The organism is Alistipes sp. UBA1686 (assembly GCF_002320215.1).
In the GTDB taxonomy this organism is placed as follows: Bacteria; Bacteroidota; Bacteroidia; order Bacteroidales; family Rikenellaceae; genus Alistipes; species Alistipes onderdonkii.
Map to the genome: position 1 here is coordinate 1 of NZ_DCKA01000014.1, position 57671 is coordinate 57671.

General features: G+C 57.6%; 46 protein-coding genes and 1 tRNA gene (1 of these 47 running past the window's edge). 25 read left to right on the forward strand and 22 right to left on the reverse strand.

Annotated elements, in window-relative coordinates; translation table 11 throughout:
* From B3C38_RS05570 to B3C38_RS05605, 8 genes are all read right to left on the reverse strand, one after another.
* On the reverse strand, positions 1-216 hold a 216-nt coding region (locus B3C38_RS05570), incomplete at its 3' end, for a DUF3575 domain-containing protein (protein WP_286726141.1).
* Between the two features lie 364 nt (positions 217-580).
* Positions 581-1339, reverse strand: a complete 759-nt coding sequence (locus B3C38_RS05575) for a M23 family metallopeptidase (protein WP_022043622.1) — start codon at positions 1337-1339, stop codon at positions 581-583.
* Complete coding sequence (locus tag B3C38_RS05580; RefSeq protein ID WP_130065654.1) at positions 1336-1608, reverse strand: hypothetical protein; 273 nt, start codon at positions 1606-1608, stop codon at positions 1336-1338. The genes B3C38_RS05575 and B3C38_RS05580 overlap by 4 nt, the downstream gene beginning before the upstream one ends.
* A 2-nt stretch (positions 1609-1610) precedes the next feature.
* Positions 1611-1841 carry a hypothetical protein gene (locus tag B3C38_RS05585; RefSeq protein ID WP_014774736.1) on the reverse strand — a complete coding sequence of 77 codons (231 nt, stop codon included), beginning with the start codon at positions 1839-1841 and terminating at the stop codon, positions 1611-1613.
* 8 nt (positions 1842-1849) lie between these two features.
* Positions 1850-2605, reverse strand: a complete 756-nt coding sequence (locus B3C38_RS05590) for a ParA family protein (protein WP_193759117.1) — start codon at positions 2603-2605, stop codon at positions 1850-1852.
* 22 nt (positions 2606-2627) lie between these two features.
* On the reverse strand, positions 2628-3755 hold the full coding sequence (locus tag B3C38_RS05595; RefSeq protein WP_014774734.1) for a RepB family plasmid replication initiator protein: 1128 nt from the start codon (positions 3753-3755) through the stop codon (positions 2628-2630).
* 228 nt (positions 3756-3983) lie between these two features.
* Positions 3984-4361 carry a hypothetical protein gene (locus B3C38_RS05600; protein ID WP_286726144.1) on the reverse strand — a complete coding sequence of 126 codons (378 nt, stop codon included), beginning with the start codon at positions 4359-4361 and terminating at the stop codon, positions 3984-3986.
* A 147-nt stretch (positions 4362-4508) separates the two neighbouring features.
* On the reverse strand, positions 4509-4877 hold the full coding sequence (locus tag B3C38_RS05605) for a DNA-binding protein (RefSeq protein ID WP_022331882.1): 369 nt from the start codon (positions 4875-4877) through the stop codon (positions 4509-4511).
* Between the two features lie 333 nt (positions 4878-5210).
* Here B3C38_RS05605 and B3C38_RS05610 point away from each other — a divergent pair, with 333 nt between their 5' ends.
* The 8 genes from B3C38_RS05610 (at position 5211) to lepB (ending at position 18140) form a co-directional block, all read left to right on the forward strand.
* On the forward strand, positions 5211-5615 hold the full coding sequence (locus B3C38_RS05610; protein WP_217728892.1) for a helix-turn-helix domain-containing protein: 405 nt from the start codon (positions 5211-5213) through the stop codon (positions 5613-5615).
* Between the two features lie 213 nt (positions 5616-5828).
* Positions 5829-5906, forward strand: a tRNA-Val gene (locus B3C38_RS05615).
* A gap of 622 nt (positions 5907-6528) precedes the next feature.
* On the forward strand, positions 6529-8085 hold the full coding sequence (locus tag B3C38_RS05620) for a TolC family protein (protein ID WP_256166281.1): 1557 nt from the start codon (positions 6529-6531) through the stop codon (positions 8083-8085).
* An 8-nt stretch (positions 8086-8093) separates the two neighbouring features.
* A complete protein-coding gene (locus B3C38_RS05625; RefSeq protein ID WP_022331886.1) occupies positions 8094-9170 on the forward strand; it encodes an efflux RND transporter periplasmic adaptor subunit in 1077 nt (358 codons plus the stop codon).
* Positions 9171-9180: 10 nt separating this feature from the next.
* Positions 9181-12237, forward strand: a complete 3057-nt coding sequence (locus B3C38_RS05630) for an efflux RND transporter permease subunit (RefSeq protein WP_286726146.1) — start codon at positions 9181-9183, stop codon at positions 12235-12237.
* A complete protein-coding gene (locus B3C38_RS05635; protein WP_286726147.1) occupies positions 12234-15410 on the forward strand; it encodes an efflux RND transporter permease subunit in 3177 nt (1058 codons plus the stop codon). The genes B3C38_RS05630 and B3C38_RS05635 overlap by 4 nt, the downstream gene beginning before the upstream one ends.
* Entirely contained in the window at positions 15407-17272 is a 1866-nt protein-coding gene (locus tag B3C38_RS05640; RefSeq protein ID WP_256166283.1) for an O-antigen ligase family protein, read from the forward strand. The genes B3C38_RS05635 and B3C38_RS05640 overlap by 4 nt, the downstream gene beginning before the upstream one ends.
* A 1-nt stretch (position 17273) precedes the next feature.
* On the forward strand, positions 17274-18140 hold the full coding sequence (lepB, locus tag B3C38_RS05645; protein WP_022331891.1) for a signal peptidase I: 867 nt from the start codon (positions 17274-17276) through the stop codon (positions 18138-18140).
* Positions 18141-18153: 13 nt separating this feature from the next.
* Here lepB and B3C38_RS05650 read toward each other — a convergent pair whose 3' ends face one another.
* The 6 genes from B3C38_RS05650 to B3C38_RS05675 form a co-directional block, all read right to left on the reverse strand.
* Positions 18154-18798: a nitroreductase family protein gene (locus tag B3C38_RS05650; RefSeq protein WP_055202876.1), complete on the reverse strand. Its 645-nt coding sequence runs from the start codon at positions 18796-18798 to the stop codon at positions 18154-18156.
* 257 nt (positions 18799-19055) lie between these two features.
* Positions 19056-20657 carry a calcineurin-like phosphoesterase C-terminal domain-containing protein gene (locus B3C38_RS05655; RefSeq protein WP_022331893.1) on the reverse strand — a complete coding sequence of 534 codons (1602 nt, stop codon included), beginning with the start codon at positions 20655-20657 and terminating at the stop codon, positions 19056-19058.
* Between the two features lie 58 nt (positions 20658-20715).
* Positions 20716-22686 (reverse strand): RagB/SusD family nutrient uptake outer membrane protein, encoded by a 1971-nt coding sequence (locus B3C38_RS05660; protein ID WP_022331894.1) that lies wholly within the window; start codon positions 22684-22686, stop codon positions 20716-20718.
* A 20-nt stretch (positions 22687-22706) separates the two neighbouring features.
* On the reverse strand, positions 22707-25970 hold the full coding sequence (locus tag B3C38_RS05665) for a SusC/RagA family TonB-linked outer membrane protein (protein ID WP_286726148.1): 3264 nt from the start codon (positions 25968-25970) through the stop codon (positions 22707-22709).
* A gap of 25 nt (positions 25971-25995) precedes the next feature.
* Complete coding sequence (locus B3C38_RS05670; RefSeq protein ID WP_286726150.1) at positions 25996-28431, reverse strand: hypothetical protein; 2436 nt, start codon at positions 28429-28431, stop codon at positions 25996-25998.
* A 371-nt stretch (positions 28432-28802) separates the two neighbouring features.
* Positions 28803-29654: a DUF6377 domain-containing protein gene (locus B3C38_RS05675; RefSeq protein ID WP_349677386.1), complete on the reverse strand. Its 852-nt coding sequence runs from the start codon at positions 29652-29654 to the stop codon at positions 28803-28805.
* 623 nt (positions 29655-30277) lie between these two features.
* Between B3C38_RS05675 and B3C38_RS05680 the strand changes: the two genes are divergently transcribed.
* Positions 30278-33475: an alpha-mannosidase gene (locus B3C38_RS05680; protein ID WP_286726151.1), complete on the forward strand. Its 3198-nt coding sequence runs from the start codon at positions 30278-30280 to the stop codon at positions 33473-33475.
* A 162-nt stretch (positions 33476-33637) separates the two neighbouring features.
* Here the strand turns inward: B3C38_RS05680 and B3C38_RS05685 are convergent, their stop codons facing one another.
* Positions 33638-33913, reverse strand: coding sequence for a hypothetical protein (locus tag B3C38_RS05685; protein ID WP_022331900.1), 276 nt, complete (start codon positions 33911-33913; stop codon positions 33638-33640).
* Between the two features lie 535 nt (positions 33914-34448).
* Here B3C38_RS05685 and B3C38_RS05690 point away from each other — a divergent pair.
* On the forward strand, positions 34449-36839 hold the full coding sequence (locus B3C38_RS05690; RefSeq protein WP_286726153.1) for a TonB-dependent receptor: 2391 nt from the start codon (positions 34449-34451) through the stop codon (positions 36837-36839).
* A gap of 176 nt (positions 36840-37015) precedes the next feature.
* On the opposite strand, the gene B3C38_RS05695 is transcribed toward B3C38_RS05690, so the two are convergent.
* The 3 genes from B3C38_RS05695 to purB all read right to left on the reverse strand — a co-directional run bounded on the left by B3C38_RS05695 (position 37016) and on the right by purB (position 42660).
* Positions 37016-38479 carry an amino acid permease gene (locus B3C38_RS05695; RefSeq protein WP_256166287.1) on the reverse strand — a complete coding sequence of 488 codons (1464 nt, stop codon included), beginning with the start codon at positions 38477-38479 and terminating at the stop codon, positions 37016-37018.
* Between the two features lie 458 nt (positions 38480-38937).
* Positions 38938-40851: a hypothetical protein gene (locus B3C38_RS05700; protein ID WP_286726155.1), complete on the reverse strand. Its 1914-nt coding sequence runs from the start codon at positions 40849-40851 to the stop codon at positions 38938-38940.
* Between the two features lie 450 nt (positions 40852-41301).
* On the reverse strand, positions 41302-42660 hold the full coding sequence (gene purB / locus B3C38_RS05705) for an adenylosuccinate lyase (RefSeq protein ID WP_286726157.1): 1359 nt from the start codon (positions 42658-42660) through the stop codon (positions 41302-41304).
* Between the two features lie 179 nt (positions 42661-42839).
* Between purB and B3C38_RS05710 the strand changes: the two genes are divergently transcribed.
* The 4 genes from B3C38_RS05710 (at position 42840) to gap (ending at position 45876) form a co-directional block, all read left to right on the forward strand.
* Positions 42840-43244, forward strand: a complete 405-nt coding sequence (locus B3C38_RS05710) for a DUF4834 family protein (protein ID WP_286726158.1) — start codon at positions 42840-42842, stop codon at positions 43242-43244.
* Between the two features lie 4 nt (positions 43245-43248).
* The gene (locus B3C38_RS05715) at positions 43249-43992 is read left to right on the forward strand and encodes an MlaE family ABC transporter permease (RefSeq protein ID WP_018694719.1); all 744 of its coding nucleotides are present in this window, start codon (positions 43249-43251) and stop codon (positions 43990-43992) included.
* Complete coding sequence (locus B3C38_RS05720) at positions 43989-44744, forward strand: ABC transporter ATP-binding protein (protein ID WP_286726159.1); 756 nt, start codon at positions 43989-43991, stop codon at positions 44742-44744. The genes B3C38_RS05715 and B3C38_RS05720 overlap by 4 nt, the downstream gene beginning before the upstream one ends.
* A 115-nt stretch (positions 44745-44859) precedes the next feature.
* Positions 44860-45876, forward strand: coding sequence for a type I glyceraldehyde-3-phosphate dehydrogenase (gap, locus tag B3C38_RS05725; protein ID WP_018694721.1), 1017 nt, complete (start codon positions 44860-44862; stop codon positions 45874-45876).
* A 132-nt stretch (positions 45877-46008) separates the two neighbouring features.
* Here gap and B3C38_RS05730 read toward each other — a convergent pair whose 3' ends face one another.
* Positions 46009-46419, reverse strand: a complete 411-nt coding sequence (locus tag B3C38_RS05730) for a hypothetical protein (RefSeq protein ID WP_237957329.1) — start codon at positions 46417-46419, stop codon at positions 46009-46011.
* Between the two features lie 181 nt (positions 46420-46600).
* On the opposite strand from B3C38_RS05730, the gene B3C38_RS05735 reads away from it, so the two are divergent.
* From B3C38_RS05735 to B3C38_RS05780, 10 genes are all read left to right on the forward strand, one after another.
* Positions 46601-47176: a YceD family protein gene (locus tag B3C38_RS05735; protein ID WP_022331908.1), complete on the forward strand. Its 576-nt coding sequence runs from the start codon at positions 46601-46603 to the stop codon at positions 47174-47176.
* A gap of 88 nt (positions 47177-47264) precedes the next feature.
* Positions 47265-47450 (forward strand): 50S ribosomal protein L32, encoded by a 186-nt coding sequence (gene rpmF, locus B3C38_RS05740; protein ID WP_033395117.1) that lies wholly within the window; start codon positions 47265-47267, stop codon positions 47448-47450.
* Positions 47451-47595: 145 nt separating this feature from the next.
* A complete protein-coding gene (plsX, locus tag B3C38_RS05745; protein WP_117507100.1) occupies positions 47596-48543 on the forward strand; it encodes a phosphate acyltransferase PlsX in 948 nt (315 codons plus the stop codon).
* 24 nt (positions 48544-48567) lie between these two features.
* A complete protein-coding gene (locus B3C38_RS05750; protein ID WP_026318165.1) occupies positions 48568-49596 on the forward strand; it encodes a beta-ketoacyl-ACP synthase III in 1029 nt (342 codons plus the stop codon).
* Positions 49597-49799: 203 nt separating this feature from the next.
* Positions 49800-50477 (forward strand): response regulator transcription factor, encoded by a 678-nt coding sequence (locus tag B3C38_RS05755; RefSeq protein ID WP_018694727.1) that lies wholly within the window; start codon positions 49800-49802, stop codon positions 50475-50477.
* The gene (locus B3C38_RS05760; RefSeq protein ID WP_022331911.1) at positions 50474-51754 is read left to right on the forward strand and encodes a sensor histidine kinase; all 1281 of its coding nucleotides are present in this window, start codon (positions 50474-50476) and stop codon (positions 51752-51754) included. The genes B3C38_RS05755 and B3C38_RS05760 overlap by 4 nt, the downstream gene beginning before the upstream one ends.
* A gap of 103 nt (positions 51755-51857) precedes the next feature.
* Positions 51858-52301 (forward strand): PepSY-like domain-containing protein, encoded by a 444-nt coding sequence (locus B3C38_RS05765; protein WP_055202849.1) that lies wholly within the window; start codon positions 51858-51860, stop codon positions 52299-52301.
* A gap of 35 nt (positions 52302-52336) precedes the next feature.
* A complete protein-coding gene (locus B3C38_RS05770) occupies positions 52337-52492 on the forward strand; it encodes a hypothetical protein (RefSeq protein WP_286726167.1) in 156 nt (51 codons plus the stop codon).
* Positions 52493-52501: 9 nt separating this feature from the next.
* Positions 52502-53179: a PepSY-like domain-containing protein gene (locus B3C38_RS05775; RefSeq protein ID WP_286726168.1), complete on the forward strand. Its 678-nt coding sequence runs from the start codon at positions 52502-52504 to the stop codon at positions 53177-53179.
* Positions 53180-53360: 181 nt separating this feature from the next.
* Complete coding sequence (locus B3C38_RS05780) at positions 53361-53885, forward strand: ferritin (protein WP_022331914.1); 525 nt, start codon at positions 53361-53363, stop codon at positions 53883-53885.
* Positions 53886-54268: 383 nt separating this feature from the next.
* Here B3C38_RS05780 and B3C38_RS05785 read toward each other — a convergent pair whose 3' ends face one another.
* From B3C38_RS05785 to B3C38_RS05795, 3 genes are read right to left on the reverse strand one after another with little or no spacing between them, the layout of a single operon-like run.
* Positions 54269-54994 (reverse strand): DUF5131 family protein, encoded by a 726-nt coding sequence (locus tag B3C38_RS05785; RefSeq protein WP_276636008.1) that lies wholly within the window; start codon positions 54992-54994, stop codon positions 54269-54271.
* A 6-nt stretch (positions 54995-55000) separates the two neighbouring features.
* Positions 55001-55453, reverse strand: coding sequence for a GNAT family N-acetyltransferase (locus B3C38_RS05790; RefSeq protein WP_286726170.1), 453 nt, complete (start codon positions 55451-55453; stop codon positions 55001-55003).
* Between the two features lies 1 nt (position 55454).
* Positions 55455-55913 carry a YqaA family protein gene (locus tag B3C38_RS05795; RefSeq protein WP_026318168.1) on the reverse strand — a complete coding sequence of 153 codons (459 nt, stop codon included), beginning with the start codon at positions 55911-55913 and terminating at the stop codon, positions 55455-55457.
* 127 nt (positions 55914-56040) lie between these two features.
* On the opposite strand from B3C38_RS05795, the gene B3C38_RS05800 reads away from it, so the two are divergent.
* A protein-coding gene (locus B3C38_RS05800; protein ID WP_286726173.1) for a GH92 family glycosyl hydrolase crosses the window boundary here: on the forward strand, positions 56041-57671 show its 5' portion. The gene runs 505 nt beyond the window's last position; the window shows 1631 of its 2136 coding nt (coding positions 1-1631); it begins with the start codon at positions 56041-56043; its stop codon lies beyond the right edge, outside the window.

Here is a 57671-nt window from a genome sequence, read left to right on the forward strand (position 1 = left end):
TTGCAGGACGACATGGCTCCACTGGGTGTCTCCGAACTTGAACGGATTGGCTGACACCGGAATGTTGATCGTATTGTGCAAGTTCACGTTCAGATCGACGGCCGCGTTTATGTTCCCGGCAGCCCATCCGACGATATTGGTCGATACGGACGAGAACTGGGCATATGTCGTTGAGTATGCTGATATTAGGATGAAAAAGAGTAGAAAACGTTTCATTATAATCAACTGTTTTATGCGACAAATATATAGAAAATCAATTTATTAACGTGTATTTATGTATAATATGTTAAATAAATAAAATACATTATAACCATAAATTATGTATAAAATACAAGTATATAATGTGATATATTCTAATTTTGGCATTTATTTATTTTGATGTGTAATCAACTTATTATCTTGAATGATAATAATGTGAGCAGAACCGGTACTTTTCTGTTATTTTTTTCTACTTTTGCACAAAACGCTGGAAATATGATACAAATGACTTTCCCGGTTTCGGAAGAAGAGCACAGAAAATTTTTTACGTTGAAATATACTTTTATTCGTCAGGGTAACATAACCGTTTCGAATAGTGAGATTATGAGTAAGCTGCTTGAGGAATATATTGCAGCTCACAAAGACGAAATCGTGGAGATTCCTGATGCCGTGTATAAGAACTACGTGGAGAAAGGTCGGCGCACTGTGAAGAAACGGATGGCAACGATCGAGCGGAAGAGGCGTGATCTAAAGTAGCGGAATTCTTCCCTTCACAATTCAACATTTTCAGCCAGTGTAGGTACAGATAGCAATACGGCAGGGGATTCTGTTCCTTGCCGTTTTTCTTTACTCCATAGTGAAGGTGCGGGCCGGTGCTGCGGCCGGTGTTGCCGACCAACCCGATTACCTGACCGATATGGACAGTTCCATTGTCAGTGACCTTAATTTGGCTTAAATGTCCGTAAACCGTCGTGAATCCGTAGGCATGTGTTAGCTTGACGAATTTTCCGATTACTTTATTTTCTCCGACTTCCGCCACTGTGCCGTCGGCCGTAGCATATACCCGTTCGCCCAATATTCCCGGAAGGTCTACGCCTGAATGATGTTTGTATTCGTTCAGGATCGGGTGAAGCCGCTGGCCGTATGCTGAACTTACCGGGATATGGCGAAGATCCTCGGCCTGCAACGGCGAGATACAGGGTATCCGGGTGATTACCTTATTCGGCTGCATGAGGAGCATGATGGTTTTTTCGACCTGTTGATAGTTCGAAGCCATACTCAGCAACTTGTCGATTTTTGCTTGCCCGGAGGGAGTAAGCCCTGCGAACAAGGTGATTATGCAGAGATACACGATATTCATAGCTTCGTAAGTTTGCAACCCACAAATGTCGATCTGACAGCTTTCCCCGGAGTACCATCCTTTTTCAGCGGGTGATAGTAGTAGTGTATACTTCCGTCAGCCTTTTCGAGGTAGCAGCCGCAAATCATCCCGCATACACTTTTCCAGCCTATGTCGATATGGACATGATCGCCGTCCATATATTCGCGGTCATTGAGGTGCGCGGCATCGAGCTGCGCAATACGATTCTCCAGTTCTTTTCTCTGGCTCAGATATTCGCTATCAGTCATGGTTAATCGTTATTTTGTAAGTTGTATTTATCTGCAAGGAGTTCCAGGGCTTCCCAGATTACGCCCCGCATACATCCATGGTAGCCGGCCATCTTTAGGCGTTTGTCCAGGATGATTAGGTGTTGCTCGTCGAGGTCGATCGTGACCTTTTTCGCAAAGAGCGTTCTTTTTTTGCGGGAAATACCTTCCGTGGCAATAGCGTCTAATGACTTGAAAATGCTGTCTGATTTCATATCGCTCTTTATTTTTCAATACGCGGGCGTATTTCTTGGAAAAATGTCTCCATGTCGCAGGCCCCGTTGGATTTGGGGTCGTAATCGAATATTGAGATATGCTTGAGTTCGGCCTGCTTGAAGGCCTCGCATTGACGGATACGAGCTTCGCAGGTCTTGATGTCCAGACCATGCTCCTTAAGCATATCCTTCGCCGTTTTTACCGCTCTGGTGCGTTCGGACACCATCGTCAGCAGAATTCCCAGAATTTCAATATGTGGGTTGGCGCTCTCCTTGATCTCGTCGATGCGGTCTATGATGTTCCGGAGGCCATCGTACGCAAACTGCCCGGATGTAAGCGGAATCAAAACGTAATCTGCCGCCGTCAGTGCATTCGTTACTATCATATCGAGGGCCGGCGGGCAGTCGATTATACAGTAGTCATATAGTGCTGTAAAGCCACTGGACACGAGTTTGTTTCTCAGAACTGAATGCCAAGCCATTTGGCCGATCAACCTGAAGTTGATTGTGGCGGTTTCCATATCTGAAGAAATTATATGCAGGTTGTCGGAGATTGCATAAGGCTGGGGAATGGTCTTGCCGATGAACAGTTGGTAGATGTTTCTTTCGGACTGGGCGTTGAAGAAACGGGACAGGTTGGCCTGGTGATCCGTGTCGAGCAGGAGAACTCGCTTGTCCTCGGATGCGAGGCGGTGCGCCAGGTTGATCGCGGTTGTGGTCTTGCCAACCCCGCCTTTCAGATTTGTGATCGTGATCGTTTTCATAGTAAGCGGTTTTTGAAGGTTATTAAAAAAGATCTTGTTGTACTGCGAGTTTGCTGTATTTCTCCGTTTCGATGATGCGCTCCATGGTGCTGACATAGTATGCCTTTTTGTCGAGGACTTCGTCATTGCCGGCGATGTTGGCTATTAGCAGGTTATGCTTGCGCCAGACGTAATTGTAATTGCGGATATTGACTTTCCGCGTAAGCGCCAGCGCCGTAGCTCTCGTAATATGCATGGAATCAACCATTGTCGAGAGCATCTTATCCCGGAGTCGGTTATATTCGTCGTAACTGTTTTGTCGGTTGTTTGCCGAATAGATATTGAAGATCAAAAGGTAAGGATCTTGCTCGCCTTTCTTGAAACATTCAGCCAGACCGAACCAATGATTAGAGTTCCCTCGGAGTGCGTTTTCGGCCTCTTTGAGAATGCGGTTCCGAAAGTCGTAGTAGCGCCGGAATTTATTGCCGACACATAAGATCTTCCGGAGGGTAGAATAACTTACGACCCATTTGCCGGCATCTGCCGATCTGCAAATCTGCAAATAGATTTTGGTTGTATAGATATTCTTGAATTTTTCGAGGGAGCGCTGAAGCAATCTTGTAAAGCCGAACTGGGGAGTGACCATGCATGCAGCTACCTCGATCGGGAAGAAAAAATGTACCAATTCCCGGCGTTTGTTCTTCTCGTCCCGACTTATGGCTACATACGTGCAGAGCGGCCCCTTGCCATGTAGTGTTTTACGGAACTGATGTGACCATTTGGGGTAATCGACTTGGATAGTAGGCATGGCAATCAAAGCGGCCCGTAATTCTTCGTAATAATGTCGCAATACGCCGAAAGAGGCGAGGGGAAGTACGATCTCCACCTCGTTTCGTTCTTGGTATACGCTTACGCAGTCCATATTGGCGATTCCCGATGTTTTGTTCTTAATATTACCTTGGATTACCGGTTGGAGTAGTTCCGTGATTTTCAACAATGCCTGCAACTGGATGAATTTATAGTCGTAACGCATGTCGATAAAGAAATTCGGTTGTGTGAGCTTCGGTTGCTTTTTGATGTCGGCAGCCAATGTTTTCAGTTCTTCTTCGTCGAGCGCACAATCGTCGCTGACCACACAATACCCGATGTCTGTCTTTATCTTGTGATTCACGGCTTCGTCAATAGCGGTTATTTATGAGACGCTGCTTTCAGGTTAGAGCACTCCTTCGAGAGCGCATCGTATGTCTCGACCATCTGCATGATTGCCTTTTTGTATGATCGGGAGAAAGTTATTCCCTTGATAAGATTGAGAGTCGCTATCTCCTCTGGGGTGCTGAAGGTTATTGTGACCTTGTTCTGTGTGACGCAAGTTTTAGCAGCCATAACGCAATATTTTTTATTAATCTTTTGGAACCCATCTTCCATCAATATCTTGCTTGTACCTACACTCGTGGCGTTTCCACTCATAGTAAAGCGTGCCATCTGGGTTGTAGGCTTTGACCCATTCGATATTTCCATACTTGCTTTGAAGGGCGGATAATATTCCGCCGTTTTTGACCTGATTCTTACTGCAATTGTTCCAATATCTGACCTTGCAATTCGGGCAGTTATAGATGATTTTCTTGCCGTGGGTTGCGTTGTATTCGCAAGCCGGGCACAGACTTTTATACATGACCTTCACTGTCCTCTCGGCAGTGTCATAGGCTTTGTGTTTTCGATCCCGCTCCTTCATGTAGGCTCGGAACTCTTCGCGTGTCAGTGGTTTATTTCCGGGCATAGTTTCCTAAATTTTAAAAAGCAAGGGCGCTGAGAGGGCTTTCTGCAATGCGCCCTTGCTGCTCGAAGTAGATGTTTTGCTTGTTGGCCTTGTCATACATCGCTCGTGAGAACCTGTACTTACGACCAATGCGCGAATTGTGACCATCTACTTCGCTGCCCTCTGTAAGACCGTCACGGCGTTACCTTGAGGGCCAAGAGCTTTTCTCTTTTTTGCGGTCAGAGATTGATTTTGCTCCTGAATATGTATAAATTGAACTGTCTGTATCAAAGATTTGGGTCGCAATTTTTCATCCAGCTCATTTCGACGGTAGAGTATTTTCTCCCCGTTTGACATGGTTGTGCGGGTGTACTTCTGTATGTCGATTTGCTTGAGGTAGTAGTAGAATGTTCTGGGCGATATTCCACAGTATCGCGCAGCCTGTACGCCATTTAGGAATTCGAGCTGCTGGAGTTCCTTCATGGACATTTCGCTTCCGCGTTTGCGTTTACGTCGTTTGATAGTTTCCTGTGCCATGCTATTTTATCCTTACTATCGTGAAAGAATGATCTTCTTTACACGTTTTAGTTGAAAATTTTCTTCCGGGCCATTTTTTGAGAAATCTCTTGATCGCTTGGCGGGCGTTGGCTGCAGTATTGTCCACATTTTTGAAACTCACAGACGCATCAATGTCCAGATTCTTTAGGTAGTTCTCCCAGCTGGCTTTATGCGGAGTTCTGCAGAATGATGTTTTTTTACCCATTTTGCTTGGCTTTCAGTAGTTTTTATTATATCTTTACCCAGTTTATTGTGGTGCTTGAATGTAGTACGCATGTATCACAATGCAAAGTTGTAAAATATTTCGCCAAAATGCAAGAAAAAGAGCAAAAGATTTCGCCAATCAAGCAAAGAATTTTGCAATTTGCTGATAATCTTAATATTAGCAAACGCGAATTTTATGCGAAAATAGGCGTGTCTCGTGGTACACTGGAGTCAAAGACGGGTATTACTGAAGATGTGTTGGCGAAATTTATTGCAACATTCCCTGACGTGTCGATTGAATGGTTGATGCAGGGCAAGGGACGAATGAAAGTTGATAAAGAGGTCGTAGATAATGTTGCAACTGATACTACTGTGGGGATGATTCTTCATCGTGATGAACAGCTGATTCGAGAAAATGAACGGTTAAAAATTCATGTAGAAGAATTGGAGCGAAAATTAGGTCTGAATAATGCCCCCCCCCATGTAATAGACGCTCAATTAGCTGATATATAGAGGTTTGAATTGTTTAGATTATTGATATTATAAATACTTTTTTACTGTTGGTTTTGCAAAATAATTTCATATTATAGCTAACTTATAGGCTGATAGTTGGTTGTGCGGGGTGTGATAGATCGCCTTACAAGCAGAGGGTCGGGGGTTCGAATCCCTCAGCTCCCACAACTGAAAATCAGCCACTTACAGTAATGCAAGTGGCTTTTTTGTTCCGGGAGCATAGCTCAGTTGGTTTAGAGCGCCTGCTCGACAAGCAGGAGGTCAGCGGTTCAAATCCGCTTGTTCCCACCAATGAAAATCAGACAGTTGCAGAAATGCAGCTGTCTGATTTTTATGTGTGCTATTCTCGTGTATTTCAGCGTTTTTCAGCTGCCGGGTTAAGCCGGAAGTCAAACCGGGAAACTACTTGGCGACAACTGTGCGCATTCTGTGCTGCAAGTCAAAAATGCTTGCAAACGGAGCAGATCTGTTGATGACTCGGTGGTCAATGCGTTGGTTGTGGATGGCGAAGCCGTCTTGGAAAATGGAAATCGGTGAGGCGGGAAGGGGCGATCTGTTTTCCTCGGGTTGTCCCGGGAAAATAGCTATTCCGGGGTTTATGAGGCAGAAAAGATGGCAAAGGCGTTGTACCGAGCGGGAGCCGGTGCCTTATGCCATTCGAGACGCCTAAAACAACCCGATCTATCTCCTTCCCGAACTTTTATTCCGGCATAGTTGCAAATCTCATTTTTTTGATTTAAATTTATATGCGGAATAATACATAGTACTTAATAAATCCGGGTTCGTTTGCCGTCGATCGGTTGTCGTGCGATTGCAGCGGCCCGGAATGTTTTTATGGCGAGTGGATGGTTCCTGATTTATAATAGTATTGTGTAATATACCCGATTGCGTCACGATCTCACTGTAATAGCCTATGAAATTCATATCGGTACGAAGTACGTTGATATTTATCGTTTGTGCAGGTATCGCGATCTCTTCCCCGGCGCAATCCGGGGCAGCCCTGCCCTTGCCGCCGGATTCGGTTCGGGAGAGGGTTGCGAGCCGGACTCAGATTCAGCTCCGCCTGACGCTCGACAAGGCGATCTATTCGGCGCAAAACCATTCGATCGCCGCGATGGTCGCCAAATATACGTTTCTCTCCTCGTACTGGTCGTTCCGCTCCTACCAGGCGAGCCGGCTTCCGTCGCTCAACCTGAGCGGCGAGGTGCTGAGTTTCGACCGTTCGCTGCGCCTGTTGCAGGATTACGACACCGGAGAGATGCGTTATCTGGAGAACTACAACCTGCAAAACACACTGGGACTCGCCATCCAGCAGAATATCACCCTGACGGGCGGCACCCTCAGGCTCTATTCGTCGCTCAACCGCCTCGACCAGTTCGCCCCCAAGGAATCGAAATCCTATTATTCGCAGCCTATCACGCTTTCCTATACCCAGCCGCTCTTTGCCTACAACAGCTTCAGGTGGAACAAGAAGATCGCCCCGAAAGAGTACGAACTGGCCAAACGCACCTACATCGAAGCCATGGAGGACATCACGGTGCAGGCCGTGAGTTACTATTTCAGCTTGCTGCTGAGCAAAACCAGGCATACCATCGCCGTCAAGAACTACGGCAATACCAAATCCCTCTATTCCATCGCCGAAGAGCGGTTGAAACTGGGGAGCATCACCAACGACGAGCTGCTCCAGTTGCAATTGCGCATGCTCAACGACAGCCTGGCGATCAACGACACGGCACTGGCCGTCCGCGAACAGCGTATGCGGTTCAACTCTTACCTGCGTTACAGCGAGAACGTCGATATAGACCCGGTGTTAGACGACCGTATCCCCGCCATCGAGGTCGACTATGCGACCGTACTGGACAAGGCCCTGGAAAATTCGTCGTTCAATGCCAGCAACCAACTGCGGACGCTCAATGCCGAGGCGGGCATCGCCAAGGCCAAGGCCGAACGGGGCGCTACGGCTACGATAAATGCCCGGTTCGGATTGTCCCAGACCGGCGAGGAGTTCCGGACGGCCTATTCGAACCTGCTCGACCAGGAGGTCATCGGACTCCAGTTTTCCATCCCGCTTTTCGACTGGGGCATGGGCAAGGGGCGCGTCCGTATGGCCAAGGCGCGGGCCGACATGGTACGCAACCAGATCGAGCAGGACGAAACCGATTACCGGCACACAATCTATACGCTCATCGAACAATTCCATAACCAGCGGAACCAGTGCGTCGTGGCCGCCCGGGCACGGGAGGTCGCTGAAAGCCGCTATGCCATCGCGATGGAGAATTTCAGGCGGGGGACGGTGTCCGTTACGGACATGAATACGGCGCAGACCGAAAAAGACCAGGCCAGCCAGACCTACGTGTCGGCACTGGCCGATTTCTGGAGCTACTATTACTCGCTGCGCCGCAAGACCCTTTACGACTTCATTTCCCACACTGATATCGGCGCCGAGTTCGACCGCCTCATTGAAGAATAACCCTTGCCATGAAACAATACTACCCCTATTTGCTTTGTGCGGTGCTCCTTGCGGGCTGCGGCAAAACGAAGAACGAAAAGACGGATGCGGCACAGGATCGCATGCAGCACCGCATCGAACGCAACGAAGTCACGGTGGATACGCTGCAAAGGCGCGACTTCATGCGGGAGCTGATCAGCAACGGACGGCTGGGAGCCTCGAAGCGCAGCACGCTCTCCTTCGAGGTTTCGGGAACCATCGCGGCGATAGCTGCGAAGAACGGTTCCCGCGTAGGCGCCGGGGAGCCGATCGCCCGCATCGACACGAGCGACTATGCCCTTCAGCTGCATAAGGCGCGGCTGGCGTTGGACAAGGCGCGGCTGGGGTTTTACGATGTGTTGGTCGGGCTGGGCTATCAGGCCGGCGACACGGTCACCCCTCCGGCCGAAGTCGTGCAGCTGGCACGCATCCGCTCGGGGTATGCCGATGCCACGGCATCGTTGCTCAGCGCCCGCCGCAGCCTGGCTCACTGTACCCTGCGGGCTCCCTTTGCGGGAAAGGTCGCCGATGTGGAACAGCAGGTCTATGAGAAATCGAAAGGCGAATTCTGCACCCTGCTGGACGACAGCCGGCTGGACGTCCGCTTCTCTGTCCTCGAATCCGAATACGGGTTGCTCCGTCCGGGGCAGGAGATCGGCGTCAGCCCGTTCGCCGACCTGCGCAAGGAGGTGAAAGGACGCATTACGGCGATCAACCCTTCGATCGATGTGCACGGACAGGTGCAGGTCGATGCCGAAGTGGTCAACGACGGCACGCTGGCCGACGGGATGAACGTCCGGGTGGCGGTGCGGCAAAAGGTGCCCGGGCAACTGGTCGTGCCGAAGAGCGCGGTGGTCATCCGCGACAATCTCGAAGTGCTGTTCCGCTACAAGGACGGCCGGGCGCAATGGACTTACGTACATACCTCGCTGGCCAACAGTCGGGAGTATGTGGTCGAAGCGAATCTGGACCGCGGAGCGGAACTCAACCCCGGCGACCTGGTGATCGTTTCGGGGAACCTGAATCTGGCCGACGGCTCGGAGGTCTCGCTCGGCGGGAAACAATAACACCGCACCCATGTTACGCAAACTCCTCGACCGGCCTATCGCCGTGACGATGATCGCCGTCGTCCTGCTCATCCTGGGCATCGTCAGCAGCCGCCTGCTGCCGGTGTCGCTCGTGCCGGATGTCGACGCGCCGTATATCACGGTGCAGATCCCCGCGCAGGGGCTTTCGGCCCGGCAGCTGGATGAAACCGTCATCACCCCGCTGCGGCAGCAACTCATCCAGTTGTCGCAGTTGACCGACCTGCGCAGCGAGGCCCGCGAAGGAAGCGGCATTATCCACCTGACCTTCGAGCAGGGCTCGGACATCGACTACCTGTTCATCGAGGTGAACGAGAAGATCGACCGTTCGACGACTTCCCTGCCCCGCGATGTGGAGCGCCCGAAGGTAATCAAGGCGAGCGTCACCGACATCCCGGCCTTCTACATCAACCTCACCGTACGGGGGGATCAACCGGCCGGGCACCGGGACGAACTGCATCCCGTATCCGACCGGTTCGCGGCGCTGAGCCGTTTTGCCTCGCAGGTCATCACCAAGCGCATCGAGCAGTTGCCCGAGGTGGCCATGGTCGACCTGAGCGGCACCGTTGCCCCGGAACTGCTGGTTATCCCCGACGAGGCGAAACTCCGCCAGGCGGGCATCACCATCGCCGCCGTCGAGGGGGCGTTGCGCCGGGCGAACGTAACCCTGGGGAGCCTTGCCATCCGGGACGGGGAATACCAGTACAACGTGAAATTCCGGTCGGCGATAAACGGAAGGAAGGATATAGAGGATATTTTTCTGAAAATCAACGGCCGGTTGTTCCGCCTCAAGGAACTGGCTGCGGTCGTCGAGCATCCCCGCAAACGGCAGGGCATGGTGTTTTCGGACGGCCGCAACGCCGTGTCGCTGGCGGTCGTCAAGCAGGCGGACGCCCGGATGTCGAAGCTCAAGGACGAGCTCGACAAGCAACTCCGGCAGTTCCGTTACGACTATCCGGACGTGGAATTCACCGTCACGCGCGACCAGACCGAACTGCTCGATTATTCGATCTCGAATCTGGTGAACAACATCATCACGGGGGCATTGCTGGCCTGCGTCATCATCTTCTTTTTCATGCGCGACATGAAGTCGCCGATGCTGGTGATCCTGACCATTCCCGTGACGCTGATTGTCTCGATCCTGGTTTTCTACCTGCTGCATATCTCGATCAACATCATCTCCCTGTCGGGACTGGTGCTGGGCATCGGTATGATGGTCGACAATTCGATCATCGTCATCGACAACATCACGGCCCGCTGGATACGCGGGGAGCAGCTGGCCGGTGCCGTCACGCAGGGCACCAAGGAAGTCATGGTTCCCATGCTGTCGTCCGTGCTGACGACCTGCGCGGTATTCGTCCCGCTGATCTTCCTCAACGGCATGGCGGGGGCGCTCTTCTACGACCAGGCGATGGCCGTAGCCATCACGCTGTTCGTCGCCTACGGGGTCTCCGTCACACTGTTGCCGGTTTATTACCGCTGGTGGTACAGCCGGCAGCAGGCCTTCCGGCCTACGCCGTGGCTCGCGTTCTTCTCCTTCGACCGGATCATCGACAGGTACGACGTCATCCTGAAATGGTTTTTCCGCCGTCGCGGGCTGATGTGGGGCATTTATGTCGTCGCGGTACTGGGGCTGGCGGGACTCTTTTGGGTGATCGACAAGGAACGGCTGCCGGCGATGACTTACAGCGACATGTTAGTCCGCATCGATTGGAACGACCGCATCTCGGCCGAGGAGAACGCCCGCAGGACGGAAAACCTCGTCGCCTCGCTGGGGGATCGCATCCTTCAATCCACGGTCATGGCGGGCGTCCAGCAGTTCGTCCTTTCGCATACCGAGGAGAACGGGGTAGCCGAGGCCACGGTTTACCTCAAGTGCCATGAACCGGACGACGTGGCACCCGTTCAGGATGCCATCCGCGGCTATCTGGCGGCGAACGCCCCTGCGGCCCGCTGTTCGTTCGGCGTTTCGGGCAACGTATTCGACATGATCTTCGCCGAGCGTGAAGCCGTGCTTACCGCACGCCTGCGTTCGACGACCGGGAGCAGTGCCGACCCGGAACAGTTGCAACGGCTGCTCGGCCGCATACGGGATGCGCTGCCGGGGCAGGAAATCCCGCCGGTCGCCATGCAGGAGGACATTCTCTACATCGCACAGCCCGACCGGATGGCGTTGTACGGCGTGACCTACAACGACCTCATAGCCGCGCTGCGCAATGCGCTCAACGAGAATACGCTTTTCACGGTTACCACGGGCGACGAATCGTTGCCGGTGGTGATCGGCAACGACCTGCGCAGCCTGGACGATCTGCTCGGCAATACGTTCATCCATACCCCCGAGGCTGAAATCCCGGTCGGCATCCTGATGCGCCAGACAATGACCCGCGACCTGAAACATGTCGTGGCCGGGGCCGAGGGTAACTATTACCCGCTCGACCTCGCGCCCCGGGCCAAGGATGTCCCGGCCGTCATCGGCACGATCCGGGGCTGTGTGGCGGAGGACGAACATTTCGAGGTGAGCTTTAGCGGCAGCTATTTCTCGAACCGCGGCATGGTGGGGCAGCTTGCCGGGGTGCTTGCCGTCGCCCTGCTGCTGCTGTTCTTCATCCTGGCCGCACAATTCGAATCGCTCGTCCAGCCATGGATCATCCTCTCGGAGATCGTCATCGACCTCTTCGGGGCACTCGTCGTCCTCTGGGCATTCGGGCAGACGCTGAACCTGATGTCGATGATCGGACTGATCGTGGTTTGCGGCATCGTGATCAACGACTCGATCCTCAAGATCGACACGATCAATACGCTGCGGCGTCAGGGCATGGGGCTCAAGCATGCCATCATGGAGGCCGGGCGGAGGCGCCTGAAAGCCATCGTCATGACCTCGCTCACGACGATCCTGGCCGTAGCGCCGTTCCTGTCGCACGGCGACATGGGCTCCGACCTGCAACTCCCGATGTCGCTGACCATCATCAGCGGAATGATTGTGGGTACGCTGGTGAGCGTATTCTTCATCCCGCTGGCTTATTACGAGATTTACCGACCCCGCCGATGAACGTCCCGCGACCCATACCCCCGTCGCGGAGGGGCATCCCCGCATTTTCGGTGCTGCTGATCATGGCGGCGCTGGCGGTCATCGGGGCGGCCATGCTGCCCATGCTCAATATCCAGTATACGCCGTCGGAAGCCGGGCGAAGGATCGACATCTATTTCTCCTGGCCGGACGCCTCGGCGCGCCTGATCGAGCAGAGCGCCACCTCGCGTATCGAAGGCGCCATGTCGACCGTCGCGGGGTGCGAGAACGTCTCCTCCCGCTCGGCCAAGGGCTACGGCAATATCTCGGTCGCATTCCGTAAGGGAACGGACATGGAAGCCGCCCGTTTCGAAGTCGCGTCGGCGATCCGGAATCTCTATGGCAAGTTGCCGCAGGAAATTTCCTATCCCTATATTTCGCTCGCCACCTCCGGCAGCCGCGAATCCGAGACGCTGGTCTATACGATCAAGGCCGACCTGCCCTCCGAACGCATCGAAGAGTATGTGAAGGCCCACGTCTCGACCCCGCTGTCGCAGGTCGAGGGGGTCGGGCGGGTCGTGCTGTCGGGTGTCACCCCCTTCGAATGGGTCGTCACGTTCCTCCCCAAGGCAATGGAGGCCGCCGGGATCACGGCCTCGGATCTTGCCCTGGCATTCCAGAATTATTTCCGCAGCGACGTGATCGGTATGACGGCGCTCCCGCAAGCCGACGGCAGCGAGCGGAGCATCGTGCTGAAGCTCCGAAACCGTGCCGGGCTCGATTTCGGGGAGATTCCCGTCGCGCGCCGCAACGGCCGCATCTACTACCTGCGCGATTTCGCCACGGCGCGCTGGCGCGAAGCGCTCCCGACGAGCTATTTCCGCATCAACGGCCTCAATACGATCAACCTCTCGGTGGTCGGCGATCCGCACACGAATATCCTGAAGGTCGCCTCTTCGGTCAAGGCGGAGATGCAGCGCCTTCAAGCCTCCTTCCCGGACGAATTGTCCGCGACGCTGACCTACGACGCTTCGCAGTACGTCTCGGGGGAACTGCATAAAATCTACGTCCGCGCGCTGCTCTGCGTCGCCATCCTGCTGTTGTTCGTCTATCTGGTCAGCCGGGATTTCCGCTATCTGCTGATCATCATGGCGACGCTCGTGGTCAATATCCTGGTCGCCGTGGTCTTTTACAACCTGCTCCGGCTGGATATCCATATTTATACGCTCGCCGGGATCACGGTCTCGCTGGGGATCATCATCGACACGTCGATCATCATGGTCGATCATTACAGCTACTACCGCGACCGGCGGATATTCGTTTCCATCCTCGGGGCGCTGCTGACGACGATCGGCGCGTTGGGAATCGTCTGGCTGCTGCCTGAGGAGCAGCAGGCCAACCTGACCGACTTTTCACTGGTGATCGTCGTCAACCTGGTCGTATCCCTGCTCGTCGCGCTGCTGTTCATCCCGTCGTTGCTCGATAAGTTTCCGCTGGGGCGCAGCATGACGGGTGCGTCCGTGCGCCGCCGGAGGCTCGTCGTGCGGTTTTCACGCGGGTACGGGTGGTTTATCGCCTGGGGACGCAGGCACCGCTGGATCTTCGTTGTGGCGCTGGTATGGGGGTTCGGCATCCCGACGTTCCTGCTGCCCGACAAGATCGCCGAAAGCAAGGACAGGGAGCTCTCCGTATGGGCCGAAGCCTACAACGGCATCATGGGGAGCCAGGCCGTTTCCGAACACCGTCCCGTGATCGACAAAGTCTTCGGGTCGTCGCTGCACCTGTTCCGCACCGCGACCAACCGGTACGATAATTTCCGCACGCCGGAGCAGAAACGCCTCTATGTCAGCGCGGGAATGGCCGAAGGGTGTACCGTCCAGCAGCTCAACGAGGTCGTGCGGCATATGGAAAACTACATCAGCCGTTTCGATCAGGTCGACATGTTCCGCACGCGCATCACCTCCTACGATAACGCACAGATCGAGATCACGTTCAAACCCGAATTCGAATACGGCCCGTTCCCGGCGATGCTCAAACAGGAGCTTACCTCCGCGGCGATCAACTTCGGCGGCGCGACCTGGTACATCCGGGGCATCGACGACAACACGTTCAACAACAACGTCGTCAACAACTACCGTTCGAACCAGTTCCGGCTCAAAGGCTACAATTACGACCAGCTCTCGGCCTATGCCGACGCGCTGATCGATACCCTGTCCCGGAACCGCCGCGTCTCCAATCCCGAGATCATGGACGGCAACGCATGGTCGCTGCCCCACAACGAATTCAACATCCGCTACGACGACGAACGAATCGCCGCCGCGGGGCTCGACGTGGCCGATTATTACGGGATGCTCAGTACGATGCTTTTCAGATCGCGGCTGTCGCCGGTTTACAATGGCGAGGAACTCCAGCAGGTCGTGCTCGAATCGGGTGACCGCGACCGTTTCGACCGCTGGCATGTGGCCAATGCCCAGGTACGCATCGACTCGCGGCAGACGAAACTCGCGGCGGTCGGATCCATCGAAAAACAGCGCACGGGCGTCTCCATCAGCCGCGACAGGCAGTCGTATCAGATATTGGTCGGGTACGATTTCATCGGGTCGTACGAACTTGGGAGGCGGCTGATCGAACGTACCGTCAAGCAATTCAACGAGGAGATTCTGCCCATCGGTTTTCGGGTCGATTCGCCGTCGTCCGGGTTCTGGCAGGAGGAGAAACAACTGCAGGTGTGGCTCATACTGCTGGTCGTCGCGATAATATATACCATGTGCGCCGTCATCTTCGAATCCCTGCGCAAACCCGTCGTCATCATCCTGATGATCCCCGTCTCGTTCATCGGGGTGTTCCTCACGTTCGGCTGGTCGGATTTCGTCTTCGACCAGGGCGGGTTCGCCGCTTTCGTCCTGCTGTGCGGTATTGTGGTCAACGCCGGCATCTACCTGATCAACGAGCAGAACAACTGGGCCGATGTTTCGCACCAGCATGGGATCCGGCTCTACCTGAAGGCGTATAACCACAAGATCATTCCCATCATGCTCACCATCCTGTCGACCGTGCTGGGCCTGGTGCCGTTCCTGTACGACGGCCCGGAGGAGGTTTTCTGGTTCGCATTCGCCATGGCCGCCATCAGCGGGACGTTGTTCTCGATCGTGGCCCTGGTCGTCTATCTGCCGGTTTTCCTGCCGATGCGGCGTAAAACCTGCAACCTGCCATGACGCGGTGCCCACATCCGCTCCTGCGTTATCCGCTGGCGTTTCTGTTCGTGGTCGCCGCCTGGTTCCTGCTGGTTCCTGCGCTCGACATGCCCGTGCAGGAGTTGCAGGGGAATGTCCTCCTGTCGCTACGGGCGACCGCGGCCCTGACAGCCCTGGCGGCCTGTTACTATCTGTGCTACCTGCCCCGCCTGTATGTGAACCGTACGGATATGTATGCGATCTTGTTCCTGGGCTGGGTTACGGCAGGCAGGTTCCTGTGGCCCGGGTTGGCTTCGGCGGTCAGGTATGACGAGTTGCTGCAGGCCGCGATGCTCTACGCCGCCTTGCGGATCATCTTTACGGCCGAGCGGCGGACAATGACACTCCTGCTCATGCTTTTATGCGTACTGGGCATTTATGAAGCATGGGTCGGCATCCGTCAGATCTACGGGTTCGCGCAGTCCAACCACGGGCTGTTCAGAATAACCGGCACGCTTTTCAACCCGGGCCCGTATGCGGGGTTCATCGCCCCCGTATTCGTGTGTGCCGCGGCCTGTGTCGCCAGATACCGGTTTGCCGAACGGGCGTTGCGAACGTGGGGCTCGCTGCGGCGCCTGCGTGCCGGAGTCCTGCTGTGGGGCGTGGCGCCTTACCTGCTCGGCTGGGTTGCGGCGCTGATGACGGTCGTCGTCCTTCCGGCGTCGATGAGCAGGGCCGCGCTGGTCGCCGCCGCCGTGGGCTGCGGGGCCTTGGCATTCCGCGTGTGGAATGTCCGGGGACGCTTCCGGTACGTTTACCGTGCGCATCCGTTGCGCGTGGGGGTACTTTCGGGGCTGGCTGTGCTGCTCCTCGCGGGCATCGGGGCCGGGGCATACCATATCAAGCGCCCTTCGGCCGAGGGACGCCTGCTGATGTGGAAGATCGACACGCGGATCATGCTCCGCCATCCGCTCTGCGGGGGCGGGATCGGAAATTTCGCAGGCGCGTTCGGCGAAGAACAGGCACGTTACTTCGCCTCGGAAGAGCGTCCGAAAGCCGAAACTCAGGTCGCCGGATGCCCCGAGGCGGGATTCAACGAATTCCTGCAGACCGGGGCGGAAACTGGGGCAGTAGGCCTTGTGTTGCTGTTGCTGATAACGGGAAGCGCAATCGTGAGCCAGCTCAGGCGCGGGGCGCCCTTCGGTTACGGGCTGCTGGCAGCGGCAGTTTTCGCCTGCTTCTCCTATCCGTGGGGCGTGTTGCCATTGCGGCTGCTGTTCGTCGTATTGCTTGCCGGGACGTGCTCGAAACGGGTTGTCCCGATCCCCGGGCGGGGGCATGTCGTCGTGTTGCTGGCACTTGCGGGATGTCTCGTATGCTGGACGGGATTGTACAGCCGCTATGCCCGTCGTGTGGAAGCCCGGCGGCAATGGAGCGAGATCCGCATCTGGCCGAATTCCGGACGGTACGACTACCTGGTCGAAGACGGGCCCCGTTACCACGACGCTCTGCAGGGCGACTTTCGGTTTTTATACGACTACGGCTATGCGCTGCACAAAACGGGCAGCTACCGGCAAAGCAATGAAATCCTGCGTGAGGGGATGCGGATCAGCAGCGACCCGATGTTCTGGAATATCGCGGGGCGAAATTACGAAATGTTGGGGGATGTCGCGGCTGCCGAGCTGGCCTATCTCCATGCGCACCGTATGATCCCGGATCGGGTTTACCCGCTTTACCTGCTTGCGAAACTCTACCTTGCGGATGGGCAGACGGAAAAGGCGTTCGCCACGGCATGCCGGGTCATTGCGCATAAGCCCAAGGTCGAATCGGTACAGACGCGGGAGATGCAGGCAGAACTGCGCAAATTGTTGGAAATGCCCCCTTCGGGCGAAATACGGGAGTAATATGCGACGGGTTTTCAACTATATCTTTTGGGTATCCGCAAGTGCCTGCATGCTTTTCGCGGGATGGCTGCTCGTGCGGATTTTCTGCTGCGACCAGTTCGTCGTCCCGTCGGAGTCGATGATGCCGGCCTTGTTGCCCGGGGATCGGATCCTGGTCAATAAACTGCTTGCCGGGAGCCGCATTTACAGCAAACTCGAGTTCCGGCAGGATGTTCCGCTCCGTTCGTTCCGCATGCCCGGCCTCAGAGGGGTGCGTGTCAATGACGTGGTGGTCTTTAATGCCCCGCACGGGTACGACCGGGATCGCATAGAGTTCCGGATCAACTATGTCTATGCCAAACGTTGTGTCGGGATGCCCGGCGACAGCATTGCCATCCGGAACGGATATTTCTGTAATAATCGTTACAAGGGGGTTATCGGCGATGCCGTGCAGCAGGGACGGCTGGCTGCGATTCCGGATTCGTTGTTGCCGCCCAACGTACTGCGCGCCTTGCCTTTCGATGACCGGCGCTACGGGTGGACGATCAAAAATATGGGACCTCTATATATTCCCCGTGCCGGCGACAGGGTCGAACTCGACTCACTGAATTATGAGCTGTACCGACTTGTCGTGGAATATGAGACAGGCGGGGCGCTGACCTGCGACGGGAACCTCCTGCGGCTCGACGGCGAGGCGATCTCGACCTATGAATTCCGGGAAAACTATTATTTCTTCTGCGGCGACAATGTAATCAATTCTAAGGATTGCCGCTATTTAGGCTTTGTTCCCGAGGAGTTCATCATCGGTGTGGCCTGCCGCATTACCTATTCCGAAGATCCCCTCACCGGGGTGGAACGTCCCGGGCGATGGTGGAAGGCGGTCGAATGAACCGACGGGCGGATCATTCCTTGATTGTCAACTCTTCGGCGCGGAGTTTTGGGACGTAATGCGTGCCGTTTTCGCGGTAATAGGTGTGGCTGTCGCTGGGGCCTATGGGCACCAATTCGATCTTTTCGATGCCTTTGCCGACGGCGAGGATCAGCAGCGGTTCGTAGGCCAGGTGGAATTCCTGTTTGATCCGCTCCTTGTCGAATGCGCCGATGCAGATGCCGTTCAGGCCGATCTCCGCTGCCTGGAGCAGCATGCTCTGGGCCGAGATGCCCAAATCCATGTCGACGTAGCGGTTCTCTTCGACCGTCGAGCAGATGATGATAAAGGCATTCGGCTCGGTACCCGGAAAGGGCAGGCGGAGTGCGGGCAGGGCTCCGCCAAGGCGGATGTGCGGCAGGACTTTGTGGGCTTCGTCCGCCAGCACGGGGCGGAACCGGAGCACTTGCTGGTTGCGCGCCGAGGGGATCCTGGTATTTACCTCGATCATGCGCCGGAGCTGATCCTCGCGTACGACGAACCCGGTGTCGTAACCGCGGTGGCTGCGGTTTTTCAGCAGTAACCGTCCCAATGTCGCCAGCGGCCTGCGGTTGCTCTGCCCCGATGCCTTGCGGGCCATGTACTCTTCCATTTTTCTGCCTAAATAATCGTCTGCCATTTTTGCCCCTCCGTTTGTGACGTGAGGCAAAGATACGAAAAATAGCCTGGAAACGGTTGCTGTGCCGGCAATCTTTTTCCGGGAATTCGGCCGCTTCCCCTCCTTCATGTGTGCGGTTCCCTGTTCTCTTTGCGTGCTTCGCCTTCCTCCTTTTTCATACGGTCCCTCCGTTTCTTATCCGGTGCCCCCTCCCTCCCTGTGTAAATAAAAAGCGGGCAGCCACAGGGCTGCCCGCTCGATAGATGCGGCCGGGAGGGTCAATAACCCTCGGCTTCGGTGAAATCGTTGCTCTCGTTGAAGCGCGTCTGCGTGTAGGCATGGTTGAAACTGTCGGTCGCACGAACCACGATGCCGGTCGCTTCGGGATTTTTCAGCTTGCACTGGTATTGGTGGTAGCAGGGGCTGGTGCCGCTTTCCACCGGATGTTTCTTGACCCCGATGTGGTAGCCGCGGATCCAGCGGTCGCCGTAGTTCTGCGCCATCGCCGTCATGGCGCTCCACGTCTTGCCGCCGTCTTCGGACAGTTCGACTTTCCAGGTCGTGCCGTCCATCCCGGAAGTGAAGACGTTGGCTACGACCACGTCCGCCCCGACATCGTATTTGTAGGTCGCATAGGGGCCTGCGAACTCGGCGTTGCCGCGATAGAGCCGTATCTGGTAGTCGTCGGCGCGCTGCGAGGCCTTGAAATAGGTGTCGATGATTTTCGTGCCGTCGATCTCGTAGACCATGAACCCGTTGGGCGTGCCGTCGCCTCCGCATGTCGAACGCCAGAAATAACCGCACGTGCCGCCGTGAATGCGTTCGAAAATATTGTGCGAACGCATGTGGTAAGGCTGGAAATAGTGCGTATGGGCGCACATCAGGGTGGGGTTCTTATACCTGGAGATCATGTCGAGCACCTTTTTGCGGTTGAGGTAGCCCGTGTTGTCGCGCAGCGGGATGTGGTAGTAGAGGATTACCATTTTATCCGTCGGGACGAAGCTCAGGTCTTTCTCCAGCCATGCCACCTGCTCGTCGGTGAAACCGCCCGTGTATTCCGTGCCGGTGAAGATGATGTTGTCCATCGCTATGAAATGCACGTCGCCGCGGTTGAACGAGTACCAGCGCGGCCCGAGCACGTCGCGGTAGGTGTCGCCCGTATAGTCCACCGAACTCTTGTCGTGGTTGCCGATCGTGGTGAAGAACGGGACGCCCGTTTCACCGAAGGCGCGTTTCATCGAGGTGAAGGTCTGGGCGTCGCCTTTACCCAGGATGTCGCCCAGAGCGATGCCGACCTGCGGGATCGAGTATTTCGCGCTGATCTTTTTCACATCGGGTACGGCTTCCGTGCGGAACCGCTGGATATGGTCGCTGTTGTCGGGCTGCGGGTCTCCCAGCCCGAAGAGCAGGAACCGTTTGTCGCTTTGGGTGAGTTTGGTGAGCGTGAAGTCCGCCCGGTAGGGTTTCGAACTGCTTCCGGTGACGGAGTTGGCTGCCTGGTAGGCACCCTGGTAGGAGCCGAAGTTCGCCTGTGCCGGGATTTCGTAGCCCGAAGGTACCGAAATGAATACGTGCTTGGCGCTGGGGTCGCGCACGATCTGGTAGACGCCCTTCTTGTCGCTCGCCACGACGCTGTACCCGTCGCTCACGACGACCCCTTCGAGGGGGTTGCCCTCCTTGTCGCTTACCAGTCCGTAGAGGGTGATGCCCTTGTCGGGCGTGATCTCCGTCGTGCCGTTTCCGTTGCCGTCGTCGGGCTTGGGGAGCTCGGTGAGCATTTTGTCGTCTCCCTCGCACGCCATCATCGTTGCGGCTATCAGGGCCGTGAGCGCGAGGCTGAGCGTCCTGCGGAGCCGTGTGAAGATTGAATCGTTTTTCATAGTCTGTTTTACTGTCAGCCCGACCGCCGGTTCGGGCGGTCGGGCCGGTGATTGTCAATTACCAGTTGGGGTTTTGCGGAATGTTGGCCCGCTGCAACTCTTCGGTCGGGATCGGGAAGAGGTAGTGCTTCTCGAGGAATACGCGATCCTCCTTCCAGAAGCGCTCCATGCGGTAGGTTTTGCCGCCTACCGATATCTTGCCGTTGGGGTCTTCCACGGGGCGCATGCCGCAGATGCGGTGCTGCGTCTTGGGGTAGGCGCCGTATTTGTCGAAATACAACTGTGCCTTCTGGTCGTTCGACCCCTGGATCGAACTCCACTGGGCATCCTTGGCCAGTTCTTCGGGGCTGGTCGGTTCGAGGTAGAACCGCGTCGAGAAGAAGCGGCTCTTTTCGTGGTAGAGCTCCACGCGGCGTTCGCGCAGGATGTAGTCTAACAGCAACTCCTTGTTGGTCTGCGCGGCCGGCGGGATGGGGGCCATGAACGAACGGGCACGCAGCTCGTTCATCAGGTTGTAGACCTCGGGGGTGGCGCCCTTCGAGCGGGTGACCGCTTCGGCATAGACCAGGTAGATCGTCGCCAGGCGGATCAGCGGCGCATCGAAGTTCCAGTTGCCTGACATGCCCTTGGTGTAATAGCCGTCGAAATATTTGCGGGTGAAGTAGCCCGTCGACGTGGAGTTGGCGGCGTTGATGGCGTCGGCACCGGTGGCCGTGTTGATCCACTTGCCCTTGAACATGGAGCCGTGGTAGGTGATGTCGCGGTAGAAACGTGGGTCGCGGTTGACGTAGGGGTTGCCGTCGTCATAGGCCTTGGCCATGTCCTGCTCGGAGATCAGGCTGCCGTAGAGCGCCTTGTGGTTCTGCTTGAGCGCATAGATCGGATAGCCGTAGCCGTCGGGGCCGATCACCTCGTATTCGTCCACCTGATCCTGTACGGGTACCTCGCGTGCCTGTCCCTGCGCCGAAGGCGGGTACATGTCGTTGTGGTAACCCACGGTCTTGCAGTGGAGGTGGAAGAAGATCCATTCGGCCTTCTTGGCGTCGTTCATCGTGCGGTGGAACAGCTCCCAAAGACGGCTGTAAACCGCGCCGTTGCTCTGATCCGTGCCGCCCGAGTCGGTCGTCTGGCTTTTGGGCGAACCCTGGTAGAGCGAGTAGCGTTTCTGCCCCTCGGCCTCGAAATCCATCACGGCCTTGGCGGCTGCGGCTGCGGCGTCCCAGCGCGCGGGGTCGTACGACTGGTAGACCGACGCATAGTTGCGGGTGTCGCCTTTGAGCGTCGACCCGTTGTAGAGCGGCGTGGCTGCGATCCAGAGCGCCATGGCCTTCAGCGCAAGGCAGGCGCCTTTCTCCACGCGGCCGAACTGATCCATCAGGTTCTGCGCCGGGACGCGGGCATAGGCCTCGTCGCAGTCGCGGCAGATCTTCTCGACGATCGTATGGATGTTCTCGCGTTCGAACGGCGGCAGTGCGTTGGGGTTCACCGTATAGTCGACGTAGGGGCATTCGCCGTAGCTTTTCAGCACGCAGTAGTGCAGGTAGGCGCGGATGAAGAGCACCTCGCCGATACGCTGCGAAAGCGTGCCGGGTCGTGCCTCGGAATCAGGGGTGTTGTACTTCTCGATACCTTCGAGGATGACGTTGGCGCAGCGGATGTCTTCGTAGAGTTTGGGCCAGAAGGTGTGGCAGGCGCCGGAGTTGGTCGTGGCGTTGCACGAGGTGTAGAGCTGGGAACCCGGTTCCCAGTCGCCGTCGTTGAACTTGTTGGACCACCCGTTCTCGGCCGAAGAGCCTTCGCATTCGTCCGTGAGCGCCGAGTCGCTGAAGAAACGGATGTGCACGAGCGGCTGGTCGGCGGCGCGGGCGTAGAAGTAGAGCCGGTTGATCAGGCTTTCAGTCTCGTTGAAACGCGAGAATATGTCCTGATCCGTTTTGTCGCCCTGCGGGGTCTTGTCGAGGAAATCCTCGCAGGAAGCCATCAGCGTGACTGCAAAGCAGCTACAGAGCAGATATAAGATTTTTTTCATTGTCATTGGTTTTTGTTGGGTTAGAATGTCATGTTAAGGCCGATGTTGATGGCACGCTGTACGGGGAACCAGCTGCCGTCGCCGTTCTTGATCTCGGGATCCATGTCGACGTCGCCCAGGTTGTCGAACGTGAGCAGGTTCTGTCCCTGCACGTAGATGCGGACGTTCTGGATGCCGGCTTTCGAAGTCCAGGCTTTGGGCAGCGTGTAACCGATCTCGACGTTCTTCAGGCGGATGTACGAAGCGTCGTAGAGGAAGAGGCTCGAATACTGCTGTTTATTGTTGTTGTGGATGCCGTAGTGCAGGGCGGGGTATTTCGCCGTAGCTGCCGTTTCGGGCGTCCAGCGGTCGAGGTGCATCCGGCGCACCTTGCCGATACGCGACTGGTCGTAGAGCGGGAAATCCCATACGGCCGGGCCGCTCAGCTGTACGGAGCAGAGCGCCGAGCCCTGCCACAGCATGCTGAAGTCGAAGCCCTTGTAGGAGAGTCCCAGCGGAATGCCGAACTGGATCTCGGGCGTACGGGGGTTGCCGATGGCTGCGCGGTCGTAGTTGTTGACCACGCCGTCGCCGTTGAGGTCTTTGTAGACCACGTCGCCCGGCTGTACGGGGCCCCAGATGGCGAATCCGCTGCCGCCGTTCATTGCGTTCAGGCGGTCGGCCTCGCCCTGGTCGGCCACGAAGTGGTCGAAGATGTAGCAGAAATTCTCATCGAGGCGTTTGCCGGTCTGGTAACGCCACGGGCAGTCGCGGCCGTTGTTGTCGATGTAGGAGATTTCGTTGCAGTATTTTATCTTGTTGCGTGCGAACGTGAAGTTCGGGCGGATGTAGTAGCGGAAATGCTGCCCGATATGACCGTTCCAGCCGATTTCGAATTCGACACCGTGGTTGTCGACGATACCCGAGTTGACGATCGGGGCGACCTGCCCGACGATGTAGGGGAACCCGACCTTGTCATCTGCCGAGAGCGAGGTGAGGATGTCGTAGCGGTGCTCTTTGAAAACATCGAGCGTGAAGGTCAGCCGCTGGTTGAAGAACTGGGCGTCGATACCGAAGTTGAACTTGCGGGCCTTCTCCCACGTCAGGTTCGGGTTGGCGAACACGCCCTCGACCAGGTAGCTGGTATAGCCGGCCTCGGTCTCGCCGAAATAGGTGGTCATGCCGTCCGACGACTTGTAGTACTGCAGGTAGGAGAAACGGTTGCCCGAAAGCTGGTCGTTACCCACCAGACCGTACGATGCGCGCAGCTTGAGGTGGTCGAGCCACTTTACGCCCCTCATGAATCGCTCCTGCGTGATGACCCAGCCGACGGCACCTGCTGGGAATACGCCGTAGCGCTTTCCGCGGGCGAAGTTCTCCGAGCCGTTGTAGCCGATGTTGAACTCGAAGAGGTACTTGTTCCGGTAGTCGTAGGTCGCGCGGCCCGAAAATCCCATGTAGCGGAAGGGAACCTGGTTGCTGATGACCTTGTTCTGCAGGTAGAAGAGCAGCATGCCCGACACGTTGTGGTCGCCGAATTTGCGGGCGTAGTCCAGGCGCGCCTGGAAGCGTGACGTTCCTTCGGGCGAGCCGTGGCTGATGCTGTTGCTCTGCGCATCGTCCGTGGTACGCTGGTTGGCGGTTATATAGGTGCCGTTCTTGATCCAGTAGTCGGCGTTGTTCTTCCACTCGTCGATGCTGTATTCGGTGGGGAGCATCCAGGTCGAATAGCCCGGGTAGGTCAGGTTGCCCGTGCTGTGGGTCGGCACGCTGTTGTTGATGGTGTGCTGGTTGAACGTGTCGTACGAGAACTGCGCGGCGACGCTCAGGCCCTTGGTGATGAAGTCCAGGTCGTGGCTCAGTTTGAACGATCCCTGCAGGTAGCGGCGCGTACGTTTGCTGAAACCGGTGCGGTTGAGCTGCCCGAGCATGTTGTAGCGGTAGTCGTTGTCGGCATAGAGCAGGTAGCCGCCGTTCTCCTCGAAATCGGCCTGGTTGACGTCGTTGTGGTTGTTGGGCAGGATGATCGGCAGGTAGGGGGGCTGCGTGTTGGCCAGCGAGATGATGTTGGCCGCCGTGGCGCCCGGATAGTTGTATTCCGTTACGCGGGCGCCCAGGTCGACCGAGATCTTCAGCCGCTTGGTGGCGTCGACATCGACGTTGGCGCGGAAGTTATAGCGCAGGAACTTGTTGACGTTGTCGGAGTTCGAATGCTTGTAGTTGCCGCCCTGGTTGTAGTAGCTGCCGAGGATGAAATAACGGGCGCGGTCGGTGCCGCCTCGTACCGAAAGGCTGTAATCCTGGAGGATCGACGGTTTGAATGCGTAGTCGAAGTAATCCCAGTTGTAGCCCAGGCCGTCGGAGTTGTCGCCCTTGGCGCGGCGGAAGTTGCTGATCGTCTCCTGGGAGAAGAGCGATGCCGAGCCGGGATCCAGCGAGGGGTTGTCGTTGAGCATCGCCTCGTTGTAGAGGGTCGCATAGCCTGCCGAACCCAGGTAGTCGGGGTAGCGGATCGGTTCGCTGACACCGACCGACGCCTTGAAATCGACGGTCGGCTTTTCGCCCTTTCGGCCGCGCTTGGTCGTGACGATGATCACGCCGTTGGCGCCGCGGATACCGTAGGGTGCCGTTGCCGAAGCATCCTTGAGGATCGTGAACGTCTCGATCTCGTCCGGGGAGAGGTAGCTCATGTCGCGCTCGATGCCGTCGACGATCATGATGACGTCCGACTTGCCGTAGGTCGATTTACCGCGAATGTTGAGCTGCGCGGCGTCGTTACCCGGTTCGCCGCCGTTGAACTGGTTGACCAGCAGGCCCGGCATGCGCCCGGCTAGCGCATTGTTGATGTTGGCCGTGGGGGACTGCTTGAGGTCTTTGGTGGTGATCGTCGAGATCGAACCGGTGATGGTCTCCTTCTTCTGTACGTTGTAACCTACCACCACGACCTCTGCGAGCGCCTTGCTGTCCTCGACCATCGTGATGTCGATCCTCGTGCGGTTGTTTACGTTTATCTCCTGCGGGGCATAGCCGATGTAGGAGACCATCAGCGTCGCTTCGGCGTAGGGAACCGTGATCGTATAGCTGCCGTCGGAGTTCGATACGCTGCCCGAGGAGGTGCCTTTGACGACGATGGTCACGCCGATCAGCGGGCTTCCCGCGTCATCCTTGATGATACCCGAGACCTTCAGCTGCGAGGAACGCGCCTGGGTGTCCGGGGCGGCTGCCGTCCTGTCCGGAGAGGCCGTGGCGGCCCCTCCCAGACAAAACAGACACAATATCAGTGTTATAATATGATATTTATGCATAACCGTATTGTATTCTTATTGGGTTTTACTCTCTTGTCGTGATTCTGATTGTCGTTTCCGCCGAATTGGTTTTGGAAGCCTCGTCGCATACGGTCTTCGTATCTTCGACACCCTTTTCCCAGGTTTTCTGGAAGACATAGACCGCTCCGACGCTGGTCGCCTGGTAGAGCGTCGCATCGATGGTGCACTTGCAGGTGCAGTTGGTGATTGTGGTGACCTTGTCATTTTCTATGGCGACGATACCTGCCACGATCGGGCGCCACTTGTCGGTTTTGTGGTTGGCCACTACCGTAATGTTGCCGTAGTTCTCGCAACCGTCGAACACGGCATTGTTGTCACCGGCTACGGCGATACCCGCGATGTCGCGCTCGACGGCCGCCGTGAGGTTACCGCGGTTGATGCAGTTCTTCAGCGTGAAGGCTCCGGCGACCTTGCCGGCGATGCCGCCCATGTAGAAGAGGTCGTAGTCGGCCATCGTGGGGCTGGTCATGTTACCCGTGTTTACACAGTTTTCGATCAGGGCCGGCGACGCCACCTTTTCGGCAATGCCGATCAGACCGCCGACCGATGCCGTCGACGCCGCGATGTCGGCCTCGTTGCGGCAGTTGGTCATCCTGAGCGTATAACCCAGGCCTGCGTCCGATCCGACGCAGCCTACGATACCGCCCGTGCGGCGATATTTCGTGCCGTTGGAGTTGTTGAACATGATCTTGCCCTTGTTGACGCAATTGTCGAATACGCCGTAGCCGGTGGCCAGGATACCGCCCAGCGAGTGGAACTGGTGCCCGGGATCGGCGAAGGTGACGGTGAAGGTGCCTTCGTTGGTGCAGTTGCTGAACGTCCAGTTCGATTTCTCGGCATGGCCGAACAATCCTCCGTATTGGCCGGTGTCGACGGCGCCCGGGAAGTCGAAGCTGAAATTGCCTTTGTTCGTGCAGTTCACGAGCGATCCTTCCGTTTTGTCCGCGGTGCCTGCGACGATGCCGCCGATGAACTCCGTCCGGGCTGTCCCCGTGACGATGAATTCGCCGGTATTGTGGCAATCGGTGTAGACCGAACCGACGTTCGCCAGGCCGACCAGCCCGCCGAGATAACCTGCCGTGGTGACGGTTTTCGCCCCGGAGAAGGACAGTGTGGCCTTGTTGGTGACTTTGGTCAGTGCCGCGCCGTTGTTATAGACGGCCAGCGTGCCGGCTACTACCGGGGTGGCTTGCGATACGGACATGCTGCCCGCCAGCGAGAGGTTCTTTATTTCGGCCGTTGCATCGAGCGTGTGGAACAGGCCGAGTTCCTTCGAATCCTGATCCGCCAGCTTGACGGTGATCGTATTGTTCAGACCGTCGAAAGTCCCTTTGAACGGATTGGCGGCCGAGCCTGCGAAGCTGGTTTGGGTAAGGGCGCTCAGATCGATGTCGCTGACAAGGACGATCCTGCCGCCGTTGGTGTAGGCGTCGAGCGGCGCCCCTTCGGTCACCGCGTTGCCGAAGGCTACGAACTCTTCGGGGGTCGAGATGCCCTTCCAGCTCAGGCGGACGCTGAACGATGCCGTGAGCTCTTCCGCCGAAACGGCTGCGAATTCGACCGTGCCCGCACCGGTGCAGTCCGCGCCGTCGGCCGGAGCCGTGACTTTGAGCACCGAATTTTTGATGTCGAGTGCGATGTCCCAGCCTTTGAGCGCCGTGATGTCGCACGTGGCTACGTTGGTGACGGTACAGGGAATGTCGCGCTGCTCGCCGAAGGCGAATTTGTAATCGGCCTCGGCAAAGGAGATGATGGGCAACTTGGTCGAGAGTTCGACGGGGATCGACGAACCCTCGCCGGCCGTCCCGCGGACGCTCAGCGGCGTAACCTTGACGCTGCCTTCCATGGCCGGGTCGGCCTCCTCCTGCGTGGGCGCGGTGACGGTCAGCAGACCCGCATCGACATCGGCCGTGTAAGTCCATCCCTTGGGGACGCTTACGTCGAGCGACGCGGTGTTCTCGCTGGTGAATTCGAATTCCATGCTCTTCCCGTAGGAGAATACATGGGTCTTCGAGGTTGTCTCTTCGTCGAATGTGAGTGTGATGTCGTTTTCCAGGGCGGCTACGGCGAGCGTATAGGTCTCCGTGCGGCCTGCCTGCGACTGTATTTCGATGACCACGTCGCCGCTGGCCTTGGCTCCCAGGTCGGAGGCTGGGGGTGCGGTGACCGAACAGCTCCGCGAGCTGGGGATCACGGTGCATTTCCAGCCTGTGGGCGGGGTGGCCACTGTATAAGTGACGAATGCACTCTTTAAGGTATAAGTGGCCGTCGTGCCGAACCGCATGCTCTGGAGGCCCTCGATGAGGTTGCCCTCCGCGTCATAGAGCTCGAATACGATCGCACCGTCTTCTGCCTCTACATCCTCGATGCCGCAGGAACTGAACAGCAATAGCGGTGCGGCAAAAAGCATGTAAATAAGAAAATGAAGAGATTTTCTCATAAATGAAAGTTTTAGGGTTGAATATTTGGATGAATGAATGGTTCGTAGTCGTGTAAGTCCGGTCGTAGTCTTTACTTTGTCATAGGCATCTCTGTATTTTAAAGGTTGAGAAAAAGATATTAAATGAAAGACGAATAAAAATCAAATGGAGCTATTGTGGATTTCTTATTGTATTCTTTTGTGTTTATTTCAGAGGAAATTCCGCTTTGTTGTTTGTAAAAGTATGCTTTTGGAAAATGTGTATCAACAGCATCAAAATGAAATATGAATGCGTATTTCCGACAATGGGCTGGTGGAAAGCATGTTATTTCCTATACCCGGGTGTTATTATATGAATCCCGTATGAATCGCCGGTGCGCGATTTCCGGCTGTCAGACGATCTCCATGATCCGGCGTTCGAATTCGGCGGGCGGGCATTTGGCGGAGTTCCGCAGCCGGTTGCGGTAGGTGTAGACCGTATTTATGGAGATATGCAGAAACTGGGCGATTTCGCTGTTGCCCGTGATGCCCAGCCGGATCACGGCCAGCAGCCGGAATTCGGTGTTGAGGCCGGGCGTTTTCATTTGCTCCCCGTCCCGCAGCAGTGCGTTGGCCTTTTCCACGAAGTCGGGATAAAGCGAAAGGAATACCCGGTCGAATTCGTGGAAGAACGATTTGTATTCCTGCTCGATGGGCGTAGGCGAGCGCAGCTCACGCAAAAGGCGCTCCTGCCCGAACGAGAGCGCTGTTTTGTAGAGGTGTGTGCGGTGGCGTTCTAATTTGTTGATGTAGAACGTGCTGCGTTGCATGTAGTAACGCAGGTATTTGTCTTTGATGGTATTGGCCTGGGAGAGTGCCCGGGTGGCTGTTTCGTGGCGGAGGCTGCTGGCGGCGAGCTGTTCGCTGAGTTCGTGCAGCCGGGCGCAGGTTTGCGCGTGTTGCGTACGCAACTGTTTGATCTGGTGATTTTGCCTGAAGGCGAGCGAGACGGCCGCCAGTAGAAGAAGTGCGCCCGTTGCGATGGCCGGCAGTGCGGCCTTGCTTTTTCGCGGGCTTCGGAGGTGGGTGCCCCCTGCCGTTGCCGGCTCGGGGTCAGCGTTGCTTTTGCCGGCTTGGTCGCCGTTCGAGGCGTAGCGGACGATTTGCTCCGGCAGGATGTTGCCGGTTCCCGAAATTAAAAGAGGGAAATCCCCCCCCCACGCATTGTGCGGGCGGTAACGTCGTTTTTCGGGACGCAGCAGCAGATCAGAAGGCCGGTAAGCAGAGCGAAATGACGGTTCATGTCTGGTCGAGGGTTAGGTTGTGGTACTACAAATATACATTATAAAATCGAGACTGTACGGGTTGTGCCCGGGTGGCTGCGGTTTGGGGGTAATCAAAGTGCGTTGCCGGCTGCCTCGTTCCCGCGGTAGAGCCGGGCCGGGCCATCGGGGCGCAATTGCCGCCGCCGCTTGGGACGACCCCGGATGACGGGTGTGCGGTTTCGCCGGTCACCATGCCGGAGGTCGTTGCGGGGCAAGTTTGGCCGGAGATTCCGGCAGCGATGTCCCGGGTGGCCGCGGATGTGCCGTACCCGTTTTGCAGGGCGAACGGCAGTGCGGGCGGTATAGGTGCCCTCCTGCTGGGGAGGTCGGCCGAAAGAGTCCGGAATTTCTTTTCCATCGTTTTTAGGCTTTAAGATATGACAAATATATAAGTTTTATTTTAATACAAGTGTTAAAAAGAGATTAAAAGGAAATTTATTTTTGATTATTTGTTGTGTTTATGTTGTTATTTATCTTGCCTTTTATTACTTTTGTCCGCAACGTAGTCGAAGTCCGGTCAACTTCCATCCTCTTTCCATCATTCAATATTAAAGCAAGCAAATATGAAAATCATGCGATTTATCGGAATCGTCTTCGCGCTGTTTTCGGCGGGAAGCCCGTCGGATACGTCGGCGCAGGATTCCGGGAAAAAATACAAGGTCTATATGGTCTCCAATTCCCATCTCGACACGCAGTGGCGGTGGGACGTGAAAGCCACGATCGACGATTACCTATATAATACGACCGTGCAGAATCTGGCGCTGCTCGAAAAATATCCGCATTACGTGTTCAATTTCGAAGGTGCCGTCAAGTACGAATGGATCAAGGAGTACTATCCGCACCTCTTCGAGCGCATCCGGAAATTCGTAGCCGACGGGCGATGGAACATTTCGGGGGCTTCGTTCGAGGCCAACGACCCGAACATGCCGTCGTCGGAGTCGTTTATCCGCAACATCCTGCTTGCACAGGAGTTTTATAAAAAGGAGTTCGGCATCAAGTCGAAGGATATGTTCCTGCCCGACTGCTTCGGATTCAGCCAGGTCATGCCGACGCTGGGACACCACTGCGGCCTGATCGGTTTCTCGACGCAGAAATTGTCGTGGCGCACCGAGCCGCTTGTCGGCGACTCCAAAACCCCGTTTCCGATCGGGCTCTGGGAGGGGGTCGACGGTGCACGCATCATGGTGGCGCTCGAGCCGGGGCGCTATTCGTGGAACGAGTTTCCCGAAGGGGATCTGAGCGCCAACAAGGAGCTGGTCGAAAGCGCCCGGAAGTCGCCTTTCGGCATCGCTTACCGGTACTATGGCAACAAACTGGCGAACGGAGCCGGAGACCACGGCGGCTCGGCCCTGCCCCGCAGCATCCAGCTGCTCGAGGAGGGAATTACGAACGGCAAGGGGCCCGTGGAGCTTGTCAGCGCCACGTCCTCGCAGCTCTACGAGGATTATATGCCCTACGGGAACCATCCGGAATTCCCGGTGTTCGTCGGGGAGATGCCCCTCGACGTCCACGCTCCGGGCTGTTATACCTCCCAGGCCGAGATGAAGCGCTACAACCGCCGTAACGAACAGTTGGCCGATGCCGCCGAGCGTTCGGCCGTGATCGCCGACTGGATGGGAGCCGTCCCTTATCCGAAAGAGGCGCTCAACGATGCCTGGAAGCGTTTCCTCTGGCACCAGTTCCACGACGACCTTACGGGAACCAGCATCTGGGAGGCGTATACCTACTCCTGGAACGACGAATTTCTGGCGCAGGGGCAATTCTGCGATGTGATCCTCGCATCGACCGGGGCTGCGGCATCCGTAATGGACACCCGCGCGAAGGGAAGTCCGGTACTGGTTTATAACCCCGCCGCTTATTCGCGCAGGAGCCTTGTCGAGGCGACGGTCGACCTGCCTGCGGAGGCCGAAGGGGTGGCCGTTTATGCGCCGGACGGGAAGACCGTTCCTGCGCAGATCGTTGCCCGCGACGGTGCCAGGGCGACCGTGCTGTTTGCCGCCGCGATGGAACCCGTAAGCTATGCGGTATACGACGTGAGGGCCGGCAAGGCCGGCAAGGGCAAGGTGCTCAGGGCCTCGGGCAATACGCTCGAGAACTGGGTCTATAAGGTGACGCTCGATGCGAACGGCGACATCGCCTCGGTCATTGACAAGCGCAACGGCCGCGACCTGGTCGAAAAAGGCAAGGCCTTCCGCCTTGCGGTGCTGACCCCCAATGTGTCGAACCGCTATCCGGCATGGGAGATCCACAAGGCGACGCTCGACCAGACACCCGAACCCGTGGATACGGATGTCCGGATCAGCGTGGCGGAGTGCGGCGCCGCACGGGCCTCCCTGAAAGTAGAACGGCGGTACGGCGATTCCCGGCTGGTGCAGTATATCCGCCTGACCGACGGCGGGGACGACGAGCGTATCGATATCGTGGCCGACATTGACTGGAAGACGCCCGACGCCCTGCTCAAGGCCGAATTCCCGATGTCCGTTTCCGCCGAGGAGGCCGTCTACGACATCGGCATCGGCAACCAGCGCCGTCCCACCAACCACCAGCGGGCGCACGAAACATTCGCCCATCATTGGGCAGACCTCTCGGACGGGGACTATGGCATCGCCGTTCTGAACGATTCGAAATACGGCTGGGACAAACCCGCCGACAATACCCTGCGCCTGAGTCTGCTGCATACGCCTTCGACCGAGAAACGCTATGCCGACCAACGGGATCTGGATTTCGGACGCCATACGATGACTTACTCGCTCGTCGGGCACGATGGCGACCATAACCGCGCCGGGGTGGTGGAGAAAGGCGAGCTGCTCAACCAGCCGCTCCTCAGCTTCACGACGCCGAAGCACCCCGGGAAGCTGGGACGCAGGTTCTCTTTTGTCGCGGCTTCGACCCCGCAGATCGCCGTCAAGGCGCTTAAGAAGGCCGAGGACGGCAGCGGTTATATCGTCCGCGTATTCCAAACAACGGGCCGGGAGGTGCGCGGCGCCGAGCTGGCTTTCCCCGTGCGGATCGTTTCGGCCGAGGAGGTGAACGGAATCGAGGAGCCGGTCGGGGAAGCACGATTCGAAGGCAACCGGCTGCTCGTCGATGCCGGGCGTTTCGCGCCCAAGACCTATAAGATTACGCTGGCGGAGGCTCCCGTGGCCGCCCCTGCGATCGAGAATGCCTTTGTGGATTTCCCTGTAAACCAGAACTCCATTTCGAGCGACCCGTTCAAGTCCGTCGCCAAGGTGGATAAGGAGTGCAACTCCTATGCTGCCGAGCTCATGCCCGAAGTGATCGTCCATGGCGGCATCGAATACCGCCGCGGCGAACCCGACGTGAAAAACGTGCTGAACTGCAAGGAGGCCGTCACGGTCGATTTGCCGCAGGGCGATTACAACAAGGTCTACATCCTCGCATCGTCGTCCAGGGGCGACCGCAAGGCCGTATTCGACGTCGACGGCCGCAAATACGAGGCTGTCGTGCCCTATTACTCGGGCTTCCGCGCCCAGTGGGCCTGGGCCGGCAAGACCAAATCGTTCGTCAAGGACGGAACGATCGCCCATATCGGGAACCACCGGCACAAGATGAACGGCCGGAACGATGCCTATACCTTCACGTACCTTTACAGGCTCGGGTTCGATATCGCCCCCGGAGCCGGAAAGCTGACATTGCCCGAGGATGCCGACATCAATATTTTCGCCATTACGGTCTCCGGGAACCGGATCGACGGGACGCGGTGGGCCTGCGAGCCGCGTGCCCTGCCCGTGATCGAATAACGGGGAGCCACTCTATATGCGATAAGCCCGCTCCGGATGTTTTCGGAACGGGCTTATTCTCTATCCCTTTTCAGTAGTCACACGATCCGTAGCCGGGGATGCGCTATAGGGTGACGGCCCTCTGAAATGCAGGCCGGAGCGTTATTGCGGGCGCGGGGGCATTTATCGCCTGAAAAATTTTGCGATCCGGGTGGTTGCGGCGGTACCCATACGGAACCGTCCCCGGATATTTTCGCTCTGGTGCTGCCGGGCCGGGTTATGCAGCCATTCGTGGAAGTCGACGTATATGCCTTTATTGATCATGAATTCGAAAGCTGCGTTCTTCAGCCTTTTTTCTTCGTTGTAACCGGACTGGATGTTGGCGATCAGGTCTTCGAACGCGGCAAAATTGTACGGGTTGGAAACTGGGATTTCGGCTGTGTAATGTTGCTTTTTCATAACTTTTATCTTTTTTATAATTGAAGTTTTGTTTCATCAATTCTAAACGACCCAAAGTATTCGGAATCGGCTCCCTGACAGCGTGTGTATGCACTGCAATTTTGCCGGCTTGTCCGGCGGGAAAATGGTCGGTATATGTTGCGTCGAAAATAATCGGTACAGCCTGCTTTCGGATCCGGCTGTATTGCCGACAGGGGTGTTCACTGCCGCGATCGTGTCGGCAAAGGTAGGGACAATATGTTGAAATCCAAGCTTTTTGTGATGTTTTTTTTGATGCAAAAAATCGAAAAAACTTGCATCGGATTTTATTATTATATTAATATAATAATACCCTTGCCGGAAGGGGTAAGAATCCGGAGCGATTTTTCATGTCTTTTCGCTTGTTCCGTTATCGGATTAATAATGTTCTGAATTGCATCCTGGTGGAAATGGCTTTATTATTGGAGCGGAAGCCCGGTGCGGAGAATTCGGGACATACGAAATTTTTTCGCCCGATCGGCGGGAAGCCGCCTTAATTTTATACATTTGCAAAATCATGTCTCCTGCATTGCGGATAAAACTTTTTTTCGCCCTTGCGGCGTTGTGCCTCGCCTCTGCGGTAAGGGCGCAGGACGGCGCCTATGCCGTCAGCGGCCGGGTGATCGACCGCCTGACGCGCCGGCCGGTCGCCTATGCCGCCGTAGTGCCCGTCGGACAGGAACAACGCGGCGCATCGACCGATTCGCTGGGACGCTTTCGCCTCGAGCGGGTGCGGGCGGGTATTTTCCGCCTCTCGGCCTCGTCCGTGGGGTACAAGACCGTCGTCACGCCCGAATACCTCGTTTCGGCCGCCACGCCGTTCATCGAAATCGAAATGGAGGAGGATGCCACGCAGCTCGAAGCCGTGACGGTCGTGCCTTCGCCGTTCCGCGCCACGGCCGAAAGCCCCGTCGGGTTGCAGGTCATCGGGGTGCGGGAGATCGAGAAGAGCCCCGGCGCCAACCGTGACGTGTCGCGTATCGTACGTTCGTACCCCGGCGTGTCGTTCTCGCCCGTGGGCTATCGCAACGACCTGATCGTACGCGGCGGCGGCCCGTCGGAAAACAAGTTCTATCTGGACGGCATCGAAATCCCCAATATCAACCACTTTGCCACGCAGGGCGCCACGGGCGGCCCCGTGAGCATCCTCAATGCCGATCTGATCCGCGAGATCGATTTCTATACCGGGGCTTTCCCCGCCGACCGTTCCGGGGCGCTGAGCTCGGTGCTGGACATCCGGCTGCGGGATGGGAATCCCGAGAAACAGACTTTCAAGGCGACGCTCGGGGCTTCGGAGGTGTCGCTGAGCGGGAGCGGCCATATCGGCGAGAAAACCTCCTACCTCTTCTCGCTGCGCCAGTCTTACCTGCAACTGCTGTTCAAGATGATCGGCCTGCCTTTCCTGCCGAACTACATCGACGGGCAGCTGAAGGTCAAGACGCGCCTTTCGGAGCACGACGAGCTGACGGTATTGGGGCTGGCGGGCTTCGACAACATGAAACTCAACCTCGACGAGGAGGGCGAAGACGCCGAGTACCTGCTGAGTTACCTGCCCCGCATCCGCCAGGAGACCTTCACCGTCGGGGCCGCATGGCGCCACTATGCGGGCCGCCATGTGCAGACCGTGTCGCTCGGGCACACTTATCTGAATAACCGCAACCTCAAATACCGCGGTAACGACGACTCGTCGGAGGACAACCTGACGCTGCGGCTGCGCTCCGTGGAGCAGAAGACCACGCTCCGCGCCGAAAACCGCAGCTATCTGGGGTGCTGGACGGTGCGCGAAGGCGCCGAGCTGAGCTATTCGGGCTATACGAACCGTACCGAGCAACGGCTTTTCACCGATGAGGCGGCGCTCTCGGACTATCGTACCCGGCTGGGGATCGTGGGCTGGGGCCTGTTCGCCGGCGCGGATTATGCCTCGGCGGACAAGCGCTTCACGGCATCGGTCGGCGTGCGTGCCGACGGGGCCGACTATTCCGCGCGCATGGCGAGGTTCTGGCGTCAGCTTTCGCCCCGGGCGTCGGTCTCATACCAGCTCGGCAAAGGGTGGTTGCTGAGCGGAAGCGCCGGGCTTTATTACCAGTTGCCGCCCTATACGGCCCTGGGATTCAAACAGGACGGGGTGCTGGTGAACGAGGCGTTGGACTACCTGCGTGTGGGAATGTTCAGCGTCGGAGGCGGATGGCGCCTGCGCGACCGCCTGGTCGTCTCGGTCGAGGGGTTCTACAAGAAATACGGGAATATCCCGCTTTCCGTCTCGGACGGCATCCCGCTCTCGTGCAAAGGCGACGACTATGGCGTGGTCGGCAACGAAGCGCTGCGCCCGACGGCCGTCGGGCGGTCGTACGGGGTCGAGGCGATGGCACGCTGGCAGATACCCGGGAGGGTCAACCTCGTCGGTTCGGTGACCCTGTTCCGCAGCGAGTACCGTGCCGATGCCGCATCGGAGTATATCGTATCGGCCTGGGACAGCCGTTTCGTGGCGAACCTCAGCGGCACGTACGACCTGCCGCGCAACTGGAGCGTCGGGGCGCGCCTGAGCGCCGTGGGCGGGACGCCCTATACGCCCTACGATGTCGAAAAATCGTCGCTGGTCGAAGCCTGGGACGCCCAGGGGCGCCCGTACTATGACTATGGGCGTTACAACGACGGGCGGCTCGACACCTTTGCGCAGGTAGACCTGCGTATCGACAAAACCTTCTATTTCCGCCGCTGTATGCTCGGCCTTTACATCGACCTGCAGAACGTGACGGGCAGCAAACTCCGCCGTCCCGACGTGCTGATGTCGACGGGCGTGGTGGAGAACCCCCAGGCCCCGGCGGCGGAACAGCGTTACCGCATGAAGTATATCGGGCAGCAGAGCGGGTCGCTTATCCCTACGCTGGGGATCACCGTTGAGTTTTAGAGAATCCGGGGTCGTGTCTTTGGGCGATATCCGGATCCGGAGCGATAACCGGGGCGGGGCTGGGAAGCCGACCTGCCGCTGCGGCAGGCAGGGAGGTGTCGGGAGAGAAATACGGAACCGCAGGGGGCGGAGATGCCGGCCCCTGCGGTTCCGTGCGATCCGGGGCGTGCCGGTGGCTATTTCCCGCTGCCCGTGGTATTCGCGCCTTTCCTGCGATCCATCGCGAAGCTGATGATGAACGGCATGGAGAGGAATACGAGCGTGCCGACGACTACCAGCCACGTGTAGGTGGCCGGGCTGCCTACGGGCAGCTGCGACGGCGGGAAGAAGGTGACGATGAACGAGAAGAGCACGGCCAGAAACCCGATGCCCCCGACGGCCCACATGCCGGCGTTCCCGCCCGGAACGCGGTAGCTGCGGGTGAGGCCGGGCTGCGTGTAGCGCAGGCGGATGCCCGCGGCGTACATCATCATATACATCACCAGGTAGAGCCCTACGGTTAGTGCGCTCAGCAGGAAGAACGCCACGCTCACGTCGTCCATGACGATGTAGAGCGACGAGAGCAGCGTGACGATGCAGCCCTGTATGACGAGGATGTTGACCTGCACGCCGTTTTTGTTGGTCTTTTGCAGGAAACAGGGCAGTACACCCTCCTGGGCCGTCCACAGCAGGCCGCGGCTCGGGCCCGAAATCCACGACATGACGCCGGCCAGTGCGCCGAATGCCACGAGCAGCCCCATGACGTTCGAGAGCCAGCCGATGTGGTAGTGGTCGAAGACGATCTGAAACGTGGTGAACAGCCCCGACTGGAGGTTGATCTGGTCGTAGGGGGTGATGATCGCCACGGCCAGCGCACCCAGCGTGAAGAGCCCGAACGAGATCAGCGCCGCCAGGAACATGGCGCGCGGGAACTGGGTCTGCGGCTTATCGAGCTCCGGGGCATGTACGGCGTGTACCTCGACGCCGGCGAAGAGCAGCAGTATCCCGGCCAGGAATGCGATGTCGCTCATGCCCGTGATGTGCGGGAAGAGGCGCGGATGCACGTGGTGCGCCGCGTCGATATTGACGACCTGGCTGACGGTGTCGGGGATGTGCTCCAGTGCGACGGGGTTGCCTCCGGCCATCCAGATGACGGCCATGACGATTACGACGATGCCGGGAAGCACCGTGCCGATCAGAAACCCTTTGCTCGTAATGCCCGATATGGCCGAGGTGCCGCGCAGCGTGACCAGCGTGGCGCACCAGTACATGGCGATCGAGAAAAGCCCCACGAAAAGTCCGTTCTGCGCCAGGCCGGGCATCCCGATCATATAGGCGATCGAGGCTGCGGCAAAGCCCAGCACGGTGGGGTACCATACGACGTTCTGGATCCATTGCAGGAAGATGGCCGTGAACCCCAGGTGTTTGTTGAACGCCTCCTTGACCCAGGTGTAGACCCCGCCGCCCTTCGAGGCGAAGGCGCTTCCCAGTTCGGCACCTACCAGCGCCGCCGGGATCAGGAACAGGAACGTGGCGAAAAAGATGTAGAAGAACATCGTCAGCTCCTCCTGCGCCATCATCGGGAGTCCGCGCAGGCTGATAACCGCCGCCGCGGTCATCAGGGCGAGCTGTGTCGTGGTGATATTTTTACGTTTTGCCATGATGTGGAATTGTGTTTTACAACTGGCCGTCAATCAGTTTCTGTGCCGCAACGCGGCCGGGCTGATGTTTTTTCGGGCGTGTGCATGGTTTATGCGGGCGTTTCCGCGCCCCGCGGGCTCCTCTGCGCCTGCGTGTTGACCGCCTGCGGACGGGGCGCAAAAAAACAGCAGGGAATCTCACGATTGCCTGCTGCCTTCCGGAGGATTGCCCTCCTGAAACTACTAACCCAAACTTAAATAAATGAAGAAACCTCACTGCGGTTGCTGTTCCGCAGTTACCCGGTATGTTGCAAATCCCGTGCCGCGGCGCCGTGTCGGAAAGGCGTTTGTGTGTGCGGCGGGGGTGCGGCCTATGATACATGCCGGCGGGAAAGGGTATAAACAACTGCAGGATGTCCCCACGGACATCCTGCGTGTGCTGTTTCCGGTAATCCCGGGTTGTGGCAAGGGGATTATTTCTACTTGCGTTTGTCCCTCATCTCCACGGCGCCTTCGTAAGTGCCGCTGACCTTGCGGCCTTTGTCGGTCGTAAAGTCGAGTACGAAGCGGTAGTTGGTGCCGACCTTCGTGACTGTCACCGTGCCGGACGTGATGAACCCGTAAACCGATTCGTTGGAGGCGTTGCGTTCCTCGCAATAGGTTCCCATGGCCAGCATGGAGTCCATGAACTCTGTCTGCTCGCCCGGTGCGTAGGTGCCCGGCGTGCCTGTGTCGGACACCGTGTAGGTTCCTTCCTGGAGTACCATTTCTTCGGAAAGTGCGGTCGTCAGGTAGAGCGATACCATATGCCCGGCCCCTATGAGGTAGTCGTAATCGTCGTTGACCGTCGGCTGGACATCGTAGAGGTTTACGACGCAGTCGTTTGCCGTGCCGGCATCGTTGTTATAGTATTTAGCCAGTGCGCGGATGAAAGTTGCGTTCGTGACGTCGTTTTCGAGGTCGGGCAGGGGCTCGATTTTGACGGCTGTCTTGTCCTCGATCGTAATCGGGCCGGTGTAGCTGGCCGTGAACTCTTTGTCGTCGGTCGTGGTCAGCGTGGCCTTGACCGTAAAGGTCGAGCCGGACTTTGTCACAGCGATCGTTCCTGCCTTGAATTCCACTTTCGTGATATTCCCCTTGCCGTCGTTGACCATGCAGTAGGTCTTGGCCGGGTGGAATGTCGAAATGGATTTGTCGGTGGCATATTTGTAGGTGCGATCCGGTAGGACGATGTTATTCATATTCGTGGGAGTAAATTGATAGAGGTTCAGGCTCATGGTACGCCCGGCTCCGATGGTCGCATACACTCCGTCGGCACCTACGGCCTCGCCGTCGGCTAATATGACGAGGTATTCACCGTATCGGCCACCTTCGGGAATACCATAATAGCCGCCGGCTACCTGGCGGTCGAAGACGGCCGGGCCGCTCAAATCCTTGTCGGTGGCCATTTCAATCGACTTGACTTCGGAATAGACCTCTTTGTTGGATGCTGCGACGGCGATGACATAGGTGGTGCCGTCTTTCAGGTTGTCTACGGTGATCTCCCCGGCCTGTGCGATGGCTGTACCGTCGGTGAGGATTTTTTCGGCCGTCGGGACAGGCGTGCCGTCCGCTTTTTCGAGGCATACGTAGGCGGCCTTCTCCGTGTCGGCGAGGCCTACCGTAAAGGTGAGTGTCGTCGGGGCTGTGGCTCCCGCTGTCAGCGTCACCACGGGCGTCGGCGTTCCGGTTGCCATCACGATGCTATTGACTTCCGAGTAGATCCCGGTGTTGGCGACAGCTGCCGCGATGACGTAGGTGGTCGAGGGTTTCAGGTTCTCGACAAGGATATCGCCCGTCTGTGCGATGGCTTTGCCGTCACGCAGTATCTCCTCGGCCGTGGGAAGGGTCAGCCCCTCGGTCTTTTCGAGGCAGACATAGGCTGCGGTTTCTGGGTCGGTCAGGGCGGCGTTGAACGTAAGGGTCGTTGTGGTGGACTGGCCCGGTGTCAGGACGACCGCGGGATGTACGCCGGGTGCCGAGGTGGTGTGCTCGATCGAGCTGACCTTACCGTTGATGTTGCCTTTCAGGGCGACGGCGGAGAGGCGGTAGGCCGTGTTGGGTTCGAGGCCGGCGATCTCGACGACGCCCGATGCGCTTACGGACTGGCCTTCGGCGATGATCGTCGCTGCCGCAGGCACGGCTTCGGACGCCTTGGTGCAGATGTAGCTGCATTTGTCCGCATCCTTGAGTGTGAGCGTGAATTTCAGGGAGTTGAATGCGGCGTCGCCGATGGCGAGCGTGACGCTTGGGTCAGGATTTCCCCCCCCCTCGTTTTTGTCGTCGCATGAGCTTAGCAGACCAGAGCACAGCACCAACAGTGCCGTTCCCCATGACAGGAAAGATTTGATCATAGTGGTTAAACTTTGGAAATTAGTGGGTTAATACTGTTGTTCGGGCGCAGGGCCGGTCGTCTTTGGATATTCAATCGGGTTTACGGGGCGGCCGTGCAATATGTGACGGGATAAAAATAACCTTTCTGCCAATAAAATCCAAATTTTTTTTTATCCGTCTTGCCTGAAAGTGCGATAAATCGGGGGTGAGGGTGCCGGAGTGAACGGGTGGAGGACAATATATAACAAGACAGCAGGGAATCTCACGATTGCCTGCTGCCCTTGGAGGATTGCCCTCCTAAAACTACTAACCCAAACTTAAATAAATGAAGAAACCTCACTGCGGTTGCTGTCCGCAGTTGACTATCCTCTCGCAAAACGTATGCCAAAGACAAAGGCCCGGAACATGATTCCGGGCCTTGCGCCGTTGCGGGGTATTACTGCGCCCCTGCGGGATATTTTCCGTAAGGGTTACCGGAAGATGCCCGTGTAGGTCGAGGGCGAGAGGGCGCGCAGCTCCTCTTTCACGGCCTCGGCCACGTCGAGCGTCTCGATGAACGCGGCGATCGACTCGTGCGTGATATGAGCGTTGGTGCGGGTCAGGGCCTTGAGCGCCTCGTAGGGCTTGGGATAACCTTCGCGGCGCAGGATGGTCTGGATGCCTTCGGCTACGACGGCCCAGTTGTTCGCCAGGTCGCGCTCGAGGGCTTCGCGGTTGAGGATTACCTTGTTCAGGCCTTTCATTAGCGAGCGGAGCGCGATGGCCGCATGGGCAATGGGGACGCCGATGTTACGCAGCACGGTCGAATCCGTCAGGTCGCGTTGCAGGCGCGAAACGGGGAGCTTCGAAGCGAGGTGTCCGAAGACGGCGTTGGCGATGCCGAAATTCCCCTCGGCATTCTCGAAGTCGATGGGGTTGACCTTGTGGGGCATGGCGCTCGAACCGACTTCGCCCGCCTTGATCTGTTGTTTGAAATATTCCATCGAGATGTACGTCCACATGTCGCGGCAGAGGTCTATCAGGATGGTATCGATGCGCTTCATGTTGTCGAAGATCGCCGCGAGGTTGTCGTAATGCTCGATCTGCGTGGTATATTGCGAGCGGCAGAGCCCCAGCGTTTCGCCCGCGAATTTGTTGGCGAAGGCCACCCAGTCGTACTGCGGGTAGGCCGCACGGTGGGCGTTGAAGTTGCCTGTCGCGCCGCCGAATTTGGCCGGCACGGCGATGTCGTGCAGCATGGCGAGCTGTTTCTCCACGCGTTCGACAAAGACCATGAACTCCTTGCCCAGCGTCGTGGGGGAGGCCGGCTGGCCGTGGGTGCGGGCCAGCATCGGCACGTCGCGCCATTCGTCGGCGAAGGCGGCCAGTTTGTCGCGCACCTCTTCGACGGCCGGGTAGTAAACCCCTGTCATGGCGTCCTTGAGCGAGAGCGGGATGGCCGTGTTGTTGATGTCCTGCGAGGTGAGGCCGAAATGTACGAATTCCTTGTAAGCTCCCAGCCCGAGGCTGTCCATTTTTTCCTTGATGATGTACTCTATGGCTTTGACGTCGTGGTTGGTGACCGATTCGATCTCCTTCACGCGCCCGGCGTCGGTCGGTGCGAAATCGAGGTACAGGGCGCGCAGGGCTGCGAATTTCGTGCGGTCGATGTCCGCCAGCTGGGGCAGCGGCAATTCGCACAGCGCGATGAAATACTCCACTTCGACGCGGATGCGGTAGCGGATGAGCGCCTGTTCCGAAAAATAATCGGCTAATTTCTCCGTTGTATTACGGTAGCGGCCATCGACGGGAGAGATGGCGGTAAGGCTGTTGAGCGGATTGGAGTTCATGGATTTATGTATGGTTTTATTTAATACGCCACTGGCATCGGGACTTCGCCTGCGCCCGGCAGGCCCTGCCCGAAGGCTTTGCCCCGCCCGCTGGCAAAGTTCCGGCACCAAATTTACGACATTTAATTGAAATACGCATAATTTTCCCTACCTTTGTAGGGTTGTAAACCGAAAATGCAATGAATTTTCTGACAGCGATCATAGATGGCCTGGTGAGGTTCGTGCAGCGCAATCCGCTGACGACCCTGGTCATCCTCATCCTGGCTGTCGGCGCCCCGGCGCTGCTCAGGGGGATCGCACTTTTTTTTCTCTATTTCATTATGGGAGTCATCGTATTGGTAGTAGCGGCGATCCTGCTGTTCCGCTGGCGCGTCTATAAAATGCGCCGCCGGATGGAAGAACAGTTCGGCGAAGGAAACTTCGGCGCTCAGGGCTTCGGCTCGCCCTTTGCAGGGGAGCCCCGCAAGGGTCGCGAAGGCGAAGTGAAGGTATATAAAACCTCGGAAACGCCCGAGAAACGGGTCTCGCGCGACGTAGGCGACTATGTCGAATTCGAAGAGACCAAGGAGCCCGGAGAGGAGTAGCGCCATGTGGAAGATATTTGAGTTGATCGGCCGTTATTTCATGCTGATGGGAAAGGTCTTTTCCCGTCCGGAGAAGGCAGCCATCTACCGCCGGCGCATCATTTACGAAATGGAGTCCCTGGGAATCGACTCGATCGGCCTGACGGCCATTATTTCTGTCTTCATCGGTGCGGTCATCACCCTGCAAATGTGCATCAACCTCGATTCGCCGTTCATCCCCCGTTCGCTGGTCGGTTACGCCACGCGCGAGACGATGATCCTCGAATTCTCGTCGACGGTCGTGGCGCTGATCCTGGCCGGCAAGGTCGGTTCGAGCATCGCCTCGGAGATCGGCACGATGCGCATTACCGAACAGATCGACGCACTGGAGATCATGGGCGTCAATTCGGCTTCGTACCTCATCCTGCCGAAGATCGTCGCCGCGGTGGTCTTCTTCCCGTTCCTGACGATCCTCAGCATCGCCATCGGAATCATCGGCGGCTGGGCCATCGCCTACCTGACCGGCATCATGATCCCGGCCGACTATGTCGACGGACTGCTGATGGACTTCAAGCCCTATTCGATCGTCTACTCGCTTATCAAGACCGCCGTGTTCGCCTATATCATCACCTCGATTTCGGCGTTCTACGGGTACTATGCCAAGGGCAATTCGCTCGAAGTGGGCGCCGCCTCGACGCGCGCCGTGGTGGCCAGTTCCGTGGTAATCATGATCTTTAACCTGATCCTTACGCAAGTCCTGCTGATATGATACGTGCCGAGCACATTACCAAATCGTTCGACGGGCGCGTGGTGCTCGACGACATCTCGATCGAGTTTCAGACCGGGAAGACCAACCTCATCATCGGGCGCAGCGGTTCGGGCAAAACCGTGCTGCTGAAAACGCTGGTAGGGCTGCACGAACCCGATTCGGGCGACGTGTGGTACGACGATACGAATTTCACGCGGATGGATTTCCGCGAGCGGCGCGCCATCCGCAAGGACATCGGCATGATTTTCCAGGGCGGGGCGCTGCTCGACTCTTCGACCGTCGAGGAGAACGTAAAGCTGCCGCTCGACCTCTTCACCTCGCAAAGCGAGAAGGAGAAGATGGAACGTGTGGATTTCTGCCTGCAGCGCGTGCGGCTGGAAAACGCCAACCACCTCTATCCGGCCGAGTTGTCGGGCGGAATGATCAAGCGCGTGGCCATCGCCCGCGCCATCGTGCTCAACCCGCGTTACCTGTTCTGCGACGAGCCCAACTCGGGCCTCGACCCGCAGACCTCGATCGTCATCGACAACCTGATCCACGAGATCACGCGCGAGTACAACATCACGACGATCATCAATACACACGATATGAATTCGGTCATGGAGATCGGCGAGAAAATTGTATACATCCACGAAGGCCGCAAGTGGTGGGAGGGTACCAAGGACGATATCCTGCATGCCGACAACTCGGAACTCAACGATTTCGTCTTCGCCTCGGCGATGGCCAAAAAGGCCAAGCTGGCTGCAAAGTAGGCGGCCGGGTTCCTAAAAAAATTTAATTTTTTATTTGCGTAATATATATAAAGTATGTACTTTTGCGCAGTGAAAAAATAGTGCATTTTTTTATTAACAAATAAATCATAAAACTATGTCAAAGATCAAAGTTGGTATCAACGGTTTCGGTCGTATCGGCCGTCTGGTATTCCGCGCTGCATGCAACAATGCAGACATTGAGGTTGTAGGTATCAATGACCTCGTTCCGGTAGACTACATGGCTTACATGCTCAAGTACGACTCGGTACACGGCCGTTTCAATGGTACGATCGACTATAACGTGGAGAAGGGCCAGCTCATCGTGAACGGCAACGTGATCCGCGTAACCGCCGAGAAGGATCCCGCAAACCTGAAGTGGAACGAAGTCGGCGCCGAGTATATCGTAGAGTCGACCGGTCTGTTCCTGACCAAGGAGAAGGCCGAGGCCCACATCGCAGCCGGTGCCAAGTACGTCGTTATGTCGGCCCCCTCGAAGGACGACACCCCGATGTTCGTATGCGGCGTGAACACCGACAGCTACGCCGGCCAGAAGATCGTTTCGAATGCATCGTGCACCACGAACTGCCTCGCTCCGTTGGCTAAGGTCATCAACGACAACTTCGGCATCGTCGAGGGTCTCATGACCACCGTACACGCTACCACCGCAACGCAGAAGACCGTAGACGGCCCCTCGATGAAGGACTGGCGCGGCGGCCGTGCTGCCGGCGGCAACATCATCCCCTCGTCGACCGGTGCTGCAAAGGCCGTAGGCAAGGTGATCCCCGCCCTGAACGGCAAACTGACCGGTATGGCATTCCGCGTTCCGACGCTCGACGTTTCGGTCGTAGACCTGACCTGCCGTCTGGAGAAGGGTGCTTCGTACGACGAGATCAAGGCTGCCATGAAGAAGGCTTCGGAGAACGAGTTCAAGGGTATCATCGAGTACACCGAGGACGACGTGGTTTCGACCGACTTCACGGGTGACGCCAACACCTCGATCTTCGACGCCAAGGCCGGTATCGCACTCAACCCGAACTTCGTGAAGCTTGTGGCTTGGTACGACAACGAGTGGGGCTACTCGAACAAGGTCGTGATGCTGATTCAGAAGATGGCCGCTTACAACAACAAATAATCGTAAGCCGTCGCTATAATGGAAGAAGGAACCCGTGTGGGTTCCTTCTTTTTTTGTGGCTGCGGGGGGGGGCTGAGGTTGCCCTGCCAGGCAACGTGTTCCGGGACGGCGGGTGTTGTCCCGGGATGCCCGCTACCGGGCTTCGGAATCCACGCGCATCTCGATCGAGGCGCCCGACCACTGGTTGATGAGGCGTTTCTCCGCGCGGAGCCGCCGTTCGCCGTATGCGATGCGGATTTCGACTTCGAAGGGTGTCGTGTCGCCGATGTCGTTGCCGGCCGGCAGCGTATGGGGTACGATATAGATGTAGAGCAGGAGGTGGTCGCACGGCTCGGTTTCGAGGCTTGCACGGCCGTCGCCGGGAATCCCGGCGGGCTTTTCCCGCAGGTTCGAGCCGACGTCGGCGACATGTGCCTCGGCCGATGCGAAGCCGGTGCGGTTGCCCGCCGTGTCGAAGCAGCCGCACATCAGCGCGACGTTGTAGCGCCACCAGCCTTCGTAGCGGCTCGAAATCTCGATTGTGAATCCCTCTTTTGTTGCCATACGGTGCAAATATAGCGATTTTTGCCGAAGATGGAATCCGCGGCCGGAATTTCCGGAGCCTGTGCCGTGCCTCTTCTGCGGACGGGCGACCGGATATCCGGGAGTGCGGGGATGCTAAAACTATGCATTTTCTTTGCAAATGTCTTATATTTTCGTAACTTTGTGCCCTAAATGCGCTCCTATGGAGGAAACAAAAAGATATACGATTGCTTACAGGGGGCTCAGGAGCGGCCTGCACGACTTCCATTTCAAGGTCGACGGCGGGTTGTTCAGGGCTTTCGGCAGTACGGAAATCAAGGACGGGGACTGCGATGTCTCGGTCGCCCTGGAGCGCGGCGAGTCGATGCTTACGCTCGATGTTACCGTGGACGGGAGTGTCGTCGTGGAGTGCGACCGCTGCCTGGAAGACTGCAATGTGCCAATCCATTACGAGGGGCAGTTGCTGGTGAAATTCTCGGACGAGGTGCATGAGTACGACGGCGAAGTCATGTGGCTGCTGCCGATGGAGGACGAAGTCGACCTGACGCAGTACATCTACGAAAGTATCGTGCTGGCGCTGCCTTACCAGCGGGTGCATCCCGACGGGGAGTGCAATCCCGACATGCTGGAACGTTTCCGCATCGTTTCCGACGAGGAGTTCGGCCGTCTCGAAGACAGGGCCGAGGCCGAGGGCCGCAACGAGGGCGAATGGGCCAAGCTGGCCGCGCTCAAGGAACAGATGGAGGCCGACGGGACGCAAACAGAACAAAAGGAATAAGCTATTTCCGGCCGGGAGGCGCTTTTGTCCCGGGGCCGGGAAATATTTAGGACAGGAAATACGTTAAACTTATAATTTATATTGTAAAATGGCACATCCTAAACACAAAGTCTCGTCGACGCGACGCGATAAGAGAAGAACTCATTACAAGGCTGTCGTTCCGACGGTGGTCATCTGCTCGAACTGCGGCGCAGCTACGTTGTATCACCGCGTATGCCCCGAATGCGGGTTCTATCGCGGAAAGCTGGCGATCGAGAAAAAGGCTGCCGAATAAATCGGCAGGGTTAAAGAGTGCATCCGCGAGGCTGCCCTCTTTTTAATTTATGCAAGCACCTGTCTTTGTGTGTGCGGCCGTCCGGCCTGTGACCGGATGCCGGCAGGGAGGGGCGGGACGTGAAGTTTAACCAAATCGCACGATTATGTTAAAGATTGGTGTAGATGCCATGGGAGGTGATTATGCGCCCGAGGCTGCGGTCAAAGGGGCTGTCATGGCACTCGATGCGATCGGGCCCGACAGCCGTATCGTATTGTTCGGCGACGAGGCGAGGGTCAGGGCCGTGCTCGCGGGCGAAGGCTGTCCTGCCGACCGGTTCGACATCGTTGCCACCACCGAGGTGATCGAAATGGGCGATCATCCCGCCAAGGCATTCCAGGCCAAGGCCGATTCCAGCATCACGGTGGGCTTCGGTTACCTGGCCAAAGGGGCCATAGACGGTTTTGCCAGTGCCGGCAGCACGGGCGCCATGATGGTCGGGTCGATGTACGCCGTGAAACCGATCGAGGGGGTTATCCGTCCCACGATCTCATCCATCATTCCTACGGTGACGGGGCATCCCGCGCTGTTGCTGGACGTGGGATTGAACGTAGACTGCAAACCCGAGGTGCTGGCGCAGTACGGGCTGATAGGCTCGATTTATGCCGAAGCCGTGCTCGGGATCCGAAAACCCCGTGTAGCCGTGCTCAACATCGGCGAGGAGGAGACCAAGGGCAATACGCAGTCCAAGGCCACGTACGAGTTGCTGAAGGCCGACGACCGCATCGATTTCGTGGGTAACGTCGAGGCGTCGTACCTCTTCACGGGCAAGGTCGCAGACGTGGTCGTCTGCGACGGTTTCGTGGGCAATACGGTACTGAAGATGGCCGAGGGCCTCTACCACATCAACAAGAAACTCGGCGGCGGAAACGCTTTCTGGGACGCGATGAATTACGAGAACGTGGGCGGCACGCCCGTGCTCGGCGTCAATGCGCCTGTGGTCATCGGCCATGGTATCTCATCGCCCAAGGCGATCAGGAGCATGATCCTTTCGACCGAGCGGTGCATTACGGCGGATCTGACCGCCAAGTTGCAGCGCGCTTTCAAAAATTAATAATCATTAGGTAAAGAAAAGTTAATGGGCAAGATAACAGCAGCAATTACCGGTGTGGGTCTATATCTCCCCGATTATATCCTCACCAACGAAGAATTAAGCACCATGGTCGACACGTCCGACGAGTGGATCATGTCGCATATCGGCGTCAAGACGCGCCATATCCTCAAAGGCGAAGGCGTCGGCACTTCCTATATGGGTGCCCGCGCGGTCATCAACCTGCTGGACAAGGCGGGCGTAGACCCGATGGAGGTGGATCTGGTGATCTGCGCCACGGTGACCCCCGATATGTTCTTCCCTTCGACGGGTAATCTGATCGCCGACCAGGCGGGTTGCAAAAACGCTTTCGCGTACGACGTTTCGGCGGCTTGCAGCGGTTTTCTCTTCGCACTGACGACAGGTGCCAAGTTCATCGAGTCGGGATCGTGCAAGAAGGTAGTCGTGGTCGGTGCCGACAAGATGTCGACCATCGTCGACTATACCGACCGTTCGACCTGTCCGATCTTCGGTGACGGCGCCGCAGCCGTGCTGCTGGAACCCAATACGGAGGGTTACGGCGTGCTGGACGAAATCCTGCGTTCGGACGGCTCGGGCGAGTTGCAGCTTTACATGAAGGCCGGCGGATCGCGCTATCCGGCTTCGATCGAGACCGTGCAGAATAACTGGCACACGATCATGTGGGACGGACACGCCGTATTCAAGGCCGCCGTTTCGAAGATGGCCGACGTGTCGGTGGAGATCATGGAGCGCAACAACCTTACCTCGGACGACATCCGTTATCTGGTTCCCCATCAGGCCAACCTGCGCATCATCGACGCTACGGCCCGCCGCATGGGGCTCGACCATGACAAGTGCATGATCAATATTGACCGCAACGGCAACACCACGGCGGCGACGATCCCTTCGTGCCTCTACGACTACGAGAAGGAGCTGAAGCCGGGCGACAACCTGATCCTGTCGGCATTCGGCGGCGGGTATACGTGGGGTGCCATCTATGTGAAGTGGGCATACGACGGTTCGAAAGCCTGCCAGGTCGATCCTGCCGAGAAATAATCCGGTGCGGGCGAGAGCCCGGCCGAAAACACGGATAGGGCGGAAACTTGTACGGTTTCCGCCCTTTTCCGTGCCTGGGCTGTCCGTGCCGGAGTGGCGGGTGCAAGATTTTTTCGTATATTTGGACTTGGGCATTGCCGCTGCGGTTTCAGATTCTTTTCGGATTCGCAATGTAACTTTGTCCCGAAGAATATTTGCTGTTTATGAAAATCCTGATCGTGGAAGACGAACCCTCCCTGCGGGAGATCATGGTGCAGACGCTGCGCCGCGAACAGTATGTGGTCGAGCAGGCGTCCGATTACGCATCGGCGCTCGAAAAGATCGCCGGATACGATTACGACTGTATCCTGCTGGACATCATGCTGCCCGACGGCAGCGGCCTGCGGATACTCGAAGAGCTCAGGCGGCAGCGCAAACCTGCCGGCGTGATCATCATTTCGGCCCGGGATTCGCTCGATGACAAGGTCGAGGGGCTCGAGCTCGGGGCCGACGATTACCTGCCCAAGCCGTTCCATCTGGCGGAACTGAGCGCCCGTATCCGGAGCGTCGTGCGCCGTCACCAGCGCGACGGGCAGCAGAGCCTCGACGTGGGGAATGTCCGCCTCTACCCCGACAGCCGCCGTGTGGAGGTGGCCGGGTGCGAGGTGGAACTGCTGCGCAAGGAGTACGACATCCTCTACTATTTTATGAGCCGCCCGAACCATATGGTCGATAAGGCCACGCTGGCAGAAGCCGTGTGGGGCGACCATATCGACCAGGCGGATAATTTCGATTTCGTATACGCCCAGATGAAGAACCTGCGCCGCCGGCTCCACGACGCGCAGGCCGACATCGAGATCCGGGCCGTCTATGGATTCGGCTATAAACTCGTTGCCCCATGAGGTTGGTCTATCGCATCGTGTTGCACATGTCCTGGGCCCTCTCGCTGTTGCTGGCGGGGTGGGCCGTGTTGTTCTACCTGACGATGATCGACGAGATCAACGACGAGGTGGACGATTCGCTGGAGAACTATGCCGAGATGCTGGTCACGCGGAGCCTCGCGGGGAGGGAACTGCCTGCCGCCTATTCGGGCAGCAACAACGGCTATTACCTGCACGACGTGTCGGCGGAGTATGCCGAAGGGCGGCAGCATATGGTTTTCAGCGACGAGGAGATATTTATTCCTGAGAAAGACGAAGAGGAACCGGCGCGGGTGCTGCGGACGATATTCCGCGACAGCGGAGGACGTTACAAGGAACTGACCGTGATGACCCCGACCATCGAAAAGGACGACTTGCAGGAAGCGATCCTCTGGTGGATCGTCTACCTCTATCTGTTCCTGTTGCTGGCGATCCTGCTGGTCAACGTGCTGGTGCTTCACCGTACCCTGCGGCCGCTCTATGCCCTGTTGCGATGGTTCGACAGTTATACCGTGGGCGGGAAGAACGCCCCGCTGGTGAACGATACGAAGGTCGTCGAATTCCGGCGGCTGAACGAGGCGGCGAACCGTTATGCCGAGCGGGCGGAGTCCCTGTTCGAACGCCAGAAACAATTTATCGGCAATGCCTCGCATGAGATGCAGACCCCGCTGGCCATTTGCCGCAACCGGCTGGAGATGCTCGTGGACGACGGTTCGGCGTTGACCGAGGCGCAGCTCGGCGAAATACTGAAGGTGCAGGGGACGCTGGACTACCTCGTGCGGCTCAACCGCTCGCTGCTGCTGCTTTCGAAGATCGAGAACGGACAATTCCCCGAGACGGAACAGGTCGACTTCAACGCCCAGGTGCGGCGTACGGCCGAGGATATGGAGGAGATCTACGCCGGGCGCGAAATGCGTTTCGAACTGCATGAGCAGGGACATCTGTCTGTGCGGATGAATCCGTCGCTGGCGGCCAGCCTGGTGTCGAACCTGCTGAAAAACGCCTATGTCCACGGCGACAAGGGCGGGACGGTGTCGGTCACTGTTGCCCCGCATGAACTGCGCGTCTGCAACAGCAGCGGAGGAGGAGCACTTGACGCGGAGCATATTTTCGAGCGCTTTTACCAGGGGACGAAGAAGGAGGGTTCGACGGGGCTCGGCCTCTCGATCGTCGACGCCGTGTGCCGCCTTTACGGGCTGCGCGTGGGATACTCTTATATAAATAGGTGCCACTGTTTCTCGGTACATTTCCGGATATAAAAAACGAAAAAAACGGATCGGGGCCGATTATTTCAACTTCATTTCAGCTTTAGGTCGCAACTTTGCACTGTGAACACAAGTCAAACCTAATATTGAAACGATTATGAAAAAGCTCATGATGATTCTCGCAGGCACAGCCCTGATGGTAACTTCCGCCCCCGCATTCGCGGGCAACGACCGTCCGATCGCAGTCGGCGAACTTCCGGCTACGGCACAGCAATTTATCAAGGCGCATTTTGCCGGTGTAGAAGTCTCCTTATCCAAGGTGGACGAGGAACTTTTCGACAAGGATTACAAGGTCGTGTTCGTCAACGGCGCGAAGGTCGAATTCACGAAGAACGGCGAATGGAAAGATGTCGAATGCAAATACGGCGAGGTGCCGGCCGCCATCGTACCGCAGCAGATCCGCGACTATGTCGCCAAGAACTATCCCGACCGCAAGATCACGGCGATCGACCGCGACCGCCGCGACTACGAAGTCGAACTGGACAACGGCCTCGACCTGAAATTCGACCTGAAGTTCCGTCTGATAGACATCGACAATTAATTTAACCCCGGGATTAACCTCAAATTCGGAATCGTATGAAGAAATTCATGGTATTGGTAATGGGACTCGTGTCGCTGGGTGCGATGGCGGGTTGTGACGACGACAGTAAATCGGTAAAGGTACCGGCCGCCGTGCAGGCTGCTTTCGGGGAGATGTTCCCCGCTGCAAGCCATGTCGAATGGGAAGACTAGGGCGGGTATATGGTCGCCGATTTCCGCAGCGCGGGTATGTACATGCAGGCATGGTTCGATGCCGCCGGCAAATGGTACATGACCGAGGAGGATATCTCCTATGCCGAGTTGCCCCGGGCAGTGCGTACTGCCTACGAAGCCGGCGATTATGCCGCTTGGCATGTGGACGACGTGGATAAGCTGCTGCGCAACGGCCAGGAGACGGTCTATGTGCTCGAAGTCGAACGTGCCGAGCAGGAATTCGACCTCTATTATTCCGAGGACGGCGTGCTGTTGCGCGAAGTGCCCGACAGGGACGGCAATGACGATCACGGCGATATGCTTCCGCAGGAACTGTCGAAGGCGATCAGCGACTTCATCGCCCGGAAATACCCCGGTGCCCGTATCGTTGATGCGGAGCGGGAGAAGGGAAATACCGAGGTCGATATCATCTTCGCCGGGAAAGCGCTCGAGGTGTGCTTCGGTACGGGTGACGCCTGGCTGTGGACGAAAACCGGAGTGCGTCTTTCGGAGGTTCCGGACGTGGTGAGGCGGACTTTGCAGTCATCGCAGTACGGTACGTGGGTGATCGACGATGTTGACCTCTACGAAAGCCCCGACCGCGTGTGGTACGCCATCGAGGTGGAAGACCCGCAGTCCGAACGGGAGGCGACGGTGCGTATCCTCGAGGACGGCACCCTGCTCTGATCGTCCCGTATGCTTTTGCGGAGCCTGCATCCCGGAGGTGCGGGCTCCGTTTTTTTTGTTATAACATAGAGCTATATCGTTATAAAATAATATGATGTGTTTTTCGTACAAATTAGTAGAAACTATTGTATATTTGTATCAGGAAGAGAAAATACAAACACAAACTTAAAACAATATTACTATGTTAAGCAAAAGATTACATGACGCACTGAATGCGCAGATCAACGCCGAATTGTGGTCGGCCTATCTTTATCTTTCGATGTCGATGGACGCCGAGAACAAGGGGCTGAAAGGCGTGGCCAACTGGTTTTTCGTCCAGTTCCGCGAGGAGCAGGATCATGCCCGCATCCTGATGAACTACATCAATTCGCGCGATGCCAAGGTCGTGCTGAAGCCGATCGAGGAGGTGCGTACCGAGTGGACGTCGCCGCTCGATATGTTCAAGGATACGCTGGAGCATGAGAAGGTGGTGACTTCGATGATCAACAACCTGGCAGCCATCGCTGCCGAAGATAAGGATTTCGCATCGTCGAACATGCTCGTATGGTTCGTCGACGAGCAGGTCGAGGAGGAGGAGTCGGCACGCGACATGATTACCGCCTGCGAGGCTGTAGAGGGTAATAAGTTCGGGCTTTATACGCTCGACAAGGAACTGGCGGCCCGCGTTTACCAGCAGGCTTCGCCGCTTGCCACGGCAACCGAATAATTCGCAGCGAACCTGATTGCTGAGTCTGCCGCCCCGGTTTCCCGGGGCGGTTGCTTTTGCCGGATGTCCGGAAGTCCGTGTGTCCGGGCAGAATGGCTGGGAAAACAGTTCCTGGAAAGCTATTGGGGAGAAGCTATTCCGGGGGGGCTATTGAGAGGCATGATACCGGGGAAAGCGATTCCGAGGTATCGGGCGAGGTGTCGGGCAAGGGCGATTCCCGAGGGAGATTGCGGGGCTGATATGGGAGCGAGTTGCCGCATGCCGGAACCGTACCGGTCGGGAAGGAGGCGCGGGAATGGCCTTGTGAAGAGGGCCGGGAGCGGGATGTGGGAAAACAAGGGCCGGATGCCGGGACTCGTGCAGGGCGGATAGGGGGGCTCACCTCATCGCTTTGCCTTGTAGTCGATCCCGGCCTTGCGGGCCTGCGAATGCTGGTACGGGCGGCGGATGCGGTAAAGGCGCCCGTCCTTGACAAGCCGTGCACCGGTTTGGTGGAAAGCGAAGGGGATGTCTGCCGCGACGCATTGGCGGCGGATCGAAAGTATCCAGTCGTAATTGCAGGGGCGGGCTTCGTTGCCTGATTCGCCCCCGACGGAAACCTCTTCGATTCCGGGGACGAGGTATCGTGCGATGTCGAGCGGCCCGAGCAGCGGGGCGCAGATGACCAGCTTGTGGCGCAGGGGGGCGTCCAGCAGCAAAGGCAGCCGGTAGTCGGCCATCGCCTGGTTCTCGACCGTGCAGCCCACGGCGAGGTTTTCGTAGCCTCCGCCCCAGTCGGGCGGCAATACCTGCATGAGGCGGTCGATACGCTTGGTGATGAAGAAAAAGCGCAGGTCGCTGCGTATGCGGATCATCTCCCACGCTTCGGCGCGCCATGCGTCGGCCTCCTCGACGAGGAAATCGGACGTGAAGCAGGTGTAGACCATCTCGCCGGGCGGGACTTTGTAGCGTCCGTCGCGCGTGCGGCGCACGGGGAGGTTAAAGGCCGTTGTCCTGCGTACCTCGCGGCTGTCCTTGTCGTGCTGCGCATCCTGCCGGTAGACGTAGCAGTGCCGGCAGCCTTCGCTGAGCTTGCGGCATCCGTGCCACGGGTTCCAACTGACCGACATAACCTGTTATTTGAGTTCCATGCGCAGGCGCACCATGTGGCGGCACTCGACGCCGTTTTCGAAAAACGGAACGGGGTAGTGTTTGCTGAAATAGTCCACGTCGACGCCGCAGCGGACGAACCCGCAGCGTTCGTAGAGCGCAATCTGTCCCACGCCCAGATCGCCCGTACCGATTTCGAGAAGATGGACCCCGGCCGCACGGGCCGTGGCGACGGCGTGGCGGAGCATGGCCGTGGCGATGCCCTTGCGCTGGTGTTCGGGGACGACGGCGATATTGACCACTTCGGCCGTGAACGGCCGCGTGTGCAGGAATACATACTGGCCGAGGATTTCCCCGTCACGACGTGCGACATAGGTTGTGCCGCGGTCGGCGTAGTCGGCTACGGACTCTTCCGATTCGTCGGCCAGCAGCAGCAGGTCGCGCTGCGGCGTGTCTGTCTTTACAATTTCGAGATCCATGTCAGAAAAGCGATGCGGCGCCTTCGAAGGTCGCCAGTACGACGATATAACGCAGGGTCTTGCCCGCGAGCATCGAGCCGCCCGTGAGCCAGACGTTGCTGCGCATCAGCCCCAGCACGATGGCGATGGCCTCGCCGATCGTGGGCAGGAATGCGAAGAAGGCCATCAGCGCCCCGCGCCCGGAGAGGAACCTGCGCGCCCGTGCCAGCTGTTTTTCGCTCACGCCCAGCCGGGTGACCCACTCGCTTTTTCCCAGCGTGCCGATCCAGTAGCAGCTCATGCCGCCCAGCGTGTTGCCCAGCGATGCGGCTGCGACGCACAATACCGGGTCGAGCCCCATGTGCACGAGCACGATCATCACGGCTTCGGAGCTGAACGGGAGGATGCTCCCGGCGATGAATGCCGAGAAGAAAAGTCCCCAATAGCCCCAGTCGGCCAGTATTTGCGAAAGCGATTCCATGCCTTGGTGTCCGATTTTGTGCAAGAGTAGTCTGCCTGCGGGACAAAGATAGCTTTTTTGCCCGAATGGGCTTGCAGGAGCCCTGCAAAATGCGCTAATTTTGTCTGAAACGTAAATCTGACCGCTTATGCTTAAATCGAGACTTTGTATCGCTTTTTTCGCTTTTGCCGTGGGGTGCGCCCCTGCGCAGAAGCCGCTTACCGACTATGTGAACCCCATGCTGGGGACGGCGACGCTGTGGGACAGCGTCGACCTGGGATTCAAACCCACCAAACGGACATGGGGCGCCGAGGTCTTCCCCGGATCGTCGCTGCCCAACGCCATGGTGCAGGTCAGCCCCGTCACCAAGTTCCGCAGCGGTGCGGGGTACCAGTATGAAGATTCCGTGATCTACGGCTTTACGCACACCAACAAGGGGCACTGGAACCTTTGCCATATTCCCCTGCTGCCTGTGACGGGTACGCCCACGCCGGGCGACTACTGCTCGCCGTTCAGCCACGAGCGCGAGTCGGCCGCCCCGGGGTATTACCAGGTATTCCTCGACCGTTACGGCGTCGATGCACAGCTCAGCTCGACGCTGCGCTGTGCATTCCATAAATATACCTATCCCGCGGGTGCCGCGCCCGCCGTGCTGGCAGACCTGCAGCGTTCGAACGAGCATGTGCGTGCGTGGGATATCCGCAAGGAGGGCGACAACGTGTTCGCCGGCTGGCAGCAGACCGGCGAGAAGATGTATTTCTACGCCGTGGCGAACCGTCCCGTGACCGGGATAGAGCCCGTCGTCGAGGGCGACCGCGAGGTGCGCATCGTGCGTTTCGGCGAGGGTGACGGGGCACTGGAGCTCCGGATCGGGTTCTCGTTCGTGAGCGAGAAGAACGCCCGCGAGAACCTCGAGGCCGAGATGCTCGGCAAGAGCTTCGCCGAAGTGCGCTCCGAGGCTACGGCGACGTGGAACGACCTGTTGGGGCGGATCCGCGTCGAAGGCGGCACGGAGCGGGAAAAGGGGCTGTTCTATTCGAGCCTCTACCGTTCGTTCCTCTGGCCGGCGCTGCGCAGCGACGTGAACGGTGAGTTCACCGATGTCGACGGAAAGGTCATCAATCCCGGTTTCCGTTACTATACGGGCCCGTCGTATTGGGACGACTACCGCAATAAGCTGATCCTGCTGGGGATGCTGGCTCCCGATGTGGCGGCCGACGTCATCAGCTCCGACACGGACAAGGGCGAGAAACGGGGCGGGTTCATGCCCACGTTCTTCCACGGCGACCACGCTTCGGCGTTCGTGGCCGGGACTTACCTGCGCGGCAACCGCGGCTTCGACGTCAACCGTGCCTACAACCTCGTGCTGCGCAACGCTACGGTACAGGGCCCGAGCCGCCCCTGGCTCGACGAGTATGTCGCCAAGGGGTACATTTCGGAAATGGACGTCGAGAACCCCGTGACGTGGACGGTCTGCAAGGCGGCCGTCACCAAGACGCTGGAGTACAGCTACGACGACTATGCGGTCGCCCTCTTGGCCGATGCGCTGGGCGACAAGGAGAACCGCGACATGCTGATGAAGCGCACGTCGAACTACAAGAACCTCTTTGACCCCTCGACGGGGCTGATGCGCGGGCGCCTCGAAAACGGCGAGTGGATCACGCCTTTCGATGACCAGTATCCCTACTACGAATATATGTACCGCGAGGCGAATGCCTGGCAGCAGGCGTTCTTCGCACCGCACGACACCGAGGGGCTGATCGGCCTCTTCCCGAGCCG

Bases quoted from the DNA above. Each gene is read 5' to 3' on its own strand.
- B3C38_RS05700 (WP_286726155.1), bottom strand. From the start codon at position 40,851: ATGATCAAATCTTTCCTGTCATGGGGAACGGCACTGTTGGTGCTGTGC.
- B3C38_RS05660 (WP_022331894.1), bottom strand. From the start codon at position 22,686: ATGAAAAAAATCTTATATCTGCTCTGTAGCTGCTTTGCAGTCACGCTG.
- B3C38_RS05760 (WP_022331911.1), top strand. From the start codon at position 50,474: ATGAGGTTGGTCTATCGCATCGTGTTGCACATGTCCTGGGCCCTCTCG.
- B3C38_RS05580 (WP_130065654.1), bottom strand. From the start codon at position 1,608: ATGACTGATAGCGAATATCTGAGCCAGAGAAAAGAACTGGAGAATCGT.
- B3C38_RS05600 (WP_286726144.1), bottom strand. From the start codon at position 4,361: ATGCCCGGAAATAAACCACTGACACGCGAAGAGTTCCGAGCCTACATG.
- B3C38_RS05630 (WP_286726146.1), top strand. From the start codon at position 9,181: ATGTTACGCAAACTCCTCGACCGGCCTATCGCCGTGACGATGATCGCC.
- B3C38_RS05765 (WP_055202849.1), top strand. From the start codon at position 51,858: ATGAAAAAGCTCATGATGATTCTCGCAGGCACAGCCCTGATGGTAACT.
- B3C38_RS05665 (WP_286726148.1), bottom strand. From the start codon at position 25,970: ATGCATAAATATCATATTATAACACTGATATTGTGTCTGTTTTGTCTG.
- B3C38_RS05735 (WP_022331908.1), top strand. From the start codon at position 46,601: ATGGAGGAAACAAAAAGATATACGATTGCTTACAGGGGGCTCAGGAGC.
- B3C38_RS05690 (WP_286726153.1), top strand. From the start codon at position 34,449: ATGTCTCCTGCATTGCGGATAAAACTTTTTTTCGCCCTTGCGGCGTTG.
- B3C38_RS05770 (WP_286726167.1), top strand. From the start codon at position 52,337: ATGAAGAAATTCATGGTATTGGTAATGGGACTCGTGTCGCTGGGTGCG.
- B3C38_RS05710 (WP_286726158.1), top strand. From the start codon at position 42,840: ATGAATTTTCTGACAGCGATCATAGATGGCCTGGTGAGGTTCGTGCAG.
- gap (WP_018694721.1), top strand. From the start codon at position 44,860: ATGTCAAAGATCAAAGTTGGTATCAACGGTTTCGGTCGTATCGGCCGT.
- B3C38_RS05795 (WP_026318168.1), bottom strand. From the start codon at position 55,913: ATGGAATCGCTTTCGCAAATACTGGCCGACTGGGGCTATTGGGGACTT.
- B3C38_RS05655 (WP_022331893.1), bottom strand. From the start codon at position 20,657: ATGAAAAACGATTCAATCTTCACACGGCTCCGCAGGACGCTCAGCCTC.
- B3C38_RS05750 (WP_026318165.1), top strand. From the start codon at position 48,568: ATGGGCAAGATAACAGCAGCAATTACCGGTGTGGGTCTATATCTCCCC.
- B3C38_RS05730 (WP_237957329.1), bottom strand. From the start codon at position 46,419: ATGGCAACAAAAGAGGGATTCACAATCGAGATTTCGAGCCGCTACGAA.
- B3C38_RS05685 (WP_022331900.1), bottom strand. From the start codon at position 33,913: ATGAAAAAGCAACATTACACAGCCGAAATCCCAGTTTCCAACCCGTAC.
- purB (WP_286726157.1), bottom strand. From the start codon at position 42,660: ATGAACTCCAATCCGCTCAACAGCCTTACCGCCATCTCTCCCGTCGAT.
- B3C38_RS05775 (WP_286726168.1), top strand. From the start codon at position 52,502: ATGGTCGCCGATTTCCGCAGCGCGGGTATGTACATGCAGGCATGGTTC.
- B3C38_RS05790 (WP_286726170.1), bottom strand. From the start codon at position 55,453: ATGGATCTCGAAATTGTAAAGACAGACACGCCGCAGCGCGACCTGCTG.
- B3C38_RS05785 (WP_276636008.1), bottom strand. From the start codon at position 54,994: ATGTCGGTCAGTTGGAACCCGTGGCACGGATGCCGCAAGCTCAGCGAA.
- B3C38_RS05755 (WP_018694727.1), top strand. From the start codon at position 49,800: ATGAAAATCCTGATCGTGGAAGACGAACCCTCCCTGCGGGAGATCATG.
- lepB (WP_022331891.1), top strand. From the start codon at position 17,274: ATGCGACGGGTTTTCAACTATATCTTTTGGGTATCCGCAAGTGCCTGC.
- plsX (WP_117507100.1), top strand. From the start codon at position 47,596: ATGTTAAAGATTGGTGTAGATGCCATGGGAGGTGATTATGCGCCCGAG.
- B3C38_RS05590 (WP_193759117.1), bottom strand. From the start codon at position 2,605: ATGAAAACGATCACGATCACAAATCTGAAAGGCGGGGTTGGCAAGACC.
- rpmF (WP_033395117.1), top strand. From the start codon at position 47,265: ATGGCACATCCTAAACACAAAGTCTCGTCGACGCGACGCGATAAGAGA.
- B3C38_RS05670 (WP_286726150.1), bottom strand. From the start codon at position 28,431: ATGAGAAAATCTCTTCATTTTCTTATTTACATGCTTTTTGCCGCACCG.
- B3C38_RS05585 (WP_014774736.1), bottom strand. From the start codon at position 1,841: ATGAAATCAGACAGCATTTTCAAGTCATTAGACGCTATTGCCACGGAA.
- B3C38_RS05680 (WP_286726151.1), top strand. From the start codon at position 30,278: ATGAAAATCATGCGATTTATCGGAATCGTCTTCGCGCTGTTTTCGGCG.
- B3C38_RS05695 (WP_256166287.1), bottom strand. From the start codon at position 38,479: ATGGCAAAACGTAAAAATATCACCACGACACAGCTCGCCCTGATGACC.
- B3C38_RS05715 (WP_018694719.1), top strand. From the start codon at position 43,249: ATGTGGAAGATATTTGAGTTGATCGGCCGTTATTTCATGCTGATGGGA.
- B3C38_RS05650 (WP_055202876.1), bottom strand. From the start codon at position 18,798: ATGGCAGACGATTATTTAGGCAGAAAAATGGAAGAGTACATGGCCCGC.
- B3C38_RS05635 (WP_286726147.1), top strand. From the start codon at position 12,234: ATGAACGTCCCGCGACCCATACCCCCGTCGCGGAGGGGCATCCCCGCA.
- B3C38_RS05575 (WP_022043622.1), bottom strand. From the start codon at position 1,339: ATGAATATCGTGTATCTCTGCATAATCACCTTGTTCGCAGGGCTTACT.
- B3C38_RS05625 (WP_022331886.1), top strand. From the start codon at position 8,094: ATGAAACAATACTACCCCTATTTGCTTTGTGCGGTGCTCCTTGCGGGC.
- B3C38_RS05605 (WP_022331882.1), bottom strand. From the start codon at position 4,877: ATGGCACAGGAAACTATCAAACGACGTAAACGCAAACGCGGAAGCGAA.
- B3C38_RS05640 (WP_256166283.1), top strand. From the start codon at position 15,407: ATGACGCGGTGCCCACATCCGCTCCTGCGTTATCCGCTGGCGTTTCTG.
- B3C38_RS05620 (WP_256166281.1), top strand. From the start codon at position 6,529: ATGAAATTCATATCGGTACGAAGTACGTTGATATTTATCGTTTGTGCA.
- B3C38_RS05780 (WP_022331914.1), top strand. From the start codon at position 53,361: ATGTTAAGCAAAAGATTACATGACGCACTGAATGCGCAGATCAACGCC.
- B3C38_RS05720 (WP_286726159.1), top strand. From the start codon at position 43,989: ATGATACGTGCCGAGCACATTACCAAATCGTTCGACGGGCGCGTGGTG.
- B3C38_RS05610 (WP_217728892.1), top strand. From the start codon at position 5,211: ATGCAAGAAAAAGAGCAAAAGATTTCGCCAATCAAGCAAAGAATTTTG.